The sequence below is a fragment of the Coprococcus sp. RTP31081st1_H1_RTP31081_211007 genome (assembly GCF_040227275.1).
In the GTDB taxonomy this organism is placed as follows: domain Bacteria; phylum Bacillota; class Clostridia; order Lachnospirales; family Lachnospiraceae; genus Coprococcus; species Coprococcus aceti.
The window spans coordinates 97,729-155,399 of the sequence record NZ_JBEHVP010000005.1 but is presented as its reverse complement, the minus strand read 5'-3'; the positions used below and the strand labels follow the sequence as shown (position 1 = coordinate 155,399).

Genomic DNA, 57,671 nt, shown 5'->3' with positions numbered 1-57,671 from the left:
GTTCCATTTCCTGTAGGAGCCATTCCCTGAAGCTCACCCTTTCTCTGGTTCAGCATGTTGATGATAGTACCTGCAAATTCGTCAGGAACATCTATATAAGCGATCTCAAATGGCTCAAGCTTATGTCCGAGCTCATCTTCCTTGTAGATAACCTCAGCCTTACTTACTGCAAATTCATAACCTTCACGTCTCATGTTCTCGATGAGGACTGACAGGTGAAGCTCACCACGGCCTGAAACCTTGAAAGCCTCAGTTGTGTCAGTCTCCTCAACTCGGAGGCTGACATCTGTGTTCAGCTCTCTGAAAAGTCTCTCACGAAGATGTCTTGATGTTACGAACTTACCTTCCTTGCCTGCGAGAGGAGAGTCATTTACCATGAATGTCATGGCGATGGTTGGCTCAGAAATCTTCTGGAAAGGAATTGGGTCAGGATTCTCAGGGGAGCAGAGAGTATCACCTATCTGTACATCTGCGATGCCTGAAACAGCAACGATAGAACCTATCTGTGCTTCCTTAACCTCTATCTTGTTAAGACCCTCATACTCGAAAAGCTTTCCGATACGAACCCTCTCGAGCTTGTCCGGGTCATGCTCATTTACTATGACAAGATCCTCATTTACCTTGAGGACACCATTGTCGACCTTGCCGACACCGATACGTCCAACGTACTCGTTGTAGTCGATTGTGCTGACAAGCATCTGTACACCTGCCTCAGGATCGCCTGTAGGAGCAGGAATGTAATCAATTATAGTGTCGAACAGAGGCTTCATGTCTGTGCCTGGCTCGGATGAGTCAAGTGTTGCATAACCGGACTTGGCAGAAGCAAATACAAATGGGCAGTCAAGCTGATCCTCATTTGCATCGAGCTCGATGAGGAGCTCAAGAACTTCGTCAACTACCTCGTCAGGACGTGCCTCAGGACGATCACATTTATTTACACATACGATAACTGCAAGATTAAGCTCAAGAGCCTTCTTCAGAACGAACTTGGTCTGTGGCATAGGACCCTCAAATGCATCAACAACGAGGATTACTCCGTTTACCATCTTAAGAACTCGCTCAACCTCACCGCCGAAGTCTGCATGACCCGGAGTATCAATGATGTTGATCTTGGTGCTTCCATATGTTACGGCAGTATTCTTGGAGAGGATAGTGATTCCTCTTTCACGCTCGATATCGTTGGAATCCATGACACGCTCAGCGACCTCCTGATTGTCACGGAACACACCGCTCTGCTTTAAGAGCTCGTCTACAAGTGTTGTTTTACCGTGGTCAACGTGGGCGATGATAGCCACATTTCTGATATCATCTCTTGTTATCTTCATAATTTTCACTCTTTCTTTCAAATTTAGTCTACTTTACAACGGTTAACATTCTAGCATAGTGAAAAAACCAATGCAATAATTATAATGTACAAAAATGTTGTAAAAATGAGGGCAAATGGCGGAAAAATGATTATTTTGCAGCCGCTTTGAGCAGCATCTCTTTGAGTTCGTCAGGTGAGAACTTGTAATGAGAGTTGCAGAACTGGCAGTTGACCTCTATAGGCTCGCCCTCCTCGAGAAGGCTTGCGATCTCTTTTTTGCCAAGGCTGAGTACCGCATTGTAGTATCTCTCCTTGCTGCAGTTGCAGTGCCACTCGGTAGGCAACTCATCGGTCACTACAACGTCATATCCTTCAAATACATCCTTGATGATGTCAAGAGGAGTCTTGCCCGCATCGAGGAGACTGGTGATAGAAGAAAACTCGTTAAGTCTCTTCTCAAGAACGTCTATGAGCTCATCCGATGCAAATGGCATAAGCTGTATGATGAAGCCGCCTGCCTGTTTGACGGTGTTGTCCTTCTCCATGAGAACACCAAGGGCAACAGATGTAGGAATCTGCTCAGATGTCGCAAAGTAATAAGTAAGATCTTCGGCAATCTCACCGGACACGAGCTGTGTCTGACCGACATAAGGCTCCTTGAGACCGATATCCTTGATAACTGAAAGCACGCCGAGATCAAGTGCCTTGGCAACATCCAGCTTACCCTTGTCATTTGCGTGAAGGATAACGTTTGGATTGTTGACATATCCCTTGACTCTTGAATGTGCGTCTGCAGTTACGGTAAGTCCTCCGATCGGTCCGTTGCACTGGATCTGAAGTGTGAGTACGTCGGACTCGTTCTTGCACTGTGCTCCCATAAGTGCTCCTGCTGTGAGCAGTCTTCCAAGTGCGGCTGTAGCCACAGGGCTTGTGTTGTGGATAGATCTTGCAGTCTCCACGATATCTCTTGTTGTTCCGGCGAAGAATCTTACCTGATTGTTCGCCGCCATACCTCTTATTATATGATCGCTCATGTTGTATACCTCGCTATTCTATGTTGATTAGTTTTGTTACATTTTGAAATCTGTCCGGTTATCTCTATATATAATCGCATTATAATTAATGATATATTGGACAATCTTCACCATTTTATATTATGAATGATGATAAGACAAGCCTATTCATAGTGTTTGTTATCCTGGTGTGTCTCCCTTGCAACCACGTATACCCTTTCACTGGAATCTGTGGCTGGCAGCCATGTAAATGCATCGTACATGGCAACGAGCTCCATGCCTGAGTCAGCAACGCATGTCCTCATGTCATCAAGGGTCAGGCCTCGCTGATAATGGAATTCCTGATACTTCCTGTATAGAGGACACTCATCATCCGGTTCAATGCCTGATTCTGGGTATTCTGGGAGAAACAGGCTGAGAGCCAGCTCATTTATATCGGTTTCCGTATCGTAGTAGTTATCCCAGATAAAGCTCACGTCGTCCCTGTCCTCGGCTATGGTGCTGTCGGCAACCACATCCTTGAAATAATGGCGGGTCTTGAAGTCGCAGATAAATATGCCCTTTGATTCGAGATAGTTATTTGCCAGCCTGAATACATGTGTGATATCTGAAAGCTCAGTGAGATAGTTGATGCTGTCACACACACATACGATGGCATTCACCGTGCCGAAGAGCTCAAATTCCCTCATGTCCTGCATGAGATACAAGATGGATTCGTGACCTGTATCAAGTTTTTTTTCATTTGCCACCTCAAGCATCTCATATGAATTGTCGATACCGATCATGTCGTATCCGGCATCCGCAAGCCTTTCCGTTATCTCTCCGGTGCCACATCCAAGCTCACATATGAGCCCTTCGTTCACTCCGTATTTTCTCAAAACTTCTATTATATATGTGCACCAGTCATCATATGGAATGTTGTCCATCAGTTCATCATAGACACTGGCGAATACCTCATAAGCGTTCATGCTTCCTCCTTCAGCCTGCGCTGGTCAAATCTCTTGATAACAGTTTGAATTGTACCACAGCTTAAGTTTTATAGTAAACTGCAATAAATAATTATGCATAAAATTCGAATGATTGTTGAAGAAACTTAAAATAGCATTTATTATGTTACTGGGCAGAACAAATATAAAAATCAGAAAGAGGACAAGCAGAGATGGAATACTGGGATATTTACGATGTAAACAAGCAGCCTACAGGGCGCACGATGAAGAGAAATGACTGGAATATGAAACCGGGGGATTATCACCTCACAGTGCTCGGTGTGCTCCAGAACAGAGAGGGAAAGTATCTGATAACCAAGCGTGTCATGACAAAGGCGTGGGCAGCAGGCTGGTGGGAGGTATCCGGCGGCGGAGTGCAGGCAGGAGAGTCATCCATAGAGGCTGTCAGACGAGAGGTAATAGAGGAGACAGGCATAGACGTAAGTGATTTCGATGGAGGCTTGCAGTTTACATATAGGAGAGATAACCCGGATGAGAAGGACAACTACTTTGTGGATGTCTATAAGTTTACTGGAGATTTTTCGGAAATAGATATCAGGCCTCAGGAGGCGGAGACTGATGGTTTTAAGCTGGCAACTCTGGATGAGATAAAGGAATATGCAGAGCAGGGAATCTTCCTTCATTATGACAGTATCAAGAAAGTGTTTGAATAAGCCGGGCTGCTTATACCAAAAAACAGTTTGAAAAACACGGCATATATGCTAATATAGTTAAGATTAGAGAGGAATCGGGCGAAAAAGCGTTATAAAGCCTGAAAAGATAAATTTCAAGGAGGCATTTTCAAAAATGGCTGAGACATACAACCACAAAGTCGTTGAAGGAAAGTGGCAGAAGGTCTGGGATGACAACAAGGCATTTGCTGCTACAGATGATTATTCAAAACCAAAGTATTATGCGTTAGTTGAATTCCCATACCCATCAGGACAGGGACTTCACGTAGGTCATCCAAGACCATACACAGCGCTTGATATAGTAGCAAGAAAGAGAAGAATGCAGGGCTACAACGTTCTGTATCCAATGGGCTGGGATGCATTTGGTCTCCCTACAGAGAACTATGCGATCAAGAACAAGATCCATCCAAAGGAAGTAACCAAGACAAATGTTGCAAGATTCAAAAAGCAGCTCCACTCACTTGGATACTCATTCGACTGGGACAGAGAGATCAACACAACTGATCCTGAATATTACAAGTGGACACAGTGGATATTCCTCAAACTCTTCAAGGCTGGTCTCGCATACAAGAAGGAGATGCCTATCAACTGGTGTACATCATGTAAGGTTGGTCTTGCAAATGAGGAGGTTGTCAATGGCGTATGTGAGCGTTGTGGCAGCGAGGTTGTCCGCAAGGTTAAGTCTGAGTGGATGCTCAAGATCACAGATTACGCAGACAAGCTCATTGAAGGACTTGACGGCGTGGATTACATCGAGCGTGTAAAGGTTTCACAGAAGAACTGGATCGGACGTTCAACAGGAGCTGAGGTAGATTTCTCAGTAAAGGGCAAAGAGGACAAGCTCCGCATATATACAACAAGATGCGATACATTATTCGGAGTAACATACATGGTTGTTTCACCAGAGCATCCAATCCTTGACAAGTACAAGGACGAGATCGGCAACTGGTCAGACATCGAGGCATACCGTGAGCAGGCAGCGAAGAAGAGCGACTTTGAGCGTTCAGAGCTTGCAAAGGATAAGACTGGTGTATGCATAGACGGACTCACAGCCATCAACCCTGTAAATGGCAAGGAGATCCCTATATACGTATCGGACTATGTACTCATGAGCTACGGAACAGGTGCTATCATGGCGGTTCCTGCACATGATGACAGAGACTGGGAATTTGCAAAGAAGTTCGGACTTCCACTCATCCAGGTTGTTGCAAAGGATGGAGAGGAAGTAGATATAAATGAGGCTGCATTTACAGACGTGGCAACAGGAGTGCTCATCAACTCAGATTTCCTCAACGGCCTTGAGGTAAAGGATGCAAAGGAGAAGATGATCAAGTTCCTTGAGGAGAAGGGTATCGGTCAGGCAAAGACCAACTACAAGCTCCGTGACTGGGTATTCTCACGTCAGAGATACTGGGGCGAGCCAATTCCTATCGTTCACTGCGATAAGTGTGGTTATGTTCCAATCGACGAGAGCCAGCTTCCACTTCTCCTTCCGGAGGTTGACAGTTATATGCCGACAGACAATGGTGAGTCACCACTTGCAGCTATGACAGACTGGGTAAACACCACATGTCCATGCTGTGGCGGCCCTGCAAAGAGAGAGACGGATACTATGCCACAGTGGGCTGGATCATCATGGTATTTCCTCAGATATACAGATCCTCACAACACAGAGGCTCTTGCAAGCAAGGAGGCACTCAAGTACTGGCTTCCTGTTGACTGGTACAACGGAGGAATGGAGCATACAACACTCCACCTTCTGTATTCAAGATTCTGGCACAAGTTCCTGTACGATCAGGGCGTAGTTCCTACATCAGAGCCATACCAGAAGAGAACATCACATGGTATGATCCTCGGTGAGAACGGTGAGAAGATGAGTAAGTCAAGAGGCAACGTTGTAAATCCTGACGACATCGTAGATGTATATGGCGCAGATACACTTCGTACCTACGAGATGTTCATCGGAGCATTTGACCTTGCAGCTTCATGGTCAGAGGATGGTGTCAAGGGATGTAGAAGATTCCTCGACAGAGTATGGAAGCTTCAGGACAGTGTGACAGACGAGAAGGGCTACTCCAAGGATATGGAGACCAAGATGCACCAGGTTATCAAGAAGGTTTCAAATGACTTCGAGAACCTGAAGTACAACACAGCTATCGCAGCCATGATGGCACTTCTCAACGACTTCTACAAGAAGGGAAGCGTTACAGCAGATGAGTTCAAGACACTGCTCATCCTGTTAAACCCTGTTGCACCTCATATCACAGAGGAGCTGTGGTCAGTAAAGAACTATGGCGGATATGTATATCAGCAGACATGGCCAGAGTTCGATGAGGCAAAGACAGTAGAGTCAACAGTAGAGATCGCTGTACAGATCAACGGTAAGACTAAGGCAACACTTGCGATCGGCAAGGAGGATCCAAAGGATGAGGTTATCGCAAAGGCTAAGGAAGTGATCGCCGACAAGCTCACAGGTAACGTTATCAAGGAGATCTATGTTCCTGGACGTATTGTGAATATTGTTATGAAATAAAAAACTATAAACATGAGAAAGCCACATGGAGAAAAATCCATGTGGCTTTCTTGATGTTAAATATATATCGGATTATCATTTATTTCAGATAAGGCAGCAGATTCTTGAGTGCGCTGTATGCACTGTCACGTTTGTACAGTGGTATCGATTCCACCAGTCTGTCAAGATCGTCATGAGTGATATAATCCTTGTTCTCGGGGGTGGTGGCCGGTTCCTTTCCGAACACCAGAAAATCCAGTGGCGCATCAAGAACAGTTGCGATATTGGCAAGAGTATATATACTCATACTTTTGTATCCATGTTCCAGCTCATACACATAATGAGGAGACACTTTTATTTTCTCGGCAAGCTGTTCCTGAGTAAGATTATGAGCCTTTCTCACATTTCTTATCCGCAATCCCAAGTCAAAGATATCTATCACAATAACCTCCATCTTGCTGAAACAATATCTATCAGCTACATTTTATGCAAATAGTATCTGCCAATAACGGTATCGTCAGCCAGAAACTATCAGGTACAAAAATGTGAAACTATAGCTAATAGCTACAAAAATGAAATTGTGTTACATTCAGTGAAATGCATTTTTTACAGCATGGACTTTATCATATTTATCTTTTGTTTTTCCTGTGGAGACATGCCTTCGCTCAGAACATCCAGAACGATCTCGGACTCGGATCTGCTGAAGGAGAGATCCCTTTTTTGCAGTTCTTTGTTGATCTCCATTAGCTGGGGGAGCATCTGCTCCGGAGTCATGGTGGACTGGGAGTTGGATAATCTGAGAAGAATTTCCCTTTTTAGCGGATGCATGTTTTTTAGTCTTGGGTCATTTTGAAGATTCATGTTTAATATCCCTCCATATCATATTTTTCAAACAGGTCTTTGACGGAGCTGTATATATCCTGGGATGACTGGGATTCAGTGTTGTCGTAGTTTTCTTCGCCCTCGGTTTCAGAGGCAGTTCTGCTTTGATAGTGCCGGTACAGAGAATCCGTGGATTGCTGTGTGTTCATGGCTTCCATGGTCTTCATCATATCCATGGCTTTTTTCATGCTGGCAAACTGGTTCCTGATATCGGGAAATCCACACCCGGCAAGGGATGACAGTATATCATCCTGATTGTTTATATCTTTGTGGAGTCCACAGGAGTTTACATAATTTGTATCGCGCAGAGCATTCAATATGGTCTGAAGTTCCATGATCTTTATGTACATTGCCAGAGGAGCTTTCATACGGTCATCCACAAATGGGAGAATGGCCTCCATCATGAACAGGCGGTCATCTTTTATTAAGTTGTCCAGTGGATGATGGAAGTTGCCATTAAACATATGAAGCTCCGTTTCATGCAGTGATCACTTGGTAAGACAGCTATACTATATTCTATTGATTTTTAGTAAAAAAAATACCAGCAGAATTGCTCCTGCTGGCCACTTTCTGTGGATACCGGACAGCCTTTCTGCCCGATATCCCGTTTATGGATAATGGTGAATCCGCTGTTAGCAACAGCCGCAATCATTGCCGCCGCAGCCACCGCAGCCACATCCGTTGTTATTGCCACAGCCACCGCAGCAGAATAAGAGAAGGATGATCCAGATGCAGCTATTGTCATTGCCACAACCGCTGTTTAAACCGAAACCATCGCCACCGCAGCCACCGCAGCAGAGGAGAAGGATGATGATCAGAGTGCAACTGTTGCATCCACATGAACCTCCGCAAGAAAGTCCATTTCTGCCGCCACAGCCACAACCGCCACAGGCACACTGTGTTGCTGATAAATCACTCATGGTAAGCCTCCATTATTTTGTTCATGGTTTAACATATTCGCATGAACATGATGTGTTACACATTTGTTCAAAAAATATTTTGTTTCATTTAAGATATCTAAAATGTGTTATAAAGCCGCCTTAAGGCATCCAATTCGATGTTCTAAAAACAGATTTACTATGCTATAATAAGCGCAGGTACGCTGAGAATCAGCGTAGGAAGTTTGGAAGGAAAACGATAAAAAAGGACAGGGGGAAGATAACTTGCTATATCGTTGTGTGAATTGTGGGGGTAACGTAGTGTACGACCCTGCGAAGAAAAAGATGGTCTGCCTTAGTTGCGGGGGAAGCGACTGTCAGGAACTGGTTCCATCACAGGAGCCTGTAATATGTATAAACTGTGGTTCACAGATACCTTACACGGAGTATCAGTCTGCGGGAAGATGCCCTTCATGTGGAACATATCTGCTCAGGGATGACAAAGTAAATTATCCGTATGGGGCTGATGTGATACTTCCTTTTAAGATATCAAAGCATGAGGCTGAGGAGAAGCTGAGGAATGAATTTGGTAAAAAGCTATTTATACCGGGAACATTCCTTTCACAGAAGACGCTTGAGGCGCTTAAGGGAGTGTATGTCCCATTCTGGATGTACGATTATGATTCGGATGTGGCTTATGAGGCCATAGGAACAAAGGTCAGATCATGGACGTCTGGAGACAAGAGATATACAGAGACTTCATATTTTGATGTCGGAAGAAGCCTGCATGTGAATTATGAGGGCATACCGGTTGATGCATCCATAGCCATGGAGGATGGAATCATGGATCTCATGGAGCCGTACAACTACAAAGAGCTCATGCAGCATGACAACAAGTACCTCTCGGGATTCGATGCGGAGACTTACAATATGCCGCCGAATGAGGTGGAGCCGAGGGCTCAGGCAAAGGCGGAGAATGCAAACAGAGATTGGGTGAGAAGCACCACAACCGGATATTCATCACTTACAAATGAGAGATTCAGAAACAACAACAGACTCACGGGAACAAAGTTCGGACTCATGCCGGTGTGGGTATATGAGTACCGTTTCCAGGGCAAAAACTATAAGTTCTATGTCAACGGACAGACTGGAAAATGTGTTGGAACAGAGCCGAAGAGCATGAGTAAGGCAGTTGGACTTACCGCACTTTTGTTTGGCGCAGCATTTGTATTGCTTGATGGCTTGTCTATGTTATTGGGGGTGTTGTAAATGAATGCAGTAAAGAAATTTATCGTGGCAATGCTCGTGGTACTTGGACTTGGAATAGTGTTCTTTATAGGATACTTTGTGAAATCAAATGCCAATCTCAAGCATGACGCCAGAAATAATACAGAATGTAAGACAAATGAGAGAGTGTTTGACTATGCAGATAAGCTGTCTGATTCGGAGGAGGAGACTCTCCGCGGGGAGATAGCAGAACTGGAAGATAAAGTGGGTATGGACTTTGTTGTCGTTACCATGGATCAGTACACAGATCTGTCAGAATATGATGCCGATGCAGTTTCATATGACATAGAGTCTAACACAAAGGATATAGCAGAGAAGATCTGTGATTATTACAGATTCGGCTGGGAAGAGTGGCCTGCAGGAACATATCTTGACGGCAGGGATGCCAGCACAAGCGTAGTTATAGTTGCCAACTGGCAGGAGAACGACGGATATGTTTATCTGTGCACAGCCGGCAAGGCGAAGAAGAGAATAAGTGATTCCAAGGCGACATCCATAACGGAATACGGTGGAAAGATACTCAGATCGGATACTCTTGGAGCATTTGAGAGAATGATGTCAAGAACAGAGACGGCTATGAAGAGCAGCACAGGAGGATTAAAGTTCCTGTCACCATTTATATGCTTCCTTGTATCTCTGGTAGCAGCCATCGCATTCTGCATCGTGAATCTGTCGAAGAAAGCAGGAAAAGATACCACAACAGCTTCTACATACAGCGATGGAAATGCCAAGGAGCTTGACAGAAGAGATATATTTATACGTAAGGAAGTAACCAGCGTGACTATCCAGAGCAGCTCAGGAGGTTCTGGTGGATCAGGCGGTGGCGGTGGTCATGGCGGTGGCGGAAGCCATTTCTAAAAATCTGACCGTACGCGGGAAAGACATATTATGAAGAACAGGAAGTTTGAAAGTTATATTCTAAAAAACAGAATACCCGGGATCATTCTATCACTGATCATGGTGGGATGCATGATCATCATGGCGTGGCATTTCAGTCTGCCGGACAGGATAAGGAGCAGGACATACAGAAGTATAGCTGATGTGGAATCCAGGGCGAATCCGAACGACAGGGATGTGACGATAACCGTGGATCGGGCGGATTATATAGGATACGATTATTATGTGGATTCTGAGAGGCAGGGCAGGTACTACTACTGTCAGCAGGATGGCAGATATGCCATCCTGCTCATCAGGAGTAACGAAGATGTACTGCTGAATTATACGCTGAGAGGCAGAGTAGTCTCTGCGGATGATGTGTATACATCGATAGTTGATGGCCTTGCACAGGACATGGGGATACCATCCCAGCAGCTTGAGAGCAAGGTATATCCACTCATAATAAGTGAGGTGGATTTTCCGAGGATCTATTATAATATGATGCTGCTGGTTCTTGTGCTGACGGCTCTGTGGGCGTTATATAATATAGTCAGATGTATATACAGTGTGTGCTGTCCATGGAAGGTGTCAGGAATGCAGGTCGTATCGGGCGGAAAGGCAGACAGGAATACTGTCAGGGATATAGATGAACAGCTAAGATACAATCTCTACTATGATCAGGATGGTATAGCCATAACAGACAAATATCTGGTATATCACGGAACCTGGCATACGGATGTGGTGGAACTCAGCACCATAGAGACGTTCAAGAAGCTCAGAACATCGGCGAATATAGGGCCGGCAGACAAAAAGATATACAAACTACTCATGGTGGATGTGGATGGCGTGACATATGAGCAGGACTTCAAGACGGAGGCTGCCATAGATGAAGCATTGTCATATCTGAGAGATTCAGGGAAAAAATAAAACAGTATATGCGGTTCGTTATCAAACGGATCGCACATACTGTTTTTGTTTTGCCTATTGTACTGTGCAGACTATACGTCAAGCTTGTCCTGATCGGAGAGCACTGATGGATCCTCAGATACATCTGAAAGTCCCATGTACTCATCGCCGATTACCGCTGATGTCTCGGCAGCAGCGGCATTTGCAACGGCACCAGTTGCCTCGGCGAGAACATCCTCAGCCTCAGCTACGGTCTCGGTTACGGCCTTTGCGGTTGTCTCATCCGGAATATCCGCTGTGGCTTCCGGGGTTACAACATCCTCGGTTGCGGCTTCTTCGGATGTGGTTTCTTCTGCTCCGGTGGTGTCTTCGTGAAGTGTGAAATATTCACGGTCGCCATCTTCGGTGGAAGCAGCTTTTTCCTTAACCTTGTCCTTGAGCTTGTCATATGTGTCGGATACTGTATTCTTTGCTTTCTGGACTGTCTCGGAATCTTTTACTTTATTGTAGGTATCCTTGATCGTATCCTTTGCCTTCTGGACTGTCTCAGAGTCCTTTACCTTGTGGTATGTTTCAGAGTCCTTGATCTTTTTGACTGTCTCGGAGTCCTTTACTTTGTGGTAAGTATCTGTAGCTGTGGCTTTTGCCTTCTTTACAGTATCATTGTTCTCAACTGTCTGGTAAGCTTTCGTTGTCTTGATCTTGTCTTTGAATAAGTAGCAGACACTTCCTGCAGCGGCAAGAGTGAGCGCCATTTTTGCCAATTTGTTCATGATAAAAATCTCCTTCCCATAGAATATAACCTGTCCATTTATTTTAATATGTATTCGTGTCAAATGCAATAAGTGTGGTGGATTGATTCACAGGAATTAATATTTGCGAATGATATACCGTGTATGATATATTCATCTATAATGGAATGGATAAGTGGAGGTAAAATGGAACATGAATAATAGTGGACAGGATTACAACAAAGAAGAACAGGCGATAAAGGCACTTCAGAAAAACTATTTCCTATGTGCGGCACTCACACTGGCAGTGGGAGTTGGAATGCTCGCATTTACATCATATAAGGTGATCGGAATAATATGCATCGTGCTGTGTGTGGTATTTGGAGTAATGGGTATCGTGCTCGTTGTCAAGCCGGACATGATAGATGTATCAGAGGATGGTGTGATGTCATATAAGAAGAAGGACAAGCCGGACAAAAAGTAAATATATTGTTTTTTATGAAAGGACGATAACATGAACGAATACAAGGACGAAAGGGACATTTTGGAGAAGGACATCAAGGCGCTTGAGGGGAAGTCTGCAACGTATTCAGGGGTTAGATTTGTGATGTTCCTTGCAGCTCTGGCAGGGCTGATAATAGGCATATATGACAACAGAGTGACAGTGCTGATCCTGGGAATAATAGCCGCTGTGGCATTTGTCGCAATGGTGTTTATCCACGGAAAGCTTAGTGAGGAGCTGGAATATAAGAAAGCCAAGTCGGAGGTGCTCAGGAGGTATATAGAGAGATTCGGCGACGGCTGGAAGAAGTTTGAGGACAACGGTGCACAGTATCTCGGCGATGACGATCTGGTTGCAAGGGATATGGACCTTCTTGGACAGAGCTCTCTGTATCAGTTTATCTGTGTTGCGGGAACCGAGGAGGGAAAAAGGGCTCTCGCCGATAGTATACGCGATCCGAAGTACGATATAGCAGACATAGAGAAGCGCCAGGAGGCGATAAAAGAGCTCACTTCAAAGAGAGAGTTCTCGATGGATTTTGAGACCCTCGGTGTGAAGACCGGAATGGGCAAAAAGAAGAAATATACCGCGGATGAATTTGTGGCATACTGCAATGGCGATGACCATATACCTGCGGTGTTCAACATATTGAGATTTTTACTGCCGGCGATAACACTGGTGGCATTTATACTTGGAATAATGGGTGAGATAAACATAGGCTGGACGCTTGTCTCATTCTTTGTTGTGCTTTTGTTCTCCTGGCTTTTTGGCGGAGTTGCGGGTCAGGCTGTCATGCCGATGATCTCATTTGGCTATGTGATAGAGGACTATATAAGAATGTTCGAGCTGATCTCCAGGGAGAATTTCGACAGTGAACTTTTAAATGATATCAAGTCGCATCTGTCAAATGACTCTGGTGCCCTGGCGGCTATAAGAAAACTGAGGACGATAAGTGCGGCGTTCAATATCAGATACAATCCTATAGTTCATCAGATACTGTGTGGACTTATAATGTGGGACTTCCACATAGGCAGGATGATGGACAAATGGAAACAGAAGAATGGACAGAGCGTTGAGGGCTGGATAAAGGCTGTCTCTGATATGGAGGAACTCATGTCATTTGCTGTCCTTTCAAGAACGAGGGAAGTGAGCTATCCACAGGTCGGCGCAAATGCCAGAGTGCATGTCACCGCCAGGGATATGAGACATCCTCTGATAAGCCCTGATACAGTCGTGGCAAATGATGCGGACTTCAAGGGCGGTGCCACGATAATAACCGGAAGTAATATGTCCGGAAAGACGACTTTCCTCAGAACACTGGGTATAAATCTGGTGCTTGCATATGCGGGCGCTCCAGTGTGTGCGGGCTATATGGAGGCTGACAGGATGAAGATATTCACATCCATGAGGGTGACCGATGATGTCAGCAATGGAATATCAACGTTCTATGCAGAGATACTCAGGATAAAGACGATGGTTGAGTACAGAAAAGAGAACAGACCTATGCTCTGTCTTATAGATGAGATATTCAAGGGAACAAATTCTGCTGACAGAATAGTGGGAGCAACACAGGTCATCAGAAAGCTTGCGGGAGCGGGTTCAATGACACTGGTATCGACACACGATTTTGAGCTGTGTGATCTCAAGGCGGAGGACGGAACACCTGCTGCGAACTATCATTTCGAGGAATATTACGAGGGAGACCAGTTGAAATTCGACTATAAGAAGAAGGATGGCAGGTGTACCACGACAAATGCCATGGCGATACTTCACATGGCAGGACTCGACTGATGCTGAAAAATGGCATTATCTGGCATAACAGTAAAAATGCACAAAAAATGCGATTTTTTTAGTGCTATAATTTTTGGGTAATTATGCACAATGACAGTTATCAGTAATAACCAAAAACTTTGTTGAATGATTTTACCAAATATGTTATATTTGGAGTAGTGATTTGAGGGGGATAATACAAGAATATTCGTAAGCCAGACATACGAAAACAAAAGGAGGTAGACATATTATGTTACCAGCAAATATAGGACAGGCAGGGGATAACGCGTTATCAATAGCGGCATCCAGTAATAAAGGAACACTTATTCGTTATCTGAATGATCAGGTTGAGGACGGATTCTATACATTGGTTATAGACAGCCTGAAGGATTCTAATTTTGATCTGTCGACCATGACAGTGGATGACGAGGTTCGTGCTCAGTGTACAAAGCTGTATGAGCTTGCAGAGTTTGTAGACTTCAATATAAAGGCGACCGGACACTATGCGATCGAAGAGTGGATAGAGCCTTTATTCAGATTTGTATATGGTGATATTGACCCTACCGATATAGATGCGCCTGTATCAGCTACAGGTGTTTATCGTTACAGTGTATGGCTGCTGTATCTCTTACAGCTTGAGAAGATCCCAGAGTGCATGAGACTGATCGGGGATAAGATCGCTCCACTTCTCATCAACATTTCATACCAGATACTTGAGGATGATGACAGACCAAAGAACTTTGACAAGGCTCTGCTCGGATACCTGGATTTGATCAATGTGGTTATGGAGATGGATATCTCAGCCAAAGACATAGGATCTGATTCATATATCAACAACCTCGAGGTACTTTATGATTACGTCATCGAGGATGCACATGCACCTAACGATTACAAGATACAGTTATCTATCAATCTCTTCTCTATCTACATTGCGAACAAGCAGTATGAGAAGGCATTCCAGTTCTACGGACTGAACGCAGAGTACATACCTATAGATAACCTGTCAGTATACTCCAACTTCAAGGAGCTCATCAAGAATGTCACAAGCACAGAGGCAGCAAAGATCCTCAGCAGCAAGGTGGCTTCAGAGATCTCCAAGCAGGAGGTATACAACAAGAGGATAGATTCACTGCTTAATGAGACCTGCGCATTTACCAAGAAGGTATATCAGGCCATCGAGAATGAGCCGGAGGTCAAGAAGGTACTTCAGACACTTGGTTCAGGAGCACAGCTCAGCGGACGTCAGAACATTCCTGAGGGAGCATATGAGTACAACAAGCTCTTCATAGAGTGTGGAATCAAGGCATATGTTAACTCTGATATAACACAGAAGTCATATGAGGAGAAGTATGAGAGTCTGGAGATCCTCTCCAAGGCACTCAATGTACTGTTTGAGGGATACAGCTTGTATGAGGTATCGAACAAGATCGAGGATCAGTACATAGAGCTCACATGGTGCTGCAACTTCCTGAACGCCAATCCTTCAATGCTGAAGGCATTCTTCAGTGTAAAGGAGAAGGTAAAGGTATTTGATGTCAGAAAGAAGTCAATTGTTGAGAAGAACAACAAGAACAAAGAGGTTTACTCAATGCTTGACAATAGACAGAAGATCCTTCTGTTCATGGCTGCTGAGGATATGGTCGTTAACGGACTCAACAGTACCAAGAAGATGGTTCTTGCATCAAGCTACGATATCAACACAGCCAAGAAGTACCTGCATGATACATATGTCAGAACAGCTCTTCCTGAGAAGTATAAGGAGGAAAATGAGCAGGGTGGCGGTGGTCTCTTCGGTAAGAAGCAGCAGGCTATGCCGGCTGATCTGGTATCACTGTGTAAGGTAGCTATTGTTGAGGAGATGCTGTGCAAGTCAGAGTACCTGTACCATCAGCACACTCTCAAGGGAATAGACAAGCCATCAAACGAGGAGATGACATACTCTGTAGCATGTCTGATCAAGTGTATCAACCATATGATCAACAAGAAGAGCAAGGCTGCTGCAGCTCCTAACAAGAAGGTCATCATAACCAAGACAGGTAAGGTTATAGAGCTCAACGATGAGTCAGGACAGGCACTAGAGAAGCAGGAGTCAGGAATCATCGAGGCTATAGACAATATAGTTGTCCAGCTCAAGGATAAGAGTGAGAGCAACGTCAAGTATGTAAAGGATTACATTGAGGATCTTATGAATACACTCATGAAATACAACTGGGATATGAATGTACAGCTTGATGAATTCTCAGGTGAGGAACTCAGAAATAAGGCCTTCCTTGTTATTAAGAAGCTCAACTATGATCTTCTCAAGTAATCTGATATTACATGACAATTAAAAATATCAATATATTATGTGAAAAGCACCGGAACAAACTATAAGTTTGTTCCGGTGTTCTTTTTAAGGGTGGAAAAATATAGTTGTATATGCTAGAATAGGTTGGATTTAATAAAGATATAAGATCAGGAGGATAAGAAATGGCAAAATTCATCAAGACACCGGTAAAAGGTATGTGTGATCAGCTTCCGGCTGATATGAGGCTTAGAGAGCATGTGCTTTCAATGATCAAGACAAGTTATTCCAGATTTGGATTTACACAGATAGAGACTCCTGTTATGGAACATATAGAGAATCTTACAAGCAAGCAGGGCGGTGACAATGAGAAGCTTATCTTCAAGGTGATGAAGAGAGGCGCAGACCTTGCGAGAGCCATCGATGCAGGTAAGGGAGAGTTGGCAGACAGCGGACTTAGATACGATCTTACACTTCCACTCTCAAGATATTATGCGAACAACAAGGAGCAGCTTCCAAGCCCATTCAAGGCACTCCAGATCGGACCTGTATTCCGTGCGGATCAGCCACAGAAGGGACGATTCAGAATGTTCACCCAGTGCGATATAGATATACTTGGTGATAATACAAACCTTGCGGAGATAGAGCTTGTGGCAGCCACATCCGATATGCTCTCAAGAATATTCTCTGAGGTGGGAATAACAGATTTTACTATCCACATCAACGACAGACAGATACTCCGTGGTGCTGCGAAGAATGCGGGATTTGCAGAGGAAGACATTGCTTCAATACTCATCAGCCTTGACAAGTATGACAAGATAGGTCTGGATGGCATAAGAGCAGAGCTCACAGAGAACGGATACGACGCAGAGATGGTGGACAAGTATCTTGAGATATACCAGAACCTTGGAGATATGAGCTGCGCTGAGTTCTGTAGGAACATAGACGCTGAGTGCCTTGATCCAAAGGTTATAACCAATATGGACGAGATCATATCAAGTGCAAAGACCATGGTTGCAGATGGCGTAAAGATCGTATTTGACCCTACTCTTGTGAGAGGTATGGGATATTACACAGGACCTATTTTTGAGGTTACAATAGATGACTACAACTTCTCCATCGCCGGCGGCGGAAGATATGACAAGATGGTTGGAAACTTCTGTGGACAGGATGTTCCTGCAACAGGATTTTCAATAGGTTTTGAGAGAATAATCACCATCCTCAAGGACAAGCTTGAGAATGGATACAAGATAGATTCTGACAACGTGGCTATCCTCATTCACAAGGATGTGACACTGGACAAGAAGCTTGAGATCTTCAAGGAGGCAAAGGAACTTCGCCAGGCAGGTAAGACAGTGACTATCCAGATGATGAGAAAGAACATGAAGCAGCAGATAAACATGCTGGAGTCAGAGGGATACACAGAGTTCAAGAAGGTGTACAACGACTAACATACGTTCTGTGGATCACACAGATGTGTAACATCATGACAGAACGTATATGTTACTGAGATATTTAATAAAAGGCTGTATTCACATATCAGGCAGATATGTGAATACAGCCTTTTGTGTTGCGTTATGAATAACAGAAATTATCTTACCATGCCATGCTTTTTCCTGAAGTAGAAAATAAACGGCTTTTCAATGATCCTCTTGAGGGTGATCTGTATCTCCTCGTGGCTTGTGTCTATAGGCTTGACAAGGATAGTGTGTATGCCAAGGCTGGCACTTCCGATGATGTCAGTGTAGATCTGGTCGCCCACGGCGATCGTGTTGTCTATGTTGCAGCCTATCTCGTTCATGGCACGGATGTAGCCCTTTTTCGATGGTTTGCCGGCTTTGAATATGTAATTCACCTTCATCTTTTTGTTGAAAGCGGCAACCCTTGGCTCCTTGTTGTTGGATACCAGACATACCTTGAAGCCCATGGCCTTGAGCTGTTCCATGAGCTGGATCGCTCTGGATGTGGCCGGCTCATTATGTCTCACAAGAGTGTTGTCTATGTCGAACAGTATACCTCTGTATCCCATGTCGTAATACTTTTTGAAATCTATCTTGTATGTGGATGAATAGTATTCATCCGGCAAAAATCTGATCATAGATATCCTCCCAGTTTGTTGTCGATTCATTATACCACAGGTGGACAGACAGTTGTATAAACACTTAATAAAATAATAAAATACCATATCCCGTCACTTTTATGTTTTTAATTTGTGGCAAAACATGTATAATAAAAATGATTAAGTTCAGATATAAGTAAAAATGATGATGGGCATATCAGATATGTATGCCAGTTTGCATATTGGATTAAGAACTTATATAGAATGAGGTGTGGGATATTGCACAGGGCGTATGTTCTAAGAAAAGAAAATAATAAATATATGCTGGATGTTATCAGTCCGTATGAAGCACTGTACAGTTCTGTATTTGGGGTGCAGGCGGATACGCTGTCCTATTCACAGGATGGTATGTGCAGGCGGATGTTCGATGAACTCATAGACAAACTGAATTACAGGGAGAAGATAGTGATAGATAAGCTCTATGGCTACAGACATGACAGATGCAGTGTGCCGGAACTTGCCTGTGAGCTGGAGACCGATGAGGAAGGTGTGAACAGTCTGAAGAACAGTGCGCTGGACAGACTGAGGGATCCGGATAATTACAAATATCTGGAGAAACGGTGGTATTCAGGAACGGATATAACCAACACTGAGTACGAGCTTGATTTCAGGAGAAAGCTCAGAGCGGAGCTTCAGAGATATCTGGCCGGTCAGAAGTCAGATATTGACATTTTAAGTGCGATAATGAGGAGAAATAAGATCTCTGTACAAAGGATATACAGGAATGTGCAGGCGGCAGCTACGGATCAGGGACGGTTTGAGACCTCTATATCAGGGAAGAAGAGTATAGATGATGCTGTAAATGAGCTGAAGGCGTTTAAGATAGCTGCACGTCCTGTTGAGAGCATCAGGAAGAAAAAGTCTGTAAGGGGAAATGTAGAGACCGTGCTCATAACAAATGATGGGATTGAGCAGGCGTATAAATACAGCGGACTCAGCGATGAGGATATAGCGGAGTGCGTGTGTCATGTACTGACGGACAGTGACGAGGGACATGGCTGTATACTTGACTTCAATATGTCAGATGGACTTATGGGACTCCTGTTGCTGAAGGGCTATCTGTATCTCGACAGTCTCATGGAGGACAGAGACAGGATATTGGCGGAGCTTCAGAGTGGAGGCTTTCAGACTCAGGCGGAGGAATTTGCAAAATTTGCGGACAAGGCGGAGATATACATAGCGGATAAGACGCACACGTCCATGACGTTTATTGTTGTGCCGGAGGCTGTTGCGCTTCGAATATATGAGGATAGGCCGGTGGATTACCATGAACTGCTGTCCTGCGCGGAGGAGACGGACAGGGAGTTTGCGGTCATGCTCATAAGAAATGAGAAGAAGGAATTTGCTGACTTTTCGGGACTTACGGTCACCGATGCTGCAAAGCGAAGGCTCAGCGTATTGCAGAGAGACAATGAACATGCAGATGCGGTGTGATATATATTGACTTTAGGAGGAAAAACGATGGGATTGATAGCGGTCAATATCATAGGCTTGATAATGTTCATACTGGCAATAGTAATGTTTGTGCTGGCTGACAGTATGGTGGGAATAGCTATAGGTGTTGCGATCAGTGTAGTGTGGCTGACATTCACCATAACAGCAAATGTACATATACTCAAGGGAAGACGCTCGACGGAGAAGCTCAAGGACAGTGCTAGGGGACATTTGTTTGATGCACAGATAGAGAGACTCAACAGACAGTATGAGAGCATAATGTCCAGGGAGGAATACTTCCAGGAGAATGTGGAGGAGGGCAGTGGTATCCGCAATCTGTACGAGGATATAAAGCAGCAGGCACAGAGCAACATGGACAGTGCCATAGGCTTTATACAGACATACGATTATTACACTAGACCCCAGCCGGTATACCTCGACAATCTGTGCAGACAGGGCGACGAGCTGGTGAGAAAGTTCAATATTCTGGTGGAGAAGATGGTTGATATTGACACCAACCTGAGCTCGCTGGATATGAAATATGTGGATGATGTCATAGAGTGCATGAATGGCATGAGGCAGGATGTCCACAGTCAGGGAATGTAAAAGGAGGAAGAAATGGATAAGAGGACAAAAGGATTAGTGGTAGTCGGAGTGCTGGTGATAATTGCGATGATCGCGGTCATTATCGGAATAGTCGGCAGGAAGGTTATCAACATAGCAGGCGGTGGAAATGGAGGATCATCAAGATCGGATATGACTCTTGATGAGTTATATGCGGATCTCGATGTAAGCGAAGCGACCCCTGTAAAGGGTACGGTCACTCTGGACACTCCGGATCTGTATGCGGAGCTGCCTGAGATAGACAAATATCCACTGGCAGTTGAGGGCAATGGAGACATAGATATAGAGATATTTACATCAGGTGAGAAGGCGGGAAAGGACAACGACTCATGGCTTATAGATGTTGCAAATTCCTTCAACGGTTCTGGTGTGAAGACAGCGGACGGCAAGTCGGTATCGATGAGCGTGAGATCAGTGCCATCCGGTACAGCCGCTGACTATATCATTTCCGGCAAATATCTCCCGGATCTGTACACCCCGAGCAACACCCTGTTCGGAGAGTATGCGATGTCGAACAGCGGCAGCCTTGAGCTTTACGCGGACAGACTGGTTGGAAATACAGCGGGAATCCTTGTGAAGAAGGACAGCGGTTACACTACTGCTGCCGATGCCATAAAGGCCGTTCAGGACAACAAGATCACCATGGGATACACGAACCCACAGACAAGTGCCACAGGACTTAACCTCCTGCTCACGCTGCTTCAGGACGGCGAGGATAACTTTACAAAGTTTAACTCAAACATACCATACGTTGCATATACAACACAGCAGATGAGAGATAGTGCATCAAACGGAACACTCGATGCTATGCTGTCAGAGTATCAGGCATATATCAATGACAGCAATCTCGTGTCAATGTATGATTTCATTGCATTTGGCGTGAGACATGACAATCCTGTATACATATGTAACAAGTCGGGAAAGTCTGCATCAGAGCTTGAGGCCATACAGCTCGTTGTGGATTACTGCAAGAGTGATGATATGCAGACGATCGCGACAAAGAAGGGCTTCAATGCCAACGATGATTATACTGCGATGGAAGAATTCTCCGGTGCACAGGTCACACAGGGACTCAAGACATACAAGAAGACAAAGGATAACGGCAAGGACATCATCGCGGTGTTTGTTGCGGACTGCAGCGGTTCCATGGACGGAGATCCTATGAACCAGCTCAAGAACAGTCTGACAAACGGTGCGCAGTATATCAATGACAACAATTATGTTGGGCTTGTCAGCTACTCAAGCTCAGTTACAGTGGAGGTTCCGATCGCCCAGTTTGACCTGAACCAGAGATCATATTTCCAGGGATCGGTCAACAATCTGATGGCTTCAGGCGGAACGGCTTCGTATGATGCCGTTGTGGTTGCGATGAAGATGATAACCGATGCAAAGGCAGAGCACCCGGATGCAAAGTGTATGCTGTTCCTTCTCAGCGATGGATATGCCAATGTGGGATATTCCATGGATGAGATAACAAGTGCGCTCAGACAGTCGAACATACCTGTATACACGATAGGTTACGGCGGAGATGCTGACACGGATGAGCTTGCAAAGCTCTCAGGAATAAATGAGGCGGCATCTATAAATGCGGACAGTGATGATATTATCTACAAGATAAAGAGCCTGTTCAATTCACAGCTTTAAAATTTATCGGTAAAATACATCATAAAAAACAGTTGCATTCCGTTGGCATATGGAATACAATATAGTCGTTTTTAAGAGACAACTGCATATGATGATAGATCTTCGGGGGTGAGTGCAATTCTCCACCGACGGTGTTAGGGAAACCTTAAGTCCGTGAGCCATGAGGCATGATCCGGTGTGATTCCGGGACCGACAGTATAGTCTGGATGAGAGAAGTATTATATATTCAGAACAGGGTATCTGATGGAAGTCCGTTGTGATGGATTTCGGTGATGGATACCTGAACAAGAGAAAACCCCGAAGTTATCTTCGGGGTTTTCTCTTGTGTTTTGAACAGATACTTCGGAGGCTTGAATGAGCAATATCCGATAGTCTGTCTGTAAAGGTATTAAGTAGGATGGTGGTCATATGGAAAAATATGATATAGATGATGAATTTGATCCGTCATATATGAGACGTGCCATAGAGCTTGCAAGGCGCGGCACTGGAGCAGTGAATCCAAATCCGCTTGTAGGTGCTGTCATAGTGAAGGATGGCAGGATCATAGGAGAGGGATATCATGTGAGATATGGAGAGCTCCACGCTGAGCGCGCAGCATTTGCCAGTCTTAAGGATCAGGCAGATGCCGAGGGCGCAGTCATGTATGTGACGCTTGAGCCGTGCTGCCATTTTGGCAAGCAGCCTCCATGTGTGGACGCGATCATAGAGCACAAGATCAGAAAGGTCTACTGTGGTTCCGATGATCCGAATGCCATGGTGGCAGGAAAAGGTTTTAAGAGACTGCGTGATGCCGGGATAGAGGTGTACACACACTGCCTCAAAGCCGAGTGCGATGCCATAAACGGTATTTTCTTTAAGTATATAGTAAATAAACAGCCGTATGTGACCATGAAATATGCCATGACCATGGATGGCAGGATCGCTACCCACACAGGGGCCAGCAAGTGGATAACCGGTGAGGCATCAAGGGCGTATGTCATGGAACTCAGAAACAGACATAAGGGTATTATGGCGGGCATAGGAACAGTGCTTGCGGATGATCCGATGCTGACATGCAGAATAGAGAAAAGCACGGACAGGGATACTGATAATGTCAGAAATCCGATCAGGATAGTTTGTGACAGCAAGCTCAGGATTCCGGAGGATTCACAGATCGTACAGACAGCCGGGGAGATAGAGACCATAGTTGCCACGACGGCAGCGGGAGCTTCAGACTCAGCAAAGTGTGAGAGACTCAAGGATAAAGGTGTAAGCATCATAGAGACCGAAGATGTGGATGGACAGGTGGATCTAAGGCAGCTCATGACGATCCTCGGCGGGAAAGGCATAGACGGAATACTGCTTGAGGGCGGCGGCGAGCTCAACTACAGCATGGTGTCTGAAGGTCTTGTGGATGAGGCATGTGTATTCATTGCCCCGAAGATATTTGGCGGCGAGGGCAAGTACAGTCCGGTATCCGGAACGGGTGTTGATGTGCCTGCGGATGCACATATGTTTGGACTTGACGAGGTCAGAAGATTTGATGAAGATGTGATGCTCAGATACAAAAAGGTTTAAGAACTTATAGAAAAGAGGTCATACATGTTCACAGGAATAGTAGAAGAGATAGGAACTATAAGAAAGATAGATAAAGGTGTAAGCTCCTGCAGTATCACGGTGCAGGCAGACAAGGTTCTCCATGGAAGCCAGGTTGGAGACAGTATAGCGGTAAACGGTGTGTGTCTTACTGCAACCGGCATATCGGGGAATATCTTTACTGCGGATGTCATGCCTGAGACTTTGAGACGAAGCGGACTTGGACAGCTTACCAGTGGCAGCAGGGTGAACCTTGAGCGTGCCATGGCGGCCGGAGGAAGATTTGGCGGACATATAGTGTCAGGACATATAGATGGAACCGGAACGATCAGAGAGCTCAAAAGGGAGGACAATGCAGTGTGGGTGACAATAGATTGTTCTCCGAAGATACTCAGATACATCATTGAGAAGGGCTCAATAGCCATAGACGGTATAAGCCTTACGGTTGCGTATGTCGATGATACATGCTTTAAGGTGTCGATCATTCCGCACACGGCGGGAGAGACGACGCTGCTGGATGGCAAGCCGGGCAAGGTGGTCAACCTTGAAAATGACGTGGTTGGAAAGTATGTTGAGAAACTGCTTATGCCATACAAAGGTGACGATACAGATGAAAAGCTTTCAAATGGAAATGCTTCAGATAGATCAGGACTTGATATGAAGTTTCTGGCAGAAAATGGATTTATGTAGACAGATATTTTAAGGAGGTAGAGTGATGAGTTTTGAATTCAACTCGATAGAGGAGATCGCTGCAGATCTTGCGGCGGGAAAGCCGGTTGTCATGCTCGACAACGAGGACAGAGAGAATGAGGGAGATGTAATCTGTGCAGCAGAATTTGCTACAACGGAGAATGTCAACTTCATGGCAAAGTGGGCGAGAGGTCTCATATGCATGCCTATGGATGCGTCATATGCGGATAAGCTGAATCTCCCACAGATGTGTATAACCAATACAGATAACCACTGCACAGCATTTTCAGTATCAGTGGATCATGTGGATACAACCACCGGAATCTCAGCCGAGGAGAGAGGCTACACAGCCAGAAAATTTGTGGATGAGAATGCAAAGCCGGATGACTTCAGAAGGCCGGGACATATGTTCCCACTTCAGGCAGTTGCAGGCGGAGTCATAGAGAGAAACGGCCACACAGAGGCTACAGTTGATCTTATGAAGGTTGCAGGACTTAAGCCTTGCGGACTGTGCTGTGAGATCATGAAGGATGACGGAACCATGGCGAGAAAGGATGACCTTGTGGAATTTGCAAAGGTTCATGGCCTTAAGATATCGACCATAGAGAAGCTTGTGCAGTACAGAAAAGAGCATGAAGTATTCGTTGAGTGCGTAGCCAAGGCAAAGCTTCCAACAAAGTATGGTGAGTTTACGATCTGTGGATATATCAACAAGCTGAACGGTGAACATCACGTGGCACTCACAATGGGTGATATAGCTGACGGCAAGCCTGTTCTCTGCCGTGTGCACAGCGAGTGCCTCACAGGCGATTGCTTCGGCTCACAGAAGTGTGACTGCGGACAGCAGCTCGATGCGGCCATGAAGGCCATTGCCAAGGAAGGCAGAGGCGTGCTCCTGTACATGAGACAGGAGGGCAGAGGAATCGGCCTTATCAACAAGATCAAGGCATATGCGCTTCAGGATCAGGGGCTTGACACCGTTGAGGCAAACCTCAAGCTTGGTTTCCCTGATGATGCAAGGGATTACACCATAGGAACACAGATACTTGTGGATCTCGGAATCAGACAGATCAGACTCCTCACCAACAATCCACTCAAGGTATACGGCCTTGCAGGCTACAATCTTGAGATCGTGGAGAGAGTTCCTATAGAGATAGAGCCAACCAAGTTTGACGCATTTTATCTCAAGACAAAAAAAGAGAAAATGGGTCATATGTTACACGAAGTCTAATATTTCATAAGGAGGGGCTGGGTAAGCTCCGATATAGAATAAGGAGGATAAATCAGATGAATAAGGTAGAAGGAAAGTTAGTAGCAAATGGAGCAAAGATAGGTATAGTAGCAGCGAGATTCAATGAGTTCATAGTTTCAAAGCTCGTCAGCGGTGCAGAGGATGCGCTTCTCCGTCATGATGTGAATGCAGACGACATCACAGTTGCATGGGTTCCGGGTGCATTTGAGATCCCTGTAATCGCAAAGAAGATGGCTGCAAGCGGCAAGTATGACGCTGTTATCTGTCTTGGTGCTGTTATCCGTGGTGCGACAAGCCACTATGATTATGTGTGCAACGAGGTTTCAAAGGGCGTTGCCTCAGTATCACTTGAGACAGGTGTACCTGTAATGTTCGGAGTTGTTACAACAGAGAATATCGAGCAGGCCATCGAGCGTGCAGGAACAAAGGCCGGCAACAAGGGTTATGACTGCGCTATGGGAGCTCTTGAGATGATCGACCTCATGAAGCAGTTGTAATGCAGACTGCAGAAAATGCGATATAATGAAGCATGCTGATGCATGCGCAGGTTATCAAGTGAAAATATAATGCGTACAGAAGATACAGGCACGTGTAGTTATAATACATGTGCCTGTAAATATATGACAGGATGGATATAATATATGAAAAGCACAGACAGGAAGATATTGTTCTTTGATATAGACGGAACGCTTATAACCGAGGACGGAAGGAGATACTTCCCGGACAGCGCAAGGCATGCGCTGGCGCAGGCGAGAGCCAACGGACATCTGGTGTTCATCAACACTGGCAGGGTTTACTGTAATGTCACTGATGAGATCAAGGCTGCGGGTTTTGATGGCTTTGTGTGTGGCTGCGGAACATCCATTTACTATGACGGCAAAGAGCTGTTCCACAATGATGTCAGCAGGGATGTGTGCAGGGATATAGCTTATGCATGCCGCAGATATGACATGTTTGGAATGTATGAGCACAGAGACAAGGTGTACGTGGACGGTCAGAACATGGGAAATGAACTCCTTGCAGAGATGGTCAGATACTTCCGGGCAAATGGAATATTTGTTGGGGAGGATGTGGACTCGGATGACTTTGAATTCGACAAGTTCTGCTGCTGGTTCGCGGATGACAATAAAAATGTTCCTGAGTTCCGCGCGTATGTATCACAGCATTTTGACTATATCGACAGAGGTTCAAATTTCTGCGAGATAGTTCCCAAGGGATTCAGTAAGGCGACAGGTATACAGTATCTTCTGGATTATTTTGATATTCCGCTTGAAAATGCATATGCATTTGGTGATGGCAACAATGACGCACCTATGTTATTATATTGTCCGAACAGCATAATCATGGAGAAGGGGCCGGAGGAGCTCAAAAGACAGGTTATGATGGTCACAGACGATGCGGAGAATGATGGAATATATAAGGCTATGGTGAAGCTTGGGATCATAGAGCCGATGGAATAGCTGGTTCATTTTGCCGGTCAATAATTATTAGAGTTGGAGATTTATATGGAAGAACAGGAAGAGAACAAGAAGGTGACGCTGCTCGATCAGTTGTCGATAGCGGTCAGCAGTCCGAAGAATTACAAACAACTGGTTAAGCTGAAGACGGGACGCCTTGTGTGGTTTGTGGTGATCATATCCTTTTTACTGGCATTTATAGAGTTTGGAATAGACGCCATATTCTGGGTTGGCAAGGTCGGAGGTCTGAGAAATCTCATAACAAATAAGATCCCGGCATTCACATATCATGACAATAAGCTCGACATGGAACACGATATGCAGCTTGAGATAGGAAATGCTACTCTGTACATCAACACGGAGAATGCGTCAGTGAACCTTGACTCCATGGAAACGGATGGAGTGTACATCGCCATAGGAAGTGAGAATATAGTCATGGGAATGGTCTCAGATGGCAAGGGCTATGATTACATGGAGACACCGCTCAAATACATGTTCCTGCCGGATGGCTTCAACAATAGCAAGCTGGCGGTACTGACACCGGTATTTTATATGTACATGGTGATCATGTTCATTGCGGTGATGGTGGCATCGGCGGGCAGACAGCTTCTCCTTGCGCTGATATTCAGTATAGCGGGCAATAGACTTGCAAGAATTCTCAACACGGGACTGTCCTACGGCAAGGTATTTACGATATGTGTCTATGCACAGACTCTGGCGGTGTTCATAATGTCGGTCAACACTGCTCTTGGATATCTGTTATCCTCGTTTGTTGTATGGATCATCGCACTTGTCGTGTCCATGGTATTTATGAACAAAGCTATAGGAAGCTATGTGAGTGGAGATATACCGCCGGGAGATGTGTTCTGATAAGGCGGTCATTTGGTTTGAATAGGTGGAGGCATATATGGAGATAGAGAGAAAATACCTTGTACATGAGATACCTGTCGATCTGACAAAATATCAGGTGAAGCACATGGAACAGATGTATGTGTCCGTGAAGCCGGTCATAAGGATCAGGAGAACGGACGACAGACGTGTGCTCACGGTCAAATCCAAGGGACTGCTCAGCAGGCAGGAATTCGAGATGGATCTGGACGAGGATGAATACAGGAATCTCAGATGTAAGGCAGACGGCAATATAATAGAGAAGGACCGGTATATAATACCGCTTTCCGATACAGACGGAACCTGTGGTGACAGTGAAGTGGACAGGGAACTGAAGATCGAGCTGGACGTGTTCGACGGGATATTTGGCGGACTCACCTATGCTGAGGTTGAATTCCCGGAGGAGAAATTTGCAAATACATTTGTGCCGCCAACGTGGTTTGGCAGGGATGTGACTGAGGACGGTATCTATCAGAACAGCGCCCTGAGCGGCATGGACAGACGTGATATAGACAGTTTTGTAAAGAGTGCGAATAAGGAGGAAAAGTGATGAAGGCAAGAGTTTTATTTGCAACAGGTTATGAAGAGGTAGAGGCTCTCACGGTGGTGGATCTCTTGAGGAGAGCCGGAGTTGAGTGCCTGATGGTGTCGGCTGACGATCAGGATACAGTGACAGGAGCGCGCGGCATGGAGGTCACGATGGATGAGAAGTTATCAGAGATCGATGACCAGTGCGATCTTGTAGTTCTTCCTGGAGGTATTCCGGGGGTTCCGAACCTCAAGACAAATTCAAAGGTTCAGGCCATGGTCAAGGCACAGAATGACAGAGGCGGTTATGTGGCTGCTATCTGTGCGGGACCTACAGCACTTGGCGCATTTGGCGTGCTTGCGGACAAGAATGCAACATGTTATCCGGGATGTGAGGATCAGCTCATGGCGAAGCGCCACAGCACGGAGCCGGTAGTGGTGGACGGAAATGTGATCACCAGCAGAGGAGTGGGAACAGCCATAGAATTTGCACTTAAGCTGGTTGAGATACTCATAGACAGACAGACTGCGGACGATCTCGCAGAGAAGATAGTATATAAGAGATAATGAATATAAAAATATCAGTTAGGAGCCTGGTGGAATTCATCTTCCGCAGTGGCGATATAAGTGATAGCAGTAGTGGGACTCTGTCCAGAGAAGCGATGAATGCGGGTAGCAGGATTCACAGGAAGCTTCAGAAAAGGGCAGGGTCTCATTATAATTCAGAGGTGCCGCTCCGGTATACAGAGGAGCTTGGCGGACATCTGATAACTGTGGAGGGCCGGGCTGATGGAATCATAGACAGATGCGGTGGCGAACAGGAAGAGTCCGGGGATATTGACGACGGCTTTGACATGGCAGAGGGGTATGCTGTGGACTTCCATGACAGCGATGTGCTTATAGATGAGATAAAGGGCATATACAGGAACCTCGATGACATGGAGAGCCCGCAGCGCGTCCACGTGGCCCAGGCGATGTGCTATGCGTATATATATTCAAAAGAGAATAATTATAGCTGGATAGATGTAAGGATAAGTTATGTAAACCTTGACAGCGAGAAGGAGAAGTTCTTCAGGCGGAGATATTCATTTGGCTATCTGGAGAAATGGTTCAGCTCAATGATGGCGGAGCTTTGCAAATGGATTGATCTGGTGGAAAAGCATCAGCTCATGAGAAATCAGTCCATCTCGGACATGGAGTTCCCATTTGAGTACAGGAAGGGCCAGAAGGAGATGGCTCTGTATGTGTACAGGGCTATTGAGCAGGAAAAACATCTGTATGTCCAGGCACCAACTGGAATCGGAAAGACCATGGCGGCGGTGTACCCGTCCATAAAATCCATGGTTCAGGGACATGTGTCGAAAATATTCTATCTGACAGCCAAGACCATAGCCCACACTGTGTCGAGAAATGCGGTGGAGCTGCTGGAGGACAGAGGTCTCAGGCTTAAGACTGTAATACTCACGGCAAAAGAGAAGATATGCTGTCAGGAACAGGTGGATTGCAATCCTGCGGTATGTCCGTATGCCGAGGGGCATTTTGACAGGGTAAATGATGCGCTGTACGACGTGGTATTACATGAGACGGTGGTTGACAGAGATGTGGTAATACGGTACGCACAGGCTCACAGGGTGTGTCCGTTTGAGTTGAGCCTTGATGTGAGTCTGTTTGCTGACATGGTGATATGTGACTATAACTATGTCTTTGATCCGAGGGCGAGCCTCAAGAGGTTCTTTGCGGCGGAGGGCGGTAAGCCGGGAGATTATGTATTCCTTGTGGATGAGGCGCACAACCTTGTGGACAGGGCTTCGTCCATGTACAGTGCGGAGATTGTGAAGGAGGACTTTCTGGAGCTCAAGAAGCTCACAGCCCAGTATGGCGGCCGTATGGCAAGACATATAGGAAGCTGCAACAGAGAGCTGCTTACGATGAAGAAGGAGGTTCCTGAGGAGGGATACAGGGTGCTCTCGAGCATAGCACCTCTTCACCTGAAATTGCTCAGCCTCCATGAAGCAATACAGCTCTTTCTGGAGGAGCACAGGCAGATCCCGGAGAGAAAGGAAGTCCTGAACTTTTATTTTAATCTCACTTCATTTCTGAACATTGCGGAGATGATGGATGAGAATTATGTCGTGTATGACGAGATAAGGGATGACGGAAGATTTGTGGTGAGACTGTACTGCGTCAAGCCTGCAGTTAACATAAGAAACTGCTTGGACAAAGGGCTTGCCACGGTGTTTTTCTCGGCTACGATACTTCCTGTCAGATATTATATGGAGATGCTGTCGGACTGCCCGGAGGACAGGGCAATATACATCCCGTCTCCATTTTCTGCGGAGAACAGGAAGATAATGATAGCAAATGATGTCACGACCAGATACACGAACCGTAATGAGGCGATGTACAGGAACATTTACAGCTATATAGAGCGCGTGATAAGTGCGAGACCGGGCAACTATATGGTGTTCTTTCCATCGTATGCCATGCTGGAGAAGGTGCATGTGCTCACTGAAGAGCTTCCAGAGTCTCTTGGGGTGGAAGTTATAGCCCAGGAACAATACATGACGGAGAGCGACAGAGAGAGCTTTCTGAGGGCATTTGAGGAGAAGGACAATGTGCTGGCACTGTGTATCATGGGCGGAATATTCTCCGAGGGAATCGATCTGACTGGTGACAGGCTGATAGGAGCGATAATAGTCGGACCCGGTCTTCCCCAGGTGTGCACGGAGAGAAAGCTGATGATGGATTACTTCGACAGCAGAACCGCGGCGGACGAAAAAGAGGCTGCATCCGACAGGAATGGATTCAGATATGCGTACCAGTACCCGGGAATAAACAAGGTATTTCAGGCTGCCGGAAGAGTCATAAGGACGGAGACGGATCAGGGGATAATACTTCTGATAGACGAGAGATTTGCCACCAGGCGTTACACGGAGCTGTTTCCTGTGGAATGGAATGACAGCGTGATATGCAACATGCAAAATGTGGACGGGATCCTTGAACAGTTCTGGGATTATAAAAGTAAAGAGATTTAAATATACAAAAGCATAATACAGTGCTATAATGGACACCTGATGAAGCCGGAGCGGCGGTAAAGCCCGGTTGTATATATTTTATCAATATGAAAAAAGGGGATAGTGATGGTAGATATAACAGTAAAAAATATTCTGGAAGCTACAGGAGGCGTACTCCTCTGCGGAGATGAGAACACTGTTCTCACTGACATCTGTATAAACTCTAAGGAGGCCAAGGAGGGCGATCTGTTCGTTCCAATCATAGGAACAAGAACCGACGGACACAGATTTATAGAATCAGCACTTCAGACTGCAGCAGCCACACTCACATCGGAGCATGACAATGTTGTGGTGTCGGACAAGGCGTATATCAGGGTGGATGATACTGTTAAGGCATTGCAGGCCATTGGAAAGTATATAAGGAACAGATACGATATGCCTGTTGTGGCGGTTACAGGAAGCGTGGGCAAGACCACGACAAGAGAGATGATCACAGCGGCTGTCAGTGCTGGAATGAAGTGCTTCCACACAGAGGGCAATTATAATTCGGTGTATGGCGAGCCTATCACGGTGTCAAGGATGACAGACGAGTACGATGTGGCTGTTCTTGAGCTTGGAATCGGCGAGCCGGGTGAGATGGACATCCTCACTGATATAGCTCAGCCGGATATATGCGTTATAACGACCATAGGCGTTGCACATATAGAATATATGGGTTCACTGGAGAACACCCGCAAGGAGAAGCTCAGCATCATCAAGGGCATGGGCGAGAATGGAACACTGTATATCAACGGTGATGATCCTATGCTGTATGCGGTCAAGGATGAGATACCATGTAAGGTATACACATATGGCTGCGGCGAGGGCATGGACTTCAGAGCAACTAACATCCGCATGGAGGATGGATATTCTGTATACGATATGGTACATGGGGATGACGTTGTAACTGTCAAGGTAGGAGTGATGGGACTGCACAACGTGCGCAATTCATTGGTGGCCATGGCTGTGTCGCATCAGCTTGGAGTTCCATATGAGAAGTCGTCGAAGGCATTTGAGAATTTCAGAGGTCTCAGACAGAAGGTCATCAAGCTTCCTGGCAAATACACGATCATAGACGATACATACAATGCAAGCCCTGATTCCATGAAGGCTAGCACCGATGTCCTCTGTGACATGAAGTGCGAGGGCAAGAAGTATATCGTGCTCGGCGATATGCTTGAGCTCGGAGAGAAGAGCGATGAGTACCACTATGAAGTCGGAGAGTATCTCAGAGATAAGAAGATAGATGAGGTCATAGTCATCGGAGAGCATGCCCAGAAGATCAAGGAAGCTCTGGATGCCTGTGATACGAAGTATGCCAAGACTGTGTCATTCACTGACACGGAGGAGATCGCGATATACCTTATGGCGCTCATGAAGCCTGAGGATATAGTGCTTTTGAAGGGATCAAACGGAATGAAATTGAGTGAAGTGGTTAATATTCTCACGAATTAGTGTGTGTATTTGTACAAAATGACAAAAGCGGTCACGGATTTACAACGATCTGTGACCGCCTTTTTGTGTAAAGTGTTGCCATTTATTGTAAATCAATTCCCAAAACGATACAAAAGGGAGAAAAGAATTTGGTTATATTGAAAAAATATAAAAAATGGAGTAATATCAACCTAGCTTGAAAATAAATACATAAGATTACATAGATACTTTTTATTTGGGAGGAAAGAATCATGGCTACAGCAAAGAAGGCAGATGAGACAAAGAAGGTAACAAAGGCAACACCTGCAGCAGCACTTGCTAAGGTTGAGGCAGTTAAGAAAGAGGAAGCTGCAAAGAAGACAGCAGCTACAGAGACAAAGGCAGCACCTGCAAAGAAGGCAGCTCCAGTTAAGGAAGAGCCAAAGGCAGCACCTGCAAAGAAAACAGCACCAGCTAAGAAGGAAGAGACAAAGGCAGCAGCACCTGCAAAGAAGGCTACAGCAAAGAAGGCAGCTCCAGCTAAGACAACAGAGAATGTATTTGTTGAGTTCGCTGGCGGTCAGATCAAGATGGCAGCAATCGTTGCTAAGGTGAAGGAAGTTATTGGCAATAAGACAGTTAAGGAATTGAACGTATACTACCAGCCAGAAACAGGCATGGTATATTATACAGCTGATGGAGAATCAGGTTCTTACAGTCTTTAATCTATAGATGTTTGTTTTAAGACGGATCCCGGTCGTAATGACTGGGATCTTTTTTCTTTGTGCAATATTGTGTTGTATATAAGTGCCTTTCTGTGATAATATGTCATGGGTTAGGACAATCTAACTAATGCTTTTACAGGGGGTAAGAGATGACAATACACGAGTATGGAGACAGGAAGAATCCGCATATACTGCTTATACATGGCATGTGGATGTGAATATATTAAAAAGCCTGTGATATGAACTTTGATTCATACCACAGGCTTTTTGCTTGCAGATAATACTATATATTATGAATTACTTTGTTGTCAGGAAATCTGCGTATGCTGTAGGAAGACCATGCTCTGTAGGATCAAGTCCCTTGATCTCTTCCTCCTCAGATACTCTAAGTCCCATAGTCTTCTTGATGATCAGGAATACGATGGTGATCGTAACTGCTGTCCATGCTGCAACTGCTGCAAATCCAAGTAACTGGATGAGAAGTGGATGAATGCCACCGCCGTAGAACAGACCGTTTAATGTATCATTTCCAGAAACAGTTGTTGTGGAGAAGAGACCTACAGCGATTGTTCCCCAGATACCATTTACACCATGTACGGCTACGGCACCGACAGGATCGTCAACATGTAATGCGTGGTCACAGAGCCATACTCCGAATACTACGAGAAGTCCGGCAACGATACCGATGATAGCTGCGCCGAAAGCATCGACTGTATCACAAGGAGCTGTGATGGCAACGAGACCAGCGAGTGAAGCGTTGAGACACATTGACACATCAGGCTTGCCATATTTGAGCCATGTAAATATCATACATGAAACTGTTGCAAGTGCAGGTGCGATAGTAGTAGTGAGGAAGATAGAACCTAACTGCTCAACAGATGTTGCGGCTGCACCATTGAATCCGTACCAGCCGAACCACAGGATGAATACACCGAGTGCGCCGAGTGGAAGGTTATGACCTGGGAAGGTGTGAACCTTTACTACTTTGCCATTCTCATCCTTATTGAACTTTCCGATACGAGGTCCAAGTAATGCGGCACCAATCAGTGCTGAGATTCCACCTACCATATGGATGGCACATGAACCGGCAAAATCATGGAAGCCAAGTTTTACAAGCCAGCCACCTGGATTCCAGATCCAGTGAGCCTCAATAGGATATATCAGCAGTGAGATGATAGCTGAGTATACACAATATGCAGAGAACTTTGTTCTCTCTGCCATAGCTCCTGACACGATGGTTGCTGCTGTTGCACAGAACACAAGGTTGAATACGAAGCTTGACCAGTCATAGTTTTCAAAGTGAAGGAACAAATCCCATGATGGTTTTCCGATGAAACCTCCGAGTGCCCAGTCACTGCTGCCGAGCAGAAGTGATGAACCGAGGATCATGAATGAAACTGTACCGAGACAGAAATCCATGAGATTCTTCATTATAATGTTTCCGGCATTCTTGGCTCTTGTGAAACCGGCCTCAACCATTGCAAATCCGGCCTGCATCCAGAATACCAGTGCGGCTCCGACAAGGAACCATACTCCAAATACAATTGTGCTTACGTCTTCCATAATCATTCCTCCTTTTAATACATTGTAGTTGTGGAAGTGATCAGATAATAAAAAAAGATGCGTCCCGCCAGGTATGCTCCTGACAAAACACATCTTTGTGCACATTATATCTGATCGTACGTCACTGAGATATGACTGATAATAAGTATCTCAGTGCCACACCTCAATTACTAACTTGGGTTGAGTATAGTATTGAGATATGGTAAAATATTGAAAAAATCGGACGTGGAACGATAAAACTTATTATATTTTGCGCGGGCTTAATATAATAAAGCAAAGATACGGTAAAGATAAATAAAGTTATGCGGAGATGGCGTATGGATAGTCAGATTTTATTGAATGTTAATTTTTGCAGTGAAGTACATACTAATTTAATAGAAAAGAATGAGAAGTCTGTGTATGTGAGAGCTGGTTACAGCTTGGGTGGGCTGAGAATAGTGCCACAGGAGAATGCTGGGATATGTGTGATATGTACGGATGGACACATCAAAAGGGTGTATCCGGGTGAACTGGAGGCGGCTGTTTGCATTGAGGAGAGCTGCAGCTTCATATCTGTGGAGCAGGATCTTGGACTTGGCAGGGAGACTCTGGATACCCAAGATATGCGTCTGCTTGAAAAACTGCTGACGGCTGATCATGCATTTACAGGAAATGGTGCAGAAGATCCGATAGAGAGTGCGACAGAGGAGATCACGGAGCATATAGAGAAATGCGGATCGTTGTGGCAGAGGAATGGCATGGCTGATTCGGACATCGTGAAACAGGCGGATGTCATATATGCGGCAAAAGGGAAGATAAGCATATCAGAGCTTGCTGAGCAGATGGGATGCACCGTTAGACATGTGCATAGGAGATTTGTGGAGGAGCTGGGGGTCAGCCCCAAGAGGTTTGCCCGCATCGTGAGGATCAGGGAGACTGTGAGAAAAATGCTGGAGCATCCGGGCGGACATGTCACGGATTATATGGATGACATGGGATATTCTGACCAGGCGCATTTCCAGAGAGAGTTTAAGTGGTATACAGGGATGACCCCAGGGAGTCTGCTGAAGATACTGGGAGACAGAGCTGAACGATAAAAAACAGGCAGTGGACAAATGCCACTGCCTGCCAATTTAGAAAAAGGAATGATATTGGATACCTGTGCTTATTAGAGCGCTGTCTCTCCACGCTCGCCTGTACGGATACGAACGACATCTGCCACATCATATACGAAGATCTTACCATCACCGATCTTACCTGTGGATATTCTCTCGCAAACCTTGAAAATGATCTTGTCCGCAACATCGTCTGCTGCGATGGTCTCGATCTTTACCTTTGGAATAAGGTTTACAACATATTCGCTTCCTCTGTAAGTTGTCTTATATCCCTTCTGATTACCGTAACCCATGATGTTTGATACCATGGCACCTGTTGATTCACACTCATCAAGTATTGACTTTACATCATCAAGCTTTTCTGAACGAACTACGATTTCAAGTTTCTTCATAATTACAGTCCTCCTTTTACCCGTTGGATTTATTTTTTATGATTATAGCATAGCGAAAAATCCAATTCCATAGCACTTCGCAAATGCCGAAATTTTAAAACGATTCGAAAGATGCCAGCGGTAAAATAATACAAAAAACAGACAAATGACTTAATAATATTAAGGACAGAAGCGGGGCGACGCTGCGTGCCAGCGGTTAATTTACAGTAATTTCATATTTGCAGGTGTTGGTAAATGTGGTATATGTGTGTTATTATATTTCTGACTGAGACTATATGTATAATCAGGAAAGGAAAATGAGATATGGCAGAGAATTATGATGATATAGATAAGAAGACACCGGATACGGTGGATACCGATGGACATGCATCGGATGATAAGGACAACGATGACGACTACGAGAAATACTGCTACCTGTGCAGGAGACCGGAGAGCGTGGCCGGCAAGCTGATACATATGCCTGGAGATATAAATATATGTGCAGACTGCATGCAGAGATCATTTGACAGCTTCAACAATTCCGGGTTTGGCAACATGCCGGGGCTTGGCAATATGCAGTTCATAGATCTGACAAATATGCCATTTGGCAATATAGATATGTCCAAGTTCAAGGCACAGAATGACGTGCCAAAGTCACAGAAAGTCAAGAAGAAGGCGCCAAAGGAAAAGAAGCAGGAGGAAGAACTCACGCTTAAGACAATTCCGGCTCCTCATAAGATCAAGGCTATGCTGGACGAGTATGTTGTGGGACAGGAATATGCCAAGAAGGTTATATCCGTGGCTGTATACAATCATTATAAGAGGGTTCTCACAGATACCATGGATGATATAGAGATAGAGAAGTCCAACATGCTGATGGTGGGACCTACAGGCTGTGGTAAGACATATATAGTCAAGACCATAGCAAGACTTCTCAAGGTGCCTCTCGCAATAACTGATGCGACAACTCTTACAGAGGCCGGTTATATAGGCGATGATGTAGAGAGCGTTCTGTCAAAGCTTCTCGCCGCCGCCGACAATGATGTGGAGAAGGCAGAGAGAGGAATCGTGTTCATAGATGAGATAGACAAGATCGCCAAGAAGCAGAACAGCAACAGCAGGGATGTGAGCGGTGAATCCGTACAGCAGGGACTGCTGAAGCTCCTCGAGGGCGCGGATGTTGAGGTACCTGTGGGATCGGGCAGCAAGAATGCTATGGTTCCCATGACGACCATCAATACAAGAAACATACTGTTTATATGTGGTGGAGCATTCCCTGATATAGAGGAGATTATAAAGCAGAGAATAAGCAGGCAGGCGTCCATGGGCTTCAAGGCTGAACTCAAGGACAAATATGATGATGATCCGAATCTGCTGAGACAGGTTACAACCGAGGATCTCCGTGAGTTTGGCATGATACCTGAGTTCCTTGGAAGACTTCCGGTACTCTTCACACTTGATGCGTTGGATAAGAATATGTACGTGAGCATACTCAAGGAGCCTAAGAATGCGATATTAAAGCAGTATAAGAAGCTCCTTGCACTGGATGAGGTGGATCTTAGATTTGACGATTCGGCATACGAGGCGATAGCCGAGGAGGCGATCAAGAGGAAGACGGGAGCCAGAGCTCTACGTGCCATCATAGAGAAATTCATGCTGGATATCATGTACCAGATCCCAAGGGATGACACCATAGGAAGGGTGACAATCACAGGTGATTATATAAAGGGCAAGGGAAGCCCTATCATAGAACTGCGCGGAACACCGGCACTTGAGGAGGCAAGCGCAACTCAGATCGATAAGCAGGACTGAACAGATCTGTAATGACAATAATGCGATAACAGGGAAATGCTACTTGATAATATTTTATCAATATGCTAGAATATCACCGTTCATTAAGGGAGTAGTCAGCGCAGAGCTTGCGTTGTGATATCAACATAATGATTGGCAGCCATCGGTCGATGATGGCGTGAATCTGGTATTACTGTAGATGATGAGACTTTCTGGACAGCTTTTAGCTGCCCGGGAGGTCTCTTTTTATATGTGTCTGTGACTGCATCCGTCAAATCTATATCAAGGAGAAAAATTATGAGTATTGCAGAGTTATTCCTGTTGGCAGTTGGTCTTTCAATGGATGCATTTGCCGTGTCTATCTGTAAGGGGTTGTCCCTGCGCAACATCAAGGTGAAGCACATGCTTATCGCAGGTGCGTGGTTTGGAGGATTTCAGGCACTTATGCCGACGGTAGGATATGTCCTCGGAAGCTTTTTTGCAGATCTGGTAAGCAAATGGTCACACTGGATCGCATTTGTGCTCCTCCTGTTCATCGGCGGAAGTATGATCAAGGAGTCGTTTGGCGAGGAAGAGGAAGTAGATGCAGATATGAGCTTTAAGGTCATGTTCCTTCTGGCGGTTGCAACCAGCATAGACGCACTGGCGGTTGGAGTGTCATTTGCATTCCTCAAGCTGTCCACTCTGTATATCATACTTGCAGTGCTGTTCATCGGATGTATCACATTCATATGTTCAGCGGTCGGAGTGAAGATCGGAAGTATATTCGGAACAAAGTACAAGTCAAAGGCTGAGCTTGCCGGAGGTATCATACTTATACTCATAGGAGTAAAGGTTGTTCTGGACGGACTAGGTATATTGTAACCTTAACATAAAATAAATGGACAATAGTATGGTTTATGGCATACAATGTGTAGATAGGTTATGTGAAGGGACAATATATTAAGTAAGGAGTAGATGTATGACCAGATTCAAAAAGAATATGAGAAGATTTGTCGTGGCTGCTGTTGTCGGAGCCATGGCCATGTCGATGACTGCATGTACTTCTCATATGTTTGATGAGAAGACTATCACAGGAACAATAAAGGATAATGCGGACGACTACACAAAGGTGCAGAAGGAGTTCGAGGAATATCTGCACGATGAGTATGTGGACAGTGTGACATCGGACACACTCTCGTACAACTATGAGATAAAGGATGGGGATGCCCTTGGTATTCCTGAGCCGGAGGTATCTCTGGGCGATTCGGATATGAGCGATGAGGGAATCAAAAAACGTAAGGCTGAGTTTGATGAGTCCTTTGACAAGCTCAAGTCATTTGACAGGGACGATCTCACGGAGAGCCAGCAGCTCACATACGATATACTTAATCAGTATCTGGAGACGGAGTCAGAGGGTTATCTGAACATATACCTCAGCGAGCCGTTCTCACCTATGAAGGGACTGCAGTCGAATATATCCACATATTTCACAGACTACCGTTTTGACGACAAGGGTGATGTGGAGAGATATCTCCAGGTGCTTGGAATGGTAAGGGATTATTTTGATGACAATCTAGAGTTTGAGAAGACAAAGTCCGAGAAGGGATATTTTATGAGTGATGCCGTGTGCGATAAGGTCATCGAGCAGTGCGAAGACTTCATCAAGGACAAGGACAATCACTTCATGATACAGGTGTTCAACGATAACATTGAGGCGCTGGACTTCCTGACTGCGGACGAGATAGCGGACTTTGAGGAACAGAACAAGAAGGCCGTTGCGGAAAGTCTTATACCTGCATATGAGGATGTTATAGATGTGCTGTCATCGCTCAAGGGAACCGGTAAGAACCAGGGCGGTGTGTGTGGCTATGAAGGTGGTAAAGAGTATTACGCTTACCTTTTGAAGGACGCTGCGGGAACTGATAAGACACCTGAGGAAGTGGCACAGATGCTGGATGACAACCTGTCAGATCTCATGACAGATCTGTATTCCATAGCCATGACACAGTACGATTCATATGAATATTTTGTGGAGCACTACGATGACCTCTTTGGAGACAGTGACTCAAAGGAGCCTTCAGAAATAATAGATATACTCATGAATACAGCCACCAAGAACTACCCAGACTTTGGAGAGATAAAGTATCAGGCGAAGAAGCTTGATAAGAGCCTTGAGGATATTCAGGAGAATACGCTGGCATACTATATGTCACCTGCGATCGATGATCAGGACAACAACCTTATCAGGGTAAATGGCAAACATACGGATGGTATGTGGACCACACTTGCCCATGAGGGATATCCGGGACACATGCTGCAGAATGCATACTACATGTCAACAGATCCTGAACCGGTACGTACCATATTAAGCTTCCTTGGATACAAGGAGGGCTGGGCAATGTATGCGTGCTATGATGCCATAAACTATTACACATTTGATGGGGCATCTGATTCGGACACCGTTGCAAAACTGTACAGGTTAAACGATGAGATCAATTATCTCATAAGTGGAAGGATCGATATAGGAATCAACTATGAGGGCTGGTCACTGCAGGAAGCAAAAGATTACCTGAATGAAAAGGGATTCAACGGCGATGCTGCCGACGATCTGTATACTACCATGATAGGTGATCCTGCCGTATACCAGAGTTATTCAACAGGCTTCTATGAGATGCAGGAGATCAGGGATTATGCTGAGGAACAGCTTGGATCAAAGTTTGACCTGAAGGAGTTCAATACAGTCGTTCTCGAGACAGGTCCATGCCAGTTCAATATCCTGAAGCAGCAGGTTCAGAAGTATATTGATACAAAACAATAAAATAGAATATAGCCGGTACATATAATGTACAGATGGAGACATACCGCAGCCGGAGAAATTTCCGTGCTGCGGTATTTTTGTGTAAAGATTCGGAATTTGCTGCATATACTATATAGATTGCCCCTGGAGGGATGTGCGGTGATATCAGATGCTGTTTACTCAGAGGATTATGTGGAATATATAATAGAATACAACGGAGACAGGGAAGTTCTGATGGATCTGTATCAGCCATACGGGCTCAACATAATAGACGACAGATATGCGGTGGCATATCAGCCGTTTCCGGCCGGGTATATGGAGAGTTTTTCAAGGCTTGAGTACAATCTTTTCCCAAAAGTGTACGGCCTGATGGACGATGTGGGGGCTCTTGAGGCTATAGGGGTTATCAATATCCAGCAGGAAAATATACTCGGACTCACCGGAAAGGGGATACTGCTTGGCATCGTCGATACGGGGATCGATATATTTGGCAGTTCATTTGTGCGGGATGGGGGTAAGACAAAGATACTTGCGGCGTGGGATCAGACAGTGGAGGAGGCTGACAACGCATCATACGGCTACGGCAGGGAGTATAGCACGGAGGAGATACAGGCTGCTGTGGATGAGAGACAAAGGATATTGACGGATACCACCGGGCATGGAAGCTTCTGCGCGGGAACGGCTGTGAGTGTGGCTCCGTCGGCAGACCTGGTGGTGGTGAAGTTAAAGCAGGCAAAGCAGAATCTACGCAGTTTTTATGGTATTCCATCGGATGCAAATGCGTACAGTGAGGTTGACATAATGACAGCGATAGCATATCTGCTTGAGCAGCAGAAAAAGCTGCGCATGCCTATGAGCATACTCGTGACGCTTGGGACCAACAGTGGAAGCCATACGGGGGCGGAAGCACTTGACAAATATATAAACAACATAGGAGAGCTTCAGGGGCTTGCGGTATCTGCTGCCGGTGGCAACGAGGGGAGAGCAGGACATCATTATTCCGGGATCGTCACAGGGGCATACGATGTCGTTGAGATCGATGTGGCAGATCGCAACAGCTTTACACTTGAGATATGGGGTAAGTCCACCAATACCTACTCGGTGGCCATAGAGATTCCCGGCGGGGAATTTATAGAGAGGATATCGCCGAGGTATGACAGGAGCTCGATCATCCGTCCGATATTTGGAGGTGGGATGATATATGTCGACTATTTTCTCATAGAGGATTCTGCTGGGCAGGAGCTCATTATGCTCAGATTTATAACCCCGGCAAATGGTATATGGCGGATAAGGGTGTACGGTGTTGGAACCACGGAGCTCAGCTTTAACGCGTGGCTGCCCATAAGCAGCTTTGTATCCCCGGGGACGAGATTTGTGTCAAGTGATCCGGGGGTGACCATAACCAGCCCGGCGGTGGCGGAGACTGCGATATGCACTTGCGCATATGATCACTCAAATGGTAATCTGTATATAGACAACAGCAGAGGCTATACGGCGGACGGCAGGGTGAAACCGGATCTTCTCGCTCCCGGAGTGAATATAAGGGGAGAAGGAGCCGGCGGGGAGACGGTTATAAGAAGCGGCACCTCAGTGGCGGCTTCATACACTGCGGGCTGCAGTGCCATCATGCTTGAGTGGTCGTATGGGAGAAAGATGATAAGGAATATAAACGGCAACCAGATAAGGGGATACCTGATAAGGGGGGCGGTGAGACCGGGAAGTTCGGGCGGGCTTTTGGAGATCAGGCAGTATCCGAATCCCGAGTGGGGATATGGCCTGCTGAACATTTACAATACATTTGAAAGTCTCAGGAATGTGTGAGGATAAGTTATGGGAAGAACATGCAGAGAAGAGCTGGCGAGCGGCGGTACGCTAATAATAAGTGAGAATGACTTCAGGATAGAGTATTTCTTCCCGGGACCGGATGGACGCTATGGTGGAGTGAGGGTCAATATTCCGGGAAGGAAAGTTGAGACCTATATGAGGGCATGGCAGAAGAATTATGAAAGGTACGAAGAGCTTCAGAAGGCGGCGGGTGCAAGTGTGGTGAAGAGACCGGCTGCGATGAGAGGTGAGTGCGGAATGACGATACGGACCGGTTTCATGGACGGAGTATACCTGAAGGGAAGCCACATGAGAGTGACGGAAAGGGTGCAGCTCGACATGATAATCCGGGATTATGGATACGCTCTGGACAGATGGAAGAAGTCCGGGCAAATGCCTGAAAGTAGTGATTGTTAGTCTGCGTGATACTGTGCTATAATGCATCTGTGTGGTCAGAAACGGGAGGAGTATGACATGCATTAATTCACACTATTTATAAGAACGGAGGATAATATAATATGTATATAACATGTCTTGATTTAGAGGGAGTACTGGTGCCTGAGATTTGGATCGCATTTGCGGAGGCAAGCGGAATACCTGAGCTTAAGAGAACAACAAGGGATGAGCCTGACTACGATAAGCTCATGAACTGGAGACTTGGTATACTTAAGGAGCACGGACTTGGACTCAAGGAGATACAGGAGACTATAGCAAAGATAGATCCTATCCCTGGAGCAAAGGAGTTTCTGGATGAGCTGAGATCCATAGGACAGGTGATAATCATAAGCGATACATTTTCACAGTTTGCAGGCCCTCTCATGAAGAAGCTCGGTTACCCTACAATATTCTGTAATGAGCTGATCGTTGCAGATGACGGTGAGATCACAGGCTTCAAGATGAGATGCCCACAGTCGAAGCTCACAACAGTCAAGGCTCTGCAGTCAATCGGCTACGACACTATAGCAAGCGGTGACAGCCACAACGATCTGGGAATGATCTATGCGAGCAAGGCAGGCTTCCTGTTCAAGAGCACAGATCAGATCAAGGCGGATAATCCTGATCTTGAGGCATTTGAGACATACGATGAGCTTCTTGCGGCCATCAAGAAGGCAATGGACTAGTTGGAGATACAGATATGAAGTACAAGAGTGTAGATGAGATCGAGACGCTCTCTTTCAGGGATGCGACTCTGATCAGATGTATATATTCGGAGAAGCAGGGAATCCTGGAATTTGAATTTGACGGCGCGGTAGTCAGAGAGGACAACTCTGCAAATGAGCTCTATACTGACAGATATGCCAGTGATATGCAGGTCAGATTCACTGAGCCTGAGATCGAGGCACTTCTGCTCGAGGGTCATAAGTATTACGATGCGAACGATGTCCTCCAGGAGTCAGTACCGGATAAGCCTGTGGAAAGGGCGGACTATGAGGATGTGCTGAAGAGCTTTGAGGGCAAGGTTGTATTTTATTCGGGCCAGCCAAAGGAGATGCTCAAGTCTTCGGAGAATGCTGACAGAAAATGCTATCAGATGATAATAGATGTGGATGAGGAATCCTATGTTCTGAGTTTTTACTATGATAAGGTGATCGCACAGTGGGAGCACTTTATGAACAAGGTGATGAACTAGCCTGACGGTTCGGCAGGGATCAGGAAAGGAAGATGCGGCAGATGGCAAAGAGGATACGCCGGTATATAGCATATATTGATGAGCTTTTAAAGAGGAATGATGTGGACTTTGCACGGGAGGCAGAGAGACATCTCACGCAGGTAGGATTTTTCATGCATGAGAGACTTATCCACCTCATAGTGCTGGTATTGTTTGCCGTATTGACGGTTGCAACATGTATAACATTTGTCGTGACGGCCAATATATCGCTGTTGATACTTGCACTTGCATTCATGGTGCTGCTTGTTCCATACATAATACACTATCATCTTCTTGAGAACAGTGTCCAGTATATGTATGAGCAATACGACAGAATGCTCGAGAAGGCGGGCATAGATGCGTTTGTAAACAGATGATTGGTGAAAGGCGGTAAAGCATATATGTTCAATTTCGTTATGGGTATCGTGATGATCGGAATAGGCGCAATAAGTGTGGCTCATGCATTTTTTTCAAAAAATATGGCGGGCTTCATATTCTTCGGCATACTGATGATCGGATTCGGAATAGTGGAGCTGGTCAGATCCAGGGGCGTAAAGGCCAGAAAGAAGGCTGCCAGAGACAGAGAGTTTGACATGTACAATCTCATTGCGTCGGAGATGGGAGTCAAGATCAATCCGCTCACAGGAGAGATGCTGAGCTCAGACAAGAAGGGTGAAGACGAACAAGTGACTGTTACTGAAGCTGATGATGCAGCGGATGTGGCAGAATAAGAACATAGAATAAAGCGGCATGGAGGTTTTCAGATACCTCCGTGCCGCTTGTTTTTTCATGCGGGATATTTCATCTATTTATAATCAGAGAAATCATACTCTGCAAATGTCTTCCCGTGCTCATCGGATCTGTACACCTTGCCATCGCTGGAGTCGATATAGAAATCACCGACCTTGGTGTCGCCCTCTTTATTGTTGTCGTGGAGCTCGATGTGGTAGCCTGTTTTTCCACCGGAAAATTCTGTGAGATCCTTGTCACTGTTGGCAACCTCGAATCTTCCGTCACCTGCGGGAAGCTGATCCATGAACCAGTCCTGGGCATCATCGAATGAACCGAAGATGCCTGACACGGTGTTTCCCACGCCGTCAGCGACATCCTTTACACCGTCGGCCACGCCGTCAGCGACATCCTTTACAGCGTCGGCTGCTCCGCCTACAACGCCTTTGTCAGATGAGTCGGTGCTGTTTCCCTCAGAGCTGTTACCATTCTGAGCCTCAGATGTTGTCTGGGTGCTGGCTGCTGAAGATGAGCCAGTGCTTGAAGCACCGTTTGAATTGCCACAACCACAGAAGAGGATCATGGTGAGTGTCATACACGTCACAAGTAAAAAGTATTTTTTCATTGTACATGTTCTCCTTTTTTTATATTTGCTATTTATATTCTCCGTATATCTGAGAAATATTCATGGCATAAAAAAGAGACACATAATTAAAAATAAAAAATAATATAATAGAAAAAACGCTATAGGTGGCGAGGATCATTTGAAAAAAAATGACAATGTGCAGGAGGTGACTGACAGATGGCAGTATATAATGCTGGCGGTTGCCATATTTCTTGCCATAATTTTCTGTTGTTATTACATAATCAGCCAGTCGAGGTGGGGCTTTTATACTGCCGGAGGGCCGGTCAGGCAGCAGGCAAATGTCCTGGGGGCGGATGAGAGCACACCATCGGAGGTGGATGGGGCAAATGATACCGGGGAGATGCAGCCGGAGAAGGATGAAACGGAGTCTGATGCGGAGCCGGAGATAACGAAGAGGGCGTATCTCACATTTGACGATGGGCCATCCGGAAACACCGGGGAGATACTGGATATCCTTGATAAATATGATGTGAAGGCAACATTTTTTGTCGTGGGGCGCGACGAGAGCTACTATGATGACTACCGGGATATAGTGGATAGGGGACATACACTGGGGCTTCATTCGTACACCCATGATTACGATAAAATATATGGAAGCCTTGCTGATTTCTCCGAAGATATTGAGGAATTGCGAAATTTATTGTATGATGTAACAGGTGTAAATTGTGTATATTACAGATTCCCGGGCGGCAGTTCAAATACGGTATCCAGAGTGGATATGAACACCCTGATAGACTATGTGAATGCCGAGGGGCTTATATATTATGATTGGAATGCGCTGAACAATGATGCCGTGTGTGGCAGCTACACGCCGGAGCAGCTTGTCGACAATATCATGAAGGATGCACTGCAGCACGACGATGTGGTCATATTGATGCATGATCTTGAGTCGAGGCACACCACGGTGGAATCACTGCCGATGCTCATTGAAAGACTCCGGGATGATGGGTATGAGCTGCTGCCTATAGATGAGAATGCACCACTTATCAGGCACAGATGAGAAGGGACGGACATATGCCATGACTTATGAAGAGGCAAGAAGATATATAGAATATACGGACACCATGGGAAGCGTTCTGGGGCTTGACAGTATAAAGGAGCTGCTGAGAAGGCTGGGCGATCCGCAGGACGCAGTCCCGGTTATACATATAGCAGGAACAAATGGCAAAGGTTCAATATGCGCATTTCTGGACGAGATACTTGAGAGTGCAGGATACAGTGTGGGAAGATATATATCTCCGACGATATTTACATATCTTGAGAGATTTCAGATAGATAAGGAATATATGTCTGAGGAGGATTTTGCCGTATATCTTGAGACGGTGAAAGATGCAGCGGATGACATGGTGTCGGACGGCTGGGGAAGGCCCACATCGTTTGAGACGGAGACAGCGGTGGCGTTCTGTTATTTCTGCGACAAAAAGGTCGATTTCCTGTTGCTTGAGACCGGAATGGGAGGACTGGAGGATGCCACAAATGTGTGCAGTCATCCGGTCTGTACGATAATAGCAAGTATAAGCATGGATCACATGCATTTTCTCGGGAACACCCTGAGGGATATATACAGACAGAAGCTTGGAATATTGAAAAAGAACTGCCCATGTGTGGCGTACCCGCTTGCCTCAGAGCTTGAGGATATGTGGGATATGGCATGTGAGCAGAATAATATATCGGACTTGGCGGTACTTATCAAGGAGAAGGATATAGAGATATGCGGAGAGTCTGTTGATGGAAGTGAATATATATATGGCGGACAGAGATACGAACTTCAGGTCCCGGGCATATATCAGATATATAACAGTGCCACAGCGGCTGCGACCGCACATGTTCTCATGAGGCTTGGATATGAGCTGACTGAGGATGACATAAGGAGAGGACTTAAAGCGACGTTCTGGAAGGGAAGATTCCAGAAGCTTATGGACAAACCTCTCATGTATGTGGACGGCGCGCACAATCCGGGAGGCTGGAGAGCACTTAGACAGAACATAGATGAGTATTTTGCCGGAAGAGACCTCATATATATATGTGGGGTGTTCAAGGACAAAGACTATGAGCAGATGCTCAGGATCATGATGCCGGGGGCTTCTGCGTTCATAGCAGTTGAGCCGGATAACCCGAGAGCACTTTCAAGGCATGAGCTGAAAAAGCTGGCAGGGACATATATAGATGAAGTCTATGAGCAGGAAGATGTGGACGATGCCGTGAGGCTGGCGATGACGCTGGCTGATGGCAGGCAGGATCCGGTGGTGATGGTATTTGGCTCGCTGTCATTTATTGGGCCGATCATAGACCGTGCGGAACATGGAGGATATATAGAAAGCTGATGCAGACAGAGATGGACAGAGTGGACAGGATCATATACAACGATGAATACAGACGTCTCATGGAGACTGTGCGGAACAAGGAGACCGACAGGATATTCTGTCGGCATGGACTTGAGCACTGCCTGGATGTTGCCAGGATAGCGTATATAATGAATATCGAACAGGGATATGCAATAGACAGGGAGATCATATATGCCGCGGCACTTCTTCACGATGTGGGACGGGCAGATCCTGATGACACCGGCAGGAAGCATCATGAGCTGAGTGTTGAGTATGCGGGCAGGATACTGGAGCAGTGCGGATTTTCCTCGCAGGAGAATGAGCAGATATGTGATGCCATAGGCTCACACAATACAGACGGTGCTGAGCGGGAAGGACTGGCATATGTGTTGTATAATGCGGATAAGCTGTCTCGAAACTGTTTTGACTGCAAGGCATCAGACCGGTGTTACTGGCTGGAGAGTGCACGCAATACAGGGATAAAATATTAAGGGAAGTACCAAGGGATCGCACGTCATGTGCGGATATTTTATATCTGGAGGATAAAAGGATGATAATAGGAAACAAGACATTTGAGAGTGGAAAAGAACCTTATGTGATGGGGATACTGAATGTGACCCCGGATTCATTTTCGGATGGAGGACAGCATAACACCATGGACACAGCTCTGTTTACCACAGAGAAGATGATAGCTGAGGGTGCTGTGATAATAGATGTTGGCGGTGAGTCCACAAGACCTGGATATACAAAGATATCGGATGAGGAGGAGATAGAGAGGACCGCACCGATCATAGAGGCGATAAAGAGAGATTTCGACGTGGCAGTATCACTCGACACATACAAGTCTGCGGTGGCTGAGGCTGGTATACATGCAGGTGCAGATCTCATAAACGATATATGGGGACTGAAGTACGATGAGAAGATGGCGGCTGTCATAGCGAAGTACGACAAGGCGTGCTGTCTTATGCACAACAGGGAGAACACAGATTACACAGACTATCTGGCTGATGTTGTATCAGATCTGGATGAGTCGGTTAACATGGCTCTGGCAGCAGGCATAGACAGGGACAAGATCATGGTGGATCCGGGAATAGGATTTGCAAAGGATCTGCATCAGAATCTGCTTCTCATGAACAATCTGGAGCTGCTCCACAAATGGGATCTCCCGATACTCCTCGGAACGTCGAGAAAGTCGATGATAGGACTTACACTTGATCTTCCGGTGACCGAGCGCGAGGAGGGAACAGTTGCCACATCAGTGCTTGGGCTTGTGAAGGGCTGCGATTTCTTCAGAGTACACGATGTGAAGAGCAACTACAGAGCACTCAAGATGACGCATGCGATGCTGAGTGCCAGATAAAATATAGCGGAGGTGCGGTATGGACAGTATCAATATAAAAGGACTTGAGGTATTTGCACATCACGGAGTGTACAGGGAGGAGAATGTCCTTGGACAGAAGTTCGTGGTGGACGTATCCATGCAGGTGTCGACCCAGGAGGCCGGCAGAAGTGATGATATAAGAAAATCTGTGAACTATGGCAGCGTGTGCGATGGCATACAGAAGGTCATGAAGAACAGAAATTATAAATTGATAGAGACTGTGGCTGAGGAGATAGCAGACATGATACTTCTCACTTACGATGATGTGAGAGGGGTAAATGTGACGGTAAAGAAGCCGTGGGCTCCGGTCATGGTACATGTAGATACAGTGTCCGTGTCCATAAGCAGAAAAAAGCACACAGCATATCTTGGACTTGGGTCAAATATCGGCGACAGGGAATCATATCTGGACATGGCCATAGATGAGCTGAACAAGGATAAATACACCAAGGTGACAAGAGTATCAGATTTTATAGAGACCGAGCCGTATGGCGGCGTTGAGCAGGACGATTTTCTGAACGGCTGTCTGGAGATAGAGACGCTCAGGACTCCTGAGGAACTGCTGAGACTGGTGAATGGAATAGAGAAAGCGGCGGGAAGAGAGAGGCTGATCCACTGGGGACCGAGAACTCTGGATATCGATATCCTGCTTTATGATGATGTCGTGTATGACAGTGAGGATCTTCACATACCACACGTGGAGATGCACAAGAGAGAGTTTGTACTTGAACCGTTGTCCGCGATAGCGGGATACAAGAGGCACCCGCTGCTTGGCAAGACAATATCCGAGCTTCGTGCCGGGCTGGACAAACAGTGATAAATTTGACACTTCAAGTGGAAGGATAGATAGAATGAATACATTGGAAGAGATAAACAGTCTGGAGGAGCAGATACAGCAGCTTATCACCAGAAAGAATGAGCTTATCGACAGAGCGTGTGTTGAGGGCAGAGATATTGCGCTGGCACATATAAGCTCTGATGTGGTGAGCGGGTTTGTGCCCGTGGATCATCTGAAGGTCGATAAAGACACGGTGGTTGTATACCAGGGTGTTCCGGGGGCTTACAGTCATCAGGCTATGCATGACTATTTTGGCAAGGATATAAAAAATGTAAATGTTGCAAAATTTGAGGATGTCATAGAGACGGTGAAGAGCGGCAAGGCTGATTACGGAGTCCTGCCTATAGAGAATTCCTCTGCCGGATTTGTGAGTGGTATATATGATATGGTTGGCAGCAGCGGCCTGACCATCGTGGGCGGAGACGAGGTCAAGGTGGCACATATGCTCATGGGAGTTCCGGGCTCAAAGCTTTCTGATATACAGACTGTATATTCCCATCCGCAGGGGCTTCTGCAGTGCAGTGAATTCCTAAACAGAGCCGGATACGCACAGTGCCCGGTTGCGAACACTGCAGTGGGTGCGGTGAAGGTCAGGGATGAAGGTGATATTACCCAGGCTGCCATAGCGAGCGCTCTTGCCGCAGATATATACGGACTTGAGATACTCAAGGACGATATAGTCAACAATGAGAACAACACAACGAGATTTATCATACTGTCAAAGAAAAAGGAGTATGTGAAGAGTGCGGGAAATATATCCGTATGCTTTGCACTGCCACATGAGAGTGGAACCCTTTACAGTATACTTGGACATATAAAACATAACGGGCTCAATATGACAAGCATTGAGTCGAGGCCTCTCAGGGGAAGAAAATGGGAATATTCATTCTTCATAACTCTTGAGGGAAGTCTCATGGATCCGGCGACGATAGATGCGCTGGACCATATAAATAAGGATTCTATGGATTTCAAGATAATTGGAACATACTGATAAGTAACATGAAAGGTGGGGTAGATATGGCAAGTAAGGTATTTGCAGCCATCGATGTAGGTTCTAACGAGCTGTCAATGAAGGTGTATGAGATAACTCCCAAAAAAGGGGCGAGGGAGATCGATTACGTCAACAGCACAGTTGAGCTCGGAAGTGATACCTACAACAGTGGCAGGATAACCGAGGATTCCATAATGAAGGTATGTGAGATCCTCAACAAATTCCGCAGGAAGATGAGGGAATACGATGTGCGTGAATACAAGGCGTATGCATCGTCCGCTGTGCGTGAGGCGGAGAATTCAGTCATGGTCCTTGAGAGGATAAAGCAGCACACAGGCATCGACGTCTCAGTGCTCAGCAACTCGGAGCAGAGATTCATGAACTACAAGGCGTATGCGGCAAAGTCGAAGTTTGAGGATGCCGACACGAAGAACAGGGCGCTTCTGGACATAGGAGCGGGAAGTCTCCAGATATCTATATTTGACAAGCAGAATCTGATCCAGACACAGAACCTTCCTATAGGAGCCGTGAGAATAAGGGATTATCTGGCAAAATACGGCGCAGACACGGTGGCTCTGGAGAATATCATGGAGGAGTTCGTATCGAACTTCATAGAGGAGTTCAGGAACCTCTTTATAAACGATAAGGACATCAAGAGCATAATAGCCATAGGAGACGGAATCGCAAATCTGAAGAAGGTCGGACCGGAGCTGAATATCACAGACAAGATCACAAGAGATCAGTTCCGCGTGCTTTATCACAAGGTAGTTGAGACCACCCCGGAGGTCCTTTCAGAAAAATATGGTGTGCCATACGAGAGGGCGACACTGATGCTTCCGATGGCGATCATTTACCAGTCATTCCTCGACAACTCAAGGGCGGAGGATATCATCACGCCGGATGTTACGTTCTGTGACGGAATAGTTGCCGATTATATGGATAAGAACGGAACGCTTCTGCTGAATAAGAATTTCGACGAGGATATCATTGCATCGGCAAACAGCATAGCCAAGAAATATAAGGTCAACAGGAAGCACACACAGAATGTGACGCAGAACGCACTGGATATATTTGATTCCTTCAAGAGCGTCCACGGACTCGGAAGGAGAGAGAGACTGCAGCTCCAGATCGCAGCCATGCTCCACAGTTGTGGCAAATTTGTAAATATGAACGAGGGCACCATGATGTCCTATCACATAATCATGTCCACGGAGATACTTGGACTGTCCCACAAGGAGAGGGAGGAGATTGCAAATATTGTGAAGTTCAACGAGTATTATCTCCCTTCACAGACAAAGGCACAGGTATCGCTGATGACTGCGGATTACATGAAGGTCGCCAAGCTGGCATCCATACTGAGACTTGCGGATGTCCTTGACAAGAGCCACAGGCAGAAGATAAGTGACATGAAGTTCAGCTTCAAGGACTACGTGCTCACGATGACGGTAGATACACTGAATGATATTACGCTTGAGGCAGGGGTGTTCAAGACCAAGACTGAACTGTTCAGAAAGGTCTTTGGAGTGAAGCCTGTGTTAAAACAGAAAAGGGGGTTGTAAAGGATGGCAGATAAGAATCCGATATTTTATAACAGAGAGCTCAGTTGGCTTGAATTTGACAAGAGATGTCTGTCCGAGGCGAAGGACAGGACCATTCCTCTGTTTGAGAGAATAAAGTTCCTGAGTATAACGGCATCCAATCTGGATGAGTTCTTCATGGTAAGAATAGCATCACTCACGGATATGGTGCATGCCGGATACACCAAGAAGGATATAGCCGGAATGACGGCGCGGGAGCAGCTTGACGCACTCCATGCCAGCACCAAAGAGTTCATGAAGAACCAGTATCAGACACTGAACAGATCCCTCATCCCTCAGCTTGCCCAGAACGGATTGAAGCTTGTGAGACACCATGAGGATCTCACTCCAAAGCAGGCAAAGTACGTGGACAAATACTTTGAGAAGGATGTATACCCGGTACTCACACCTATGGCGGTGGACTCGTCCAGACCATTCCCGCTGGTGCGCAATAAATCACTGAATATAGGTGCACTCATATACGATAAGAAAAAGGACGTGACGGATATAGCGACCGTCCAGGTTCCATCTGTACTTCCAAGGATCGTGAGACTTCCTTCTGAGGAGAAGGGCGTTACCGAGATAATTCTTCTGGAGGAGGTTATCGAGAAGAACCTTGACAAGCTGTTCCTGAACTACGACATAGTGTGTGCATATCCATACCGTATCATGAGAAATGCAGACTTCTCCATAGATGAGGAGGAGACCGCAGATCTGCTGAAGGAGATCGAGAAGCAGCTCAAGCAGAGACAGTGGGGCGAGGTCATAAGACTTGAGGTGGACGAGGCCATGGACAAGAAGCTCCTTAAGGAGCTCAAGAAGCATCTTGGAGTCGATGACGAGGTCGTATACAAGATCAACGGACCTCTGGATCTCACATTCCTCATGAAGGTGAACGGCATAGATGGTTTTGACCATCTGAAGTATCCTAAGTACAAACCGCAGCCTGTACCTGGAATGGGCGATTACAGCCATATATTTGACAGGATAAAGAAGGGAGACATCCTTCTGTTCCATCCATATTATGAGTTCACACCGGTCATAGAGTTCATAAAACAGGCGGCAAATGATCCTGATGTCCTGGCGATCAAGCAGACACTTTACCGTGTCAGCGGCAATTCACCTATCATCGCGGCACTTGCACAGGCTGCCGAAAATGGCAAGCAGGTAACTGTTCTCGTCGAGCTCAAGGCAAGATTTGACGAGGAGAACAATATAGCGTGGGCCAAGAAGCTGGAGCAGGCGGGCTGTCATGTTATCTATGGCCTTGTGGGTCTTAAGACACATTCCAAGATCGCACTGGTTGTCAGACGCGAGGAGGACGGAATTAGAAGATATGTGCATCTGGGAACAGGAAATTACAATGATCAGACCGCAAAGCTTTACACTGACATGGGACTTCTCACCTGCAGTGATGCCATAGGAGAGGACGCGACGGCGGTGTTCAACATGCTGTCAGGATATTCAGAGCCGAAGAAGTGGAACAAGCTTGCAGTTGCCCCGATCTGGCTGAAGGACAAATTCCTCATGCTGATAGGCCGTGAGGCAGAGAATGCGAGACAGGGCAAAAAGGCAAGGATAGTTGCCAAGATGAACAGTCTCTGTGATCCGGTGATCATGAATGAGCTCTACGATGCCTCAAAGGCAGGCGTAAAGATCGAACTCATCGTCAGGGGAATATGCTGTATCAAGGCAGGAGTTCCGGGACTTTCAGATAATATATCAGTAAGATCCATAGTTGGAAATTATCTTGAGCACTCGAGAATATTCTATTTCTATAATGACGGATTTGAGGATATATACATGGGAAGTGCGGACTGGATGCCTAGAAATCTGGACAAGCGAGTTGAGATAACGTTCCCTGTAGAGGATCCAGAGCTTAAGAAGAAGATAAAGAATATCCTTAAGATACAGCTTGAGGATACACTCAAGGCTCACATCATGCAGCCTGACGGCTCATATGCGAAGCAGGATCTCAGGGGCAAGGCAAAGCTTGATTCACAGATGTATTTTGTGAAGCTTGCGCAGGAGAGTCAGAAGCCGGTGAAGGAAGAGGACAATGACAGGGTGTTCATCCCGGTTGAATCCCACGGCGATAATGAGTGATATAAAGGCAGCACAGAGGCATATCGACAAAAGAAAAATAACAGTTGACACACGGCTGGCGATGTGGTATTCTACCATTGCTGTGTGAAACAGTGAACATAGAAGCAGAGTATCCACTCTCACCTCAGCATGGTCTGACATGACTCGGGTTAATATTTAGCTTAGAAGATTTACAGGGTTTTCCTGAGTTTGAATATGCTTTGTATTAAGAAAGTGGATAGATGGTTCTATCCACTTTTCTTATGTCAGAGAATTGAATTTTAAAAGTGTGGAGGTAGAGAGTCATTAGCGATTTAATGATCAACGAACAGATTAGAGACAGAGAGGTACGACTCATCGGAGAAGATGGTCAGCTTGTTGGAATAATGTCATCCAGGGATGCATACAAGATGGCTCAGGATGCAGGACTTGATCTTGTGAAGATAGCACCTAAGGCACAGCCACCGGTGTGCAAGATAGTTGACTATGGTAAGTATCGTTATGAGCAGGCCAGAAAAGAGAAAGAGGCCAAGAAGAAGCAGAAGACCATGGAAGTCAAGGAAGTCAGACTTTCACCGAACATCGATGCGAATGACCTTAATACCAAGATCAATCAGGCAAGAAAGTTCCTTGAGCATGGCGATAAGGTTAAGGTTACACTGCGATTCAGGGGAAGAGAGCTTGCGCATGTAGAGCAGTCAAAGGTTATTCTTGACAACTTTGCTGAGAAGCTTGCAGAGATAGCAGTTATCGATAAGCCTGCTAAGTTTGAAGGAAGAAGCATGATAATGTTTTTAACACAAAAGCGTTAAATTATTATAGACATATAATTCAAGGAGGAAGTAAGTAAAATGGCTAAATTAAAGACAAAAAGAGCAGCAGCTAAGCGTTTCAAGAAAACAGCTAACGGCGGTTTAAAGAGATCTAAAGCTTATAAGAGTCATATCTTAACAAAGAAGACCACTAAGAGAAAGAGAAATCTTAGAAAGGCTACAATGACAGACGCAACAAACGAGAAGGTAATGAAGAAGATATTACCTTATATCTAATAGATCAGGAGGAAGAAAACCAATGGCAAGAGTTAAAGGCGGAATGAACGCAAAGCAGAAGCACAATAAGGTATTAAAGCTTGCAAAGGGCTACAGAGGAGCAAGAAGCAAGCAGTATAGAGTAGCAAAGCAGTCAGTTATGAGAGCACTTACATCTTCATACGCTGGCAGAAAGCAGAGAAAGAGACAGTTCAGACAGCTCTGGATCGCTCGTATCAACGCAGCAGCAAGAATGAACGACATCTCATACAGCAAGCTTATGCATGGTCTTAAGCTGGCAGGTGTTGACATCAACAGAAAGATGCTCTCAGAGATGGCTATCAGCGATGCTGAGGGATTTGCAAAGCTTGTTGAGGTTGCAAAGGCACAGTTATCATAATATAGAATATAGAATCTTCTATATATAAGTAAAAAGAACCGGATGTGGTATAAACTTGCACATCCGGTTCTTTTGTTGCGCGAAAAGGTTTTATAATTCGGAGGCGTATGCTATAATTATAGAGGTTAAGGGGATATGACCAATGAGAGTAAAGACACAGAGTAGGAGGCACATATGTTCGTAGAGAGAATAACAAAGGATCAGATGAAGATGTTTCTTGAGACTTTTGCTTGCTGCAGTGAGCAGAAGAACCTCGTTATGAGACTTAACTATGCAGGAAAGGAACCGTATCTGGATGTGACCAGGTTCAGCAATGGTCTGGTATATACTGATTCATATTATGATTTTGACAGTACATACTGCAGTAATCTTTGGAATAAGTTCCTGTATACACAGTTCACACATGAGTATTACACAGCGTTCAAGGAGTACCTTATGAAGGATGTGGACAGAAAGCTCACTAATATGATAAAAATCTGAAAAAAGTTGTTGACTTTGTATTCGATAGATGGTATTATCTTATTCGTTGGTGACGAGCACAGAAGTCGACATCACATAAATATGCGGGAGTGCTG

Annotated in this window: 56 protein-coding genes, 1 pseudogene and 1 riboswitch (1 of these 58 running past the window's edge); of the genes and pseudogenes, 45 read left to right on the top strand and 12 right to left on the bottom strand. The window is 45.7% G+C overall.

From position 1 onward, the window contains the following. From typA to ABUA31_RS09710, 3 genes are all read right to left on the bottom strand, one after another. Positions 1-1,325, bottom strand: the 5' portion of a protein-coding gene (gene typA / locus ABUA31_RS09720; protein ID WP_022215896.1) for a translational GTPase TypA. The gene continues 502 nt to the left of window position 1, outside the view; the window shows 1,325 of its 1,827 coding nt (coding positions 1-1,325); its start codon is at positions 1,323-1,325; its stop codon lies off the left edge, out of view. Between the two features lie 130 nt (positions 1,326-1,455). After that, complete coding sequence (gene hslO / locus ABUA31_RS09715) at positions 1,456-2,340, bottom strand: Hsp33 family molecular chaperone HslO (RefSeq protein WP_015533929.1); 885 nt, start codon at positions 2,338-2,340, stop codon at positions 1,456-1,458. Positions 2,341-2,483: 143 nt separating this feature from the next. Further along, on the bottom strand, positions 2,484-3,287 hold the full coding sequence (locus ABUA31_RS09710; RefSeq protein ID WP_055223290.1) for a class I SAM-dependent DNA methyltransferase: 804 nt from the start codon (positions 3,285-3,287) through the stop codon (positions 2,484-2,486). 191 nt (positions 3,288-3,478) lie between these two features. On the opposite strand from ABUA31_RS09710, the gene ABUA31_RS09705 reads away from it, so the two are divergent. Next, positions 3,479-3,979: an NUDIX hydrolase gene (locus ABUA31_RS09705; protein WP_015533927.1), complete on the top strand. Its 501-nt coding sequence runs from the start codon at positions 3,479-3,481 to the stop codon at positions 3,977-3,979. 133 nt (positions 3,980-4,112) lie between these two features. Then, positions 4,113-6,530 carry a leucine--tRNA ligase gene (gene leuS, locus ABUA31_RS09700; protein WP_055273314.1) on the top strand — a complete coding sequence of 806 codons (2,418 nt, stop codon included), beginning with the start codon at positions 4,113-4,115 and terminating at the stop codon, positions 6,528-6,530. Between the two features lie 79 nt (positions 6,531-6,609). Here leuS and ABUA31_RS09695 read toward each other — a convergent pair whose 3' ends face one another. From ABUA31_RS09695 to ABUA31_RS09680, 4 genes are all read right to left on the bottom strand, one after another. After that, positions 6,610-6,951, bottom strand: coding sequence for a helix-turn-helix domain-containing protein (locus tag ABUA31_RS09695; protein ID WP_055146956.1), 342 nt, complete (start codon positions 6,949-6,951; stop codon positions 6,610-6,612). Between the two features lie 164 nt (positions 6,952-7,115). After that, positions 7,116-7,370, bottom strand: coding sequence for a hypothetical protein (locus ABUA31_RS09690; RefSeq protein ID WP_015533925.1), 255 nt, complete (start codon positions 7,368-7,370; stop codon positions 7,116-7,118). Between the two features lie 2 nt (positions 7,371-7,372). After that, a complete protein-coding gene (locus tag ABUA31_RS09685; protein WP_055146954.1) occupies positions 7,373-7,855 on the bottom strand; it encodes a hypothetical protein in 483 nt (160 codons plus the stop codon). Positions 7,856-8,023: 168 nt separating this feature from the next. Next, positions 8,024-8,311 carry a hypothetical protein gene (locus tag ABUA31_RS09680; RefSeq protein WP_055273319.1) on the bottom strand — a complete coding sequence of 96 codons (288 nt, stop codon included), beginning with the start codon at positions 8,309-8,311 and terminating at the stop codon, positions 8,024-8,026. Between the two features lie 243 nt (positions 8,312-8,554). Between ABUA31_RS09680 and ABUA31_RS09675 the strand changes: the two genes are divergently transcribed. From ABUA31_RS09675 to ABUA31_RS09665, 3 genes are read left to right on the top strand one after another with little or no spacing between them, the layout of a single operon-like run. After that, complete coding sequence (locus tag ABUA31_RS09675; RefSeq protein WP_192935007.1) at positions 8,555-9,538, top strand: TFIIB-type zinc ribbon-containing protein; 984 nt, start codon at positions 8,555-8,557, stop codon at positions 9,536-9,538. Continuing rightward, on the top strand, positions 9,539-10,414 hold the full coding sequence (locus tag ABUA31_RS09670) for a TPM domain-containing protein (RefSeq protein WP_161171889.1): 876 nt from the start codon (positions 9,539-9,541) through the stop codon (positions 10,412-10,414). A gap of 30 nt (positions 10,415-10,444) precedes the next feature. Next, positions 10,445-11,359, top strand: coding sequence for a hypothetical protein (locus ABUA31_RS09665; RefSeq protein ID WP_022215905.1), 915 nt, complete (start codon positions 10,445-10,447; stop codon positions 11,357-11,359). A 71-nt stretch (positions 11,360-11,430) separates the two neighbouring features. On the opposite strand, the gene ABUA31_RS09660 is transcribed toward ABUA31_RS09665, so the two are convergent. Then, positions 11,431-12,111, bottom strand: a complete 681-nt coding sequence (locus ABUA31_RS09660; protein WP_173795709.1) for a hypothetical protein — start codon at positions 12,109-12,111, stop codon at positions 11,431-11,433. A 172-nt stretch (positions 12,112-12,283) separates the two neighbouring features. Here ABUA31_RS09660 and ABUA31_RS09655 point away from each other — a divergent pair, with 172 nt between their 5' ends. From ABUA31_RS09655 to hisS, 4 genes are all read left to right on the top strand, one after another. Next, positions 12,284-12,553, top strand: coding sequence for a hypothetical protein (locus ABUA31_RS09655; RefSeq protein ID WP_015533920.1), 270 nt, complete (start codon positions 12,284-12,286; stop codon positions 12,551-12,553). Between the two features lie 30 nt (positions 12,554-12,583). Beyond that, positions 12,584-14,362: a MutS-related protein gene (locus tag ABUA31_RS09650; protein ID WP_349818737.1), complete on the top strand. Its 1,779-nt coding sequence runs from the start codon at positions 12,584-12,586 to the stop codon at positions 14,360-14,362. Positions 14,363-14,591: 229 nt separating this feature from the next. Then, on the top strand, positions 14,592-16,649 hold the full coding sequence (locus ABUA31_RS09645) for a hypothetical protein (protein ID WP_022215908.1): 2,058 nt from the start codon (positions 14,592-14,594) through the stop codon (positions 16,647-16,649). A 161-nt stretch (positions 16,650-16,810) separates the two neighbouring features. Beyond that, complete coding sequence (hisS, locus tag ABUA31_RS09640; RefSeq protein ID WP_349818736.1) at positions 16,811-18,076, top strand: histidine--tRNA ligase; 1,266 nt, start codon at positions 16,811-16,813, stop codon at positions 18,074-18,076. Positions 18,077-18,216: 140 nt separating this feature from the next. Here hisS and ABUA31_RS09635 read toward each other — a convergent pair whose 3' ends face one another. Then, the gene (locus ABUA31_RS09635; RefSeq protein WP_015533916.1) at positions 18,217-18,723 is read right to left on the bottom strand and encodes a YqeG family HAD IIIA-type phosphatase; all 507 of its coding nucleotides are present in this window, start codon (positions 18,721-18,723) and stop codon (positions 18,217-18,219) included. 282 nt (positions 18,724-19,005) lie between these two features. Here ABUA31_RS09635 and ABUA31_RS09630 point away from each other — a divergent pair, with 282 nt between their 5' ends. The 14 genes from ABUA31_RS09630 to ABUA31_RS09565 all read left to right on the top strand — a co-directional run bounded on the left by ABUA31_RS09630 (position 19,006) and on the right by ABUA31_RS09565 (position 34,027). After that, the gene (locus ABUA31_RS09630) at positions 19,006-20,178 is read left to right on the top strand and encodes a hypothetical protein (protein WP_117875029.1); all 1,173 of its coding nucleotides are present in this window, start codon (positions 19,006-19,008) and stop codon (positions 20,176-20,178) included. Between the two features lie 27 nt (positions 20,179-20,205). Further along, positions 20,206-20,784: a hypothetical protein gene (locus tag ABUA31_RS09625; protein WP_117875027.1), complete on the top strand. Its 579-nt coding sequence runs from the start codon at positions 20,206-20,208 to the stop codon at positions 20,782-20,784. Positions 20,785-20,796: 12 nt separating this feature from the next. After that, positions 20,797-22,446 (top strand): vWA domain-containing protein, encoded by a 1,650-nt coding sequence (locus tag ABUA31_RS09620; protein ID WP_349818735.1) that lies wholly within the window; start codon positions 20,797-20,799, stop codon positions 22,444-22,446. 94 nt (positions 22,447-22,540) lie between these two features. Beyond that, positions 22,541-22,668: riboswitch (FMN riboswitch) on the top strand. Positions 22,669-22,854: 186 nt separating this feature from the next. After that, positions 22,855-24,003 (top strand): bifunctional diaminohydroxyphosphoribosylaminopyrimidine deaminase/5-amino-6-(5-phosphoribosylamino)uracil reductase RibD, encoded by a 1,149-nt coding sequence (ribD, locus tag ABUA31_RS09615; RefSeq protein ID WP_015533912.1) that lies wholly within the window; start codon positions 22,855-22,857, stop codon positions 24,001-24,003. Between the two features lie 24 nt (positions 24,004-24,027). Next, positions 24,028-24,711 carry a riboflavin synthase gene (locus ABUA31_RS09610; protein ID WP_349818734.1) on the top strand — a complete coding sequence of 228 codons (684 nt, stop codon included), beginning with the start codon at positions 24,028-24,030 and terminating at the stop codon, positions 24,709-24,711. Between the two features lie 25 nt (positions 24,712-24,736). After that, positions 24,737-25,942, top strand: a complete 1,206-nt coding sequence (locus tag ABUA31_RS09605) for a bifunctional 3,4-dihydroxy-2-butanone-4-phosphate synthase/GTP cyclohydrolase II (RefSeq protein ID WP_022215912.1) — start codon at positions 24,737-24,739, stop codon at positions 25,940-25,942. A 56-nt stretch (positions 25,943-25,998) separates the two neighbouring features. Then, positions 25,999-26,460 (top strand): 6,7-dimethyl-8-ribityllumazine synthase, encoded by a 462-nt coding sequence (ribH, locus tag ABUA31_RS09600; protein ID WP_015533909.1) that lies wholly within the window; start codon positions 25,999-26,001, stop codon positions 26,458-26,460. A 144-nt stretch (positions 26,461-26,604) separates the two neighbouring features. Next, a complete protein-coding gene (locus ABUA31_RS09595; protein ID WP_015533908.1) occupies positions 26,605-27,423 on the top strand; it encodes a Cof-type HAD-IIB family hydrolase in 819 nt (272 codons plus the stop codon). Positions 27,424-27,468: 45 nt separating this feature from the next. Beyond that, positions 27,469-28,290 (top strand): DUF1189 domain-containing protein, encoded by an 822-nt coding sequence (locus tag ABUA31_RS09590; RefSeq protein ID WP_015533907.1) that lies wholly within the window; start codon positions 27,469-27,471, stop codon positions 28,288-28,290. A 37-nt stretch (positions 28,291-28,327) separates the two neighbouring features. After that, on the top strand, positions 28,328-28,858 hold the full coding sequence (locus ABUA31_RS09585; RefSeq protein ID WP_015533906.1) for a CYTH domain-containing protein: 531 nt from the start codon (positions 28,328-28,330) through the stop codon (positions 28,856-28,858). Next, the gene (locus ABUA31_RS09580) at positions 28,858-29,403 is read left to right on the top strand and encodes a DJ-1 family glyoxalase III (RefSeq protein WP_015533905.1); all 546 of its coding nucleotides are present in this window, start codon (positions 28,858-28,860) and stop codon (positions 29,401-29,403) included. Before ABUA31_RS09585 ends, ABUA31_RS09580 begins: the two co-directional genes overlap by 1 nt. Continuing rightward, on the top strand, positions 29,403-31,871 hold the full coding sequence (locus tag ABUA31_RS09575; protein WP_015533904.1) for an ATP-dependent DNA helicase: 2,469 nt from the start codon (positions 29,403-29,405) through the stop codon (positions 31,869-31,871). The genes ABUA31_RS09580 and ABUA31_RS09575 overlap by 1 nt, the downstream gene beginning before the upstream one ends. 105 nt (positions 31,872-31,976) lie before the next feature. Beyond that, a complete protein-coding gene (locus tag ABUA31_RS09570; RefSeq protein WP_055146921.1) occupies positions 31,977-33,344 on the top strand; it encodes a UDP-N-acetylmuramoyl-tripeptide--D-alanyl-D-alanine ligase in 1,368 nt (455 codons plus the stop codon). Positions 33,345-33,574: 230 nt separating this feature from the next. Further along, the gene (locus ABUA31_RS09565; RefSeq protein WP_022215918.1) at positions 33,575-34,027 is read left to right on the top strand and encodes a DUF6465 family protein; all 453 of its coding nucleotides are present in this window, start codon (positions 33,575-33,577) and stop codon (positions 34,025-34,027) included. Between the two features lie 312 nt (positions 34,028-34,339). On the opposite strand, the pseudogene ABUA31_RS09560 reads toward ABUA31_RS09565, so the two are convergent. Then, positions 34,340-35,596, bottom strand: a pseudogene (locus tag ABUA31_RS09560) (ammonium transporter); the annotation flags it as partial. A 311-nt stretch (positions 35,597-35,907) separates the two neighbouring features. On the opposite strand from ABUA31_RS09560, the gene ABUA31_RS09555 reads away from it, so the two are divergent. Then, positions 35,908-36,666: a helix-turn-helix transcriptional regulator gene (locus tag ABUA31_RS09555; RefSeq protein WP_349818733.1), complete on the top strand. Its 759-nt coding sequence runs from the start codon at positions 35,908-35,910 to the stop codon at positions 36,664-36,666. A 71-nt stretch (positions 36,667-36,737) separates the two neighbouring features. Here the strand turns inward: ABUA31_RS09555 and ABUA31_RS09550 are convergent, their stop codons facing one another. Continuing rightward, entirely contained in the window at positions 36,738-37,076 is a 339-nt protein-coding gene (locus tag ABUA31_RS09550; RefSeq protein WP_015533899.1) for a P-II family nitrogen regulator, read from the bottom strand. A gap of 303 nt (positions 37,077-37,379) precedes the next feature. Between ABUA31_RS09550 and clpX the strand changes: the two genes are divergently transcribed. The 9 genes from clpX to ABUA31_RS09505 all read left to right on the top strand — a co-directional run bounded on the left by clpX (position 37,380) and on the right by ABUA31_RS09505 (position 45,828). Continuing rightward, positions 37,380-38,867, top strand: coding sequence for an ATP-dependent Clp protease ATP-binding subunit ClpX (clpX, locus tag ABUA31_RS09545; RefSeq protein ID WP_349818732.1), 1,488 nt, complete (start codon positions 37,380-37,382; stop codon positions 38,865-38,867). Positions 38,868-39,143: 276 nt separating this feature from the next. Further along, the gene (locus tag ABUA31_RS09540; protein WP_015533897.1) at positions 39,144-39,710 is read left to right on the top strand and encodes a manganese efflux pump MntP; all 567 of its coding nucleotides are present in this window, start codon (positions 39,144-39,146) and stop codon (positions 39,708-39,710) included. A gap of 97 nt (positions 39,711-39,807) precedes the next feature. Beyond that, positions 39,808-41,646, top strand: a complete 1,839-nt coding sequence (locus tag ABUA31_RS09535) for a DUF885 domain-containing protein (RefSeq protein WP_015533896.1) — start codon at positions 39,808-39,810, stop codon at positions 41,644-41,646. Positions 41,647-41,784: 138 nt separating this feature from the next. Continuing rightward, on the top strand, positions 41,785-43,446 hold the full coding sequence (locus ABUA31_RS09530; protein WP_349818731.1) for a S8 family peptidase: 1,662 nt from the start codon (positions 41,785-41,787) through the stop codon (positions 43,444-43,446). 9 nt (positions 43,447-43,455) lie between these two features. After that, positions 43,456-43,866 (top strand): hypothetical protein, encoded by a 411-nt coding sequence (locus ABUA31_RS09525; RefSeq protein WP_015533895.1) that lies wholly within the window; start codon positions 43,456-43,458, stop codon positions 43,864-43,866. Positions 43,867-43,967: 101 nt separating this feature from the next. Next, entirely contained in the window at positions 43,968-44,570 is a 603-nt protein-coding gene (gene thrH / locus ABUA31_RS09520; RefSeq protein WP_015533894.1) for a bifunctional phosphoserine phosphatase/homoserine phosphotransferase ThrH, read from the top strand. A gap of 14 nt (positions 44,571-44,584) precedes the next feature. Further along, positions 44,585-45,079, top strand: a complete 495-nt coding sequence (locus ABUA31_RS09515; RefSeq protein WP_349818730.1) for a hypothetical protein — start codon at positions 44,585-44,587, stop codon at positions 45,077-45,079. A 41-nt stretch (positions 45,080-45,120) separates the two neighbouring features. Then, entirely contained in the window at positions 45,121-45,474 is a 354-nt protein-coding gene (locus ABUA31_RS09510; protein WP_349818729.1) for a hypothetical protein, read from the top strand. A 24-nt stretch (positions 45,475-45,498) separates the two neighbouring features. Next, entirely contained in the window at positions 45,499-45,828 is a 330-nt protein-coding gene (locus tag ABUA31_RS09505; RefSeq protein ID WP_055273341.1) for a hypothetical protein, read from the top strand. Positions 45,829-45,902: 74 nt separating this feature from the next. On the opposite strand, the gene ABUA31_RS09500 is transcribed toward ABUA31_RS09505, so the two are convergent. Further along, a complete protein-coding gene (locus ABUA31_RS09500) occupies positions 45,903-46,451 on the bottom strand; it encodes a hypothetical protein (RefSeq protein ID WP_118018156.1) in 549 nt (182 codons plus the stop codon). A 139-nt stretch (positions 46,452-46,590) separates the two neighbouring features. Between ABUA31_RS09500 and ABUA31_RS09495 the strand changes: the two genes are divergently transcribed. The 12 genes from ABUA31_RS09495 (at position 46,591) to ABUA31_RS09440 (ending at position 57,576) form a co-directional block, all read left to right on the top strand. Then, positions 46,591-47,472, top strand: coding sequence for a polysaccharide deacetylase family protein (locus tag ABUA31_RS09495; RefSeq protein ID WP_242859640.1), 882 nt, complete (start codon positions 46,591-46,593; stop codon positions 47,470-47,472). Between the two features lie 19 nt (positions 47,473-47,491). Further along, on the top strand, positions 47,492-48,796 hold the full coding sequence (locus tag ABUA31_RS09490) for a bifunctional folylpolyglutamate synthase/dihydrofolate synthase (RefSeq protein WP_349818728.1): 1,305 nt from the start codon (positions 47,492-47,494) through the stop codon (positions 48,794-48,796). Continuing rightward, a complete protein-coding gene (locus ABUA31_RS09485) occupies positions 48,796-49,287 on the top strand; it encodes an HD domain-containing protein (protein WP_055146898.1) in 492 nt (163 codons plus the stop codon). Before ABUA31_RS09490 ends, ABUA31_RS09485 begins: the two co-directional genes overlap by 1 nt. A 59-nt stretch (positions 49,288-49,346) precedes the next feature. After that, positions 49,347-50,156: a dihydropteroate synthase gene (folP, locus tag ABUA31_RS09480; RefSeq protein ID WP_015533887.1), complete on the top strand. Its 810-nt coding sequence runs from the start codon at positions 49,347-49,349 to the stop codon at positions 50,154-50,156. Between the two features lie 19 nt (positions 50,157-50,175). Further along, positions 50,176-50,994 carry a 2-amino-4-hydroxy-6-hydroxymethyldihydropteridine diphosphokinase gene (folK, locus tag ABUA31_RS09475; RefSeq protein ID WP_015533886.1) on the top strand — a complete coding sequence of 273 codons (819 nt, stop codon included), beginning with the start codon at positions 50,176-50,178 and terminating at the stop codon, positions 50,992-50,994. Further along, on the top strand, positions 50,948-52,006 hold the full coding sequence (locus tag ABUA31_RS09470) for a prephenate dehydratase (protein ID WP_238051341.1): 1,059 nt from the start codon (positions 50,948-50,950) through the stop codon (positions 52,004-52,006). Before folK ends, ABUA31_RS09470 begins: the two co-directional genes overlap by 47 nt. A gap of 26 nt (positions 52,007-52,032) precedes the next feature. Next, on the top strand, positions 52,033-53,565 hold the full coding sequence (locus ABUA31_RS09465; RefSeq protein WP_015533884.1) for a Ppx/GppA phosphatase family protein: 1,533 nt from the start codon (positions 52,033-52,035) through the stop codon (positions 53,563-53,565). Positions 53,566-53,568: 3 nt separating this feature from the next. Further along, complete coding sequence (locus tag ABUA31_RS09460; RefSeq protein WP_349818727.1) at positions 53,569-55,689, top strand: RNA degradosome polyphosphate kinase; 2,121 nt, start codon at positions 53,569-53,571, stop codon at positions 55,687-55,689. Between the two features lie 296 nt (positions 55,690-55,985). After that, on the top strand, positions 55,986-56,480 hold the full coding sequence (gene infC / locus ABUA31_RS09455) for a translation initiation factor IF-3 (RefSeq protein WP_015533882.1): 495 nt from the start codon (positions 55,986-55,988) through the stop codon (positions 56,478-56,480). A 39-nt stretch (positions 56,481-56,519) separates the two neighbouring features. Then, on the top strand, positions 56,520-56,717 hold the full coding sequence (gene rpmI / locus ABUA31_RS09450) for a 50S ribosomal protein L35 (protein ID WP_004849138.1): 198 nt from the start codon (positions 56,520-56,522) through the stop codon (positions 56,715-56,717). Positions 56,718-56,739: 22 nt separating this feature from the next. Beyond that, positions 56,740-57,096, top strand: coding sequence for a 50S ribosomal protein L20 (rplT, locus tag ABUA31_RS09445; RefSeq protein ID WP_004849136.1), 357 nt, complete (start codon positions 56,740-56,742; stop codon positions 57,094-57,096). 174 nt (positions 57,097-57,270) lie between these two features. Next, positions 57,271-57,576 (top strand): hypothetical protein, encoded by a 306-nt coding sequence (locus ABUA31_RS09440; protein WP_015533881.1) that lies wholly within the window; start codon positions 57,271-57,273, stop codon positions 57,574-57,576. Positions 57,577-57,671 lie beyond the last annotated feature (95 nt).

Bases quoted from the DNA above. Each gene is read 5' to 3' on its own strand.
- hslO (WP_015533929.1), bottom strand. From the start codon at position 2,340: ATGAGCGATCATATAATAAGAGGTATGGCGGCGAACAATCAGGTAAGA.
- ABUA31_RS09710 (WP_055223290.1), bottom strand. From the start codon at position 3,287: ATGAACGCTTATGAGGTATTCGCCAGTGTCTATGATGAACTGATGGAC.
- ABUA31_RS09705 (WP_015533927.1), top strand. From the start codon at position 3,479: ATGGAATACTGGGATATTTACGATGTAAACAAGCAGCCTACAGGGCGC.
- leuS (WP_055273314.1), top strand. From the start codon at position 4,113: ATGGCTGAGACATACAACCACAAAGTCGTTGAAGGAAAGTGGCAGAAG.
- ABUA31_RS09690 (WP_015533925.1), bottom strand. From the start codon at position 7,370: ATGAATCTTCAAAATGACCCAAGACTAAAAAACATGCATCCGCTAAAA.
- ABUA31_RS09685 (WP_055146954.1), bottom strand. From the start codon at position 7,855: ATGTTTAATGGCAACTTCCATCATCCACTGGACAACTTAATAAAAGAT.
- ABUA31_RS09680 (WP_055273319.1), bottom strand. From the start codon at position 8,311: ATGAGTGATTTATCAGCAACACAGTGTGCCTGTGGCGGTTGTGGCTGT.
- ABUA31_RS09670 (WP_161171889.1), top strand. From the start codon at position 9,539: ATGAATGCAGTAAAGAAATTTATCGTGGCAATGCTCGTGGTACTTGGA.
- ABUA31_RS09665 (WP_022215905.1), top strand. From the start codon at position 10,445: ATGAAGAACAGGAAGTTTGAAAGTTATATTCTAAAAAACAGAATACCC.
- ABUA31_RS09660 (WP_173795709.1), bottom strand. From the start codon at position 12,111: ATGAACAAATTGGCAAAAATGGCGCTCACTCTTGCCGCTGCAGGAAGT.
- ABUA31_RS09655 (WP_015533920.1), top strand. From the start codon at position 12,284: ATGAATAATAGTGGACAGGATTACAACAAAGAAGAACAGGCGATAAAG.
- ABUA31_RS09650 (WP_349818737.1), top strand. From the start codon at position 12,584: ATGAACGAATACAAGGACGAAAGGGACATTTTGGAGAAGGACATCAAG.
- ABUA31_RS09645 (WP_022215908.1), top strand. From the start codon at position 14,592: ATGTTACCAGCAAATATAGGACAGGCAGGGGATAACGCGTTATCAATA.
- hisS (WP_349818736.1), top strand. From the start codon at position 16,811: ATGGCAAAATTCATCAAGACACCGGTAAAAGGTATGTGTGATCAGCTT.
- ABUA31_RS09635 (WP_015533916.1), bottom strand. From the start codon at position 18,723: ATGATCAGATTTTTGCCGGATGAATACTATTCATCCACATACAAGATA.
- ABUA31_RS09630 (WP_117875029.1), top strand. From the start codon at position 19,006: ATGCTGGATGTTATCAGTCCGTATGAAGCACTGTACAGTTCTGTATTT.
- ABUA31_RS09625 (WP_117875027.1), top strand. From the start codon at position 20,206: ATGGGATTGATAGCGGTCAATATCATAGGCTTGATAATGTTCATACTG.
- ABUA31_RS09620 (WP_349818735.1), top strand. From the start codon at position 20,797: ATGGATAAGAGGACAAAAGGATTAGTGGTAGTCGGAGTGCTGGTGATA.
- ribD (WP_015533912.1), top strand. From the start codon at position 22,855: ATGGAAAAATATGATATAGATGATGAATTTGATCCGTCATATATGAGA.
- ABUA31_RS09610 (WP_349818734.1), top strand. From the start codon at position 24,028: ATGTTCACAGGAATAGTAGAAGAGATAGGAACTATAAGAAAGATAGAT.
- ABUA31_RS09605 (WP_022215912.1), top strand. From the start codon at position 24,737: ATGAGTTTTGAATTCAACTCGATAGAGGAGATCGCTGCAGATCTTGCG.
- ribH (WP_015533909.1), top strand. From the start codon at position 25,999: ATGAATAAGGTAGAAGGAAAGTTAGTAGCAAATGGAGCAAAGATAGGT.
- ABUA31_RS09595 (WP_015533908.1), top strand. From the start codon at position 26,605: ATGAAAAGCACAGACAGGAAGATATTGTTCTTTGATATAGACGGAACG.
- ABUA31_RS09590 (WP_015533907.1), top strand. From the start codon at position 27,469: ATGGAAGAACAGGAAGAGAACAAGAAGGTGACGCTGCTCGATCAGTTG.
- ABUA31_RS09585 (WP_015533906.1), top strand. From the start codon at position 28,328: ATGGAGATAGAGAGAAAATACCTTGTACATGAGATACCTGTCGATCTG.
- ABUA31_RS09580 (WP_015533905.1), top strand. From the start codon at position 28,858: ATGAAGGCAAGAGTTTTATTTGCAACAGGTTATGAAGAGGTAGAGGCT.
- ABUA31_RS09575 (WP_015533904.1), top strand. From the start codon at position 29,403: ATGAATATAAAAATATCAGTTAGGAGCCTGGTGGAATTCATCTTCCGC.
- ABUA31_RS09570 (WP_055146921.1), top strand. From the start codon at position 31,977: ATGGTAGATATAACAGTAAAAAATATTCTGGAAGCTACAGGAGGCGTA.
- ABUA31_RS09565 (WP_022215918.1), top strand. From the start codon at position 33,575: ATGGCTACAGCAAAGAAGGCAGATGAGACAAAGAAGGTAACAAAGGCA.
- ABUA31_RS09555 (WP_349818733.1), top strand. From the start codon at position 35,908: ATGGATAGTCAGATTTTATTGAATGTTAATTTTTGCAGTGAAGTACAT.
- ABUA31_RS09550 (WP_015533899.1), bottom strand. From the start codon at position 37,076: ATGAAGAAACTTGAAATCGTAGTTCGTTCAGAAAAGCTTGATGATGTA.
- clpX (WP_349818732.1), top strand. From the start codon at position 37,380: ATGGCAGAGAATTATGATGATATAGATAAGAAGACACCGGATACGGTG.
- ABUA31_RS09540 (WP_015533897.1), top strand. From the start codon at position 39,144: ATGAGTATTGCAGAGTTATTCCTGTTGGCAGTTGGTCTTTCAATGGAT.
- ABUA31_RS09535 (WP_015533896.1), top strand. From the start codon at position 39,808: ATGACCAGATTCAAAAAGAATATGAGAAGATTTGTCGTGGCTGCTGTT.
- ABUA31_RS09525 (WP_015533895.1), top strand. From the start codon at position 43,456: ATGGGAAGAACATGCAGAGAAGAGCTGGCGAGCGGCGGTACGCTAATA.
- thrH (WP_015533894.1), top strand. From the start codon at position 43,968: ATGTATATAACATGTCTTGATTTAGAGGGAGTACTGGTGCCTGAGATT.
- ABUA31_RS09515 (WP_349818730.1), top strand. From the start codon at position 44,585: ATGAAGTACAAGAGTGTAGATGAGATCGAGACGCTCTCTTTCAGGGAT.
- ABUA31_RS09510 (WP_349818729.1), top strand. From the start codon at position 45,121: ATGGCAAAGAGGATACGCCGGTATATAGCATATATTGATGAGCTTTTA.
- ABUA31_RS09505 (WP_055273341.1), top strand. From the start codon at position 45,499: ATGTTCAATTTCGTTATGGGTATCGTGATGATCGGAATAGGCGCAATA.
- ABUA31_RS09500 (WP_118018156.1), bottom strand. From the start codon at position 46,451: ATGAAAAAATACTTTTTACTTGTGACGTGTATGACACTCACCATGATC.
- ABUA31_RS09490 (WP_349818728.1), top strand. From the start codon at position 47,492: ATGACTTATGAAGAGGCAAGAAGATATATAGAATATACGGACACCATG.
- ABUA31_RS09485 (WP_055146898.1), top strand. From the start codon at position 48,796: ATGCAGACAGAGATGGACAGAGTGGACAGGATCATATACAACGATGAA.
- folP (WP_015533887.1), top strand. From the start codon at position 49,347: ATGATAATAGGAAACAAGACATTTGAGAGTGGAAAAGAACCTTATGTG.
- folK (WP_015533886.1), top strand. From the start codon at position 50,176: ATGGACAGTATCAATATAAAAGGACTTGAGGTATTTGCACATCACGGA.
- ABUA31_RS09465 (WP_015533884.1), top strand. From the start codon at position 52,033: ATGGCAAGTAAGGTATTTGCAGCCATCGATGTAGGTTCTAACGAGCTG.
- ABUA31_RS09460 (WP_349818727.1), top strand. From the start codon at position 53,569: ATGGCAGATAAGAATCCGATATTTTATAACAGAGAGCTCAGTTGGCTT.
- infC (WP_015533882.1), top strand. From the start codon at position 55,986: ATGATCAACGAACAGATTAGAGACAGAGAGGTACGACTCATCGGAGAA.
- rpmI (WP_004849138.1), top strand. From the start codon at position 56,520: ATGGCTAAATTAAAGACAAAAAGAGCAGCAGCTAAGCGTTTCAAGAAA.
- rplT (WP_004849136.1), top strand. From the start codon at position 56,740: ATGGCAAGAGTTAAAGGCGGAATGAACGCAAAGCAGAAGCACAATAAG.
- ABUA31_RS09440 (WP_015533881.1), top strand. From the start codon at position 57,271: ATGTTCGTAGAGAGAATAACAAAGGATCAGATGAAGATGTTTCTTGAG.